The sequence below is a fragment of the Stutzerimonas sp. LR2 genome, assembly GCF_055755175.1.
Genome location: NZ_JBVTRR010000005.1, coordinates 1 through 54973, shown reverse-complemented (window position 1 = coordinate 54973; position 54973 = coordinate 1). Strand labels below are relative to the sequence as shown.

The following is a 54973-nucleotide window of genomic DNA, read 5'->3' as shown; positions in this document are numbered from 1 at the left end:
TATAGGCGTACAGCCCGTTGGCCTGCAGCTCGGCGCTGCTCAGCTCGCGCAGCCCTCTGCCGGGTTTGCGCTGACGGTCGTCGAGGCTCATGGTCACGGCGACATCCGTCAGCCAGAGCGTCGCCGGCGGAACCCAGGTCCGTCCCCACCAGCCGGCGGCACCCAGTGCCACCGCCAGCAGCAGGACGCCCGGTATGGTGCGCCAGCCCAGACGCGGGAACAGGCCGCTGAGGCTGGGCAATGCCAGGAGCACGGCGACGCCCAGGGCGAGTTGGTAGCTTTGCGGGGTGGACAGGTGAAGGATGATCGGCAGGGCCGTGAGCAGTACCGCGAACAAGGTCAGCGCATGGAAGCCCAGATAGACCCAGCGGCGTGGCGCCAGCCACTTGTAGTACAGCGGGTCGATCAGCGAGACGAGTGCCGCTAGCCCCAGTAGCCCGGTGAACAGCGCCTGGCCGCTGTTCCAGGTGGTGGTTATGGCAAAGAACGGAATGATGAAGAACAGGCTTTCCTGATGAACCATCTGCGTGGCATAGCGCAGCAGCGGTTGCGGCACTTGCCAGCCGAACCAGCGCTGCAGGCTTCTGCGCAGGCTGGATTCGAGCACCAGCCAGAGCCAGCTGACCAGCATGACCAGCGCGACCACCTTGGCCAGCCCGGCGTGGCGTTCCACCAGCACGAAACTGGCGACGCCGGAGACGAATCCGAACAGCGCAACGGTGCCGGGGTAGCGACGGATCAGATTGCTGCCCAGCTCGAACAGGCGCGACAGCAGGGGCTTGAGTTGCATGTTGAGGCGGTCCGGCTACGGGCAGTGGTACTGCCTACGAGTATCGAGCAGTGAGCGACAGAAGCAAGGCTGCCGTGCACTCGGCATCGGCGGTGACGTGATGCCTGCCGGCTCGCCTGGAGCTTCCGTGTGGGGCACCAGGCGAATGGGCGGCGCTCAGTGGTCGGCCTGCGGAACCTGCTGCGCTACGTCGGTCTGCTCCGGCATCGCGGACGAGTGGTGGCTGGTGATCAGCCACTGCCCGGCATCCGCAAACCACTTGTAGGTGAAGGTGTAACGCGCAGGGACAGTGGCCCCGTCGGCGAAATGGAAGCTGTACAGGCCGGTGTCGAGCGCGCTGTTGCAGTCGATCATGACCATGCGCGAGACGATCTCGCCCTTCGGCTTGAGCGCCAGGAAGTGTTGGAAGTAGTCCAGCTTGGCCTCAGGCGTTTGCCGTGGGGTGTTGGATACCGTTGGGAGAAGCATCGAATCGCGAGCATAGTTTTCCACGACCCGTTGCGGATCGCCCGTCTGCACGTCGGCATTCCAGCGGTCGAACAGGGCGGCGACCTGGGCCTCGTCGATAGGCTGGCAGGCCTGTTCGTTCGCCAGGGTCGCAACAGGGGAAAGGGCAAATAGCAGGGGCAGGGCGTATTTCATCGTGTCACTCGTAACCGGTGGGTGAATTGCGGAGCGGCGCCGCAGCGGTACTGCACGGTGTGCAGGGGATGTGACCTCGTCGCCTTCCGCTTATTCGCGGCCGGTGGTCGATTGCCCGATTGCCGCCTCGACGGCTTCGCGAACGAGGGTGTAGGCGTGCACCTTGTCCGGTGCCAGCCGAACCTGCGGCAGACCAACCGTTTCGCAGAGACGGTCCATGAAATCCTGCTCGGCTTCGGGTTCGTCCAGATTGATCACGCAAACGGGCTGCAGGTCCGTCTTCGTGCACAGGAGGAAATCGAAGCGCGCCGCTGCGATGCGGTTGCTGGCCTGGTACCAATAGGCGCGCCGGGGGATGGCCGTGACTTCGATGACATCGGCGACGCTCACCTTGGGGAGCACCAGGTAGCGCTCGCCGAACGTGCCTTGCAAGTGCTCCAGCAGTTCGCGCTCGGCAGAAGCGAACAGAGGCACCTTGAGTCGATAGGGGTATTGCAGCGCCGGGTGGTTGAGTTGGCGATTCTTGATGAAGAACACCAGCACGAAGCAAACGAACGCTACCAGCGTCAATGCCAGCCAGCTCATTGGGTTGCCTCCGTCATCGGTCTTTGATCGAAGCGTTGTTGCTCTGATTGTGAGCCCAGGCCGGCTAAATGGTTCGCTCGTTTATCCACTACAGCTGTGAGTGTTGTTGTGGATAACCGCTGGACTTCGGTCGCTACGCCTTATGGGACTAAGGCGTGGCGGCTCTGGTCAGCTTTTGATCAGTTAGCCTTGGAGCGCCCGGACCAGTCCGCGGGAAGAAATATGTTTGCGCCGGTGGTGCTGCGCAGACGGTTATCCCCGACTACTGTGGACGTGGCTGTGGATAACGTGGGGGAGGCGTGCTGCAGGCCACCAGCGGTGCGGCGTGCAGCACGCAGAGCAAAAATTGATCAGCTGTGTCGGGTCATTGCGGCGCGGTCTTCGCCCAGCGACTGTGGGCGGGCGGCTGCCAGGCTTCAAGCAGGCTGATCAGGCTCTGCGGCTGATCGCTGCGTTGCAGCATCTCGCGGTGCTGCGTGCGGACGAAGCCCTCTTCAACCAGATGATCGAGGAAATGGCTGAGCTTGCTGTAGAAGTGATTGACGTCCAGCAGGCCGAGCGGCTTGGGGTGATAGCCCAGCTGGCCCCACGTCCAGACTTCGAACAGTTCTTCCAGCGTACCCAACCCACCGGGCAGGGCAATGAAGGCGTCCGCCAGCTCCGCCATGCGCGCCTTGCGCGCATGCATGCCGTCGACCACTTCCAATCGGGTGAGGCCGGTGTGGCCGACTTCGGCGTCCTTCAGGCTCTGAGGAATGATGCCAATGACCTCGCCACCGGCGGCCATGGTGGCATCCGCCACCACGCCCATCAGGCCTACGGCGCCGCCCCCGTAGACGAGGCGAATACCGTTGGCGGCCAGGGTGCGACCGAGATCCTGGGCGGCTTGTTCATAAACGGGATTGGTACCGCGGCTGGCGCCGCAGAAAACGCAGATGGAACGCAGGGACATCGGCTACTCCGCTGGTTGGGCTGGCAGCGAAGGTTACGCCGCCACGCCTCACTGGCCAAGGGAGGCAAATGTCCCTGGACTGAGCGCCGGCTTATCGCGCTCGCTCAGCACCCGGCGGCAGCCGAGGCGTAATTAGCGAACAGGCGCTCGAACAGGCTATGGCTGGACATGATGGGCTCCCTTGTCGTTGATAGCCCCATGCTACGGCCGATGCCGCGGCGCTGCCGTTAGTTTCTGAACATCGCCACGATAGCGCCGCGCCTATGAGTCGTTGTGTCGTTGTCCCCGAATTGTGTGCGCCACTCTGTGGATAACCTTGGGAAGACTGCCCGCAAGCGAAGCGCCGTGGGGGGTGGCGAATGTTGTATGTTTTTTGTGCAGCTGCCAGGCGTGCGGCGGCAGGCCGCATCCCAGAAGGGTTGACGGGCATGCGTCGGGATTGCGGCAGTCAGACTGCCGGGGATAGTGACCGCCCGATTTATCCACGAAAGCTGTGGAAAACTCTGTGAGTTGTTTGGGCAAAGACTTCTGCAGGCAGCCAATGGCGCGGCCGGCCGGGTGTTGCGCGAAATCCGCCCAGACTCCGCGAATGGGCAAGGGTCATCCCCGGCCCTTATGCCGCGGCATTCATTTCTGGCCGCTTGCTTGTGGGGACGCCGAGGCCTGTTCAACACTCCGGTCCCTGAATCTCATCCAACAAGAATCGCTGAGGGAGTTCGCATATGACTGATGCCATCCGCTTCGAAGACAAGGTCGTGATCGTGACCGGGGCCGGCGGCGGACTGGGGCGTGCCCATGCCCTGTTGTTCGCCCGCCATGGCGCCAGAGTGGTGGTCAACGACCTGGGTGGCAGCACCCAGGGCGAGGGCGCGAACAGTTCCGCAGCCGACCGGGTGGTGGAGGAGATTCGCCAGGCCGGTGGCCAAGCGGTTGCCAATCATGACTCGGTGACCGACGGCGCGCGCATCGTTCAGCAGGCGCTGGACACCTACGGGCGCATCGATGTGGTGGTCAACAACGCGGGCATCCTGCGTGACAAGACCTTCCACAAGATGGAAGACGCCGACTGGGACCTGGTCTACCGCGTGCACGTCGAGGGCTCCTACAAGGTGACCCGCGCCGCCTGGCCGCACATGCGTGAACAAGGCTTTGGCCGGGTGATCTTCACTGCCTCGACCTCCGGCATCTACGGCAACTTCGGCCAGTCCAACTACGGTATGGCCAAGCTTGGCCTGTACGGGCTGACACGTACCCTGGCGCTGGAAGGGCGCAAGAACAACGTACTGGTCAATGCCATCGCCCCCACGGGCGGCACGCGGATGACCGAGGGGCTGATCCCGCCGCAGGTGTTCGAGCAGTTGAAGCCGGAGCTGGTCAGCCCGCTGGTCGTCTACCTGGGAAGCGAGCAATGCCAGGACACCGGCGGGCTGTTCGAAGTGGGCGGCGGCTGGATGGGCAAGGTGCGCTGGGAGCGCAGTCTCGGCGTGGGCTTCGACCCCAAAGCCGGGTTCGATGCCGAGGATGTCGCGGCGCAGTGGCAGCAGATCTGCAATTTCGAAAATGCTGCGCATCCGGCCGACAACATCGAGGCGCTGAAGGAAATGATGGCCAACCTGCAGAAGCATGCCGGCTGACACCTCCTGCCGCTTGGCGCTCCGCCGGCATGGCCGGCGGAGCGTTCACACCGGAGCCGGATCCGGCTCCGGTCGCAACAGGCGCAGCGCCTTTTCCCGCGCCTGGGTGAGATTGCGTACGTAGAACAGATGCCCCTGCAGGCGATGGATGCCGGCACGGCGCAGCTTCAGCCGAACTTGCGCACTGCTGCCACTGAGAATGAGCGTGACGCCCAGGCGGCGGTAATCCACCAGCACGTTCTCCAGCGATGCCAGGGCCGTCATGTCCAGCATCGGCACCGCGCTGATGTCGACGATCACCACCTTGACCTCGGGGTTGAAGCGCCGCAGCGCGCCCAAGGCCTTTTCCGCGGCGCCAAAGAACAGCGGCCCGCGGATCGCATAGGTGGCCACATGCTCGGGCATGTCCCGCAGGATGCGTCGCTGCTCCCGGGAGAGGGCGGTGGTGTCGGTCAGCTCGCTCATGCGCTTGATGAACAGCCCGGCCGCCAGCAGCAGCCCGACGCCTACCGCCAACACCATGTCGAACAGCACGGTGAGGATCAGGCAGGTCAGCAGCACCAGCACGTCGCTGCGCGGGGCGATGCGCAACACGTGCATCACGTGCGGTGCTTCGCTCATGTTCCAGGCCACCATCACCAGCAACGCCGCCAGTGCTGCCATTGGCAGATAGCTGAACAGCGGCGCCAGCCAGAGAATTGCGACCAGCACCACACCGGCGTGGATCATCGAGGCCAGTGGCGAAAACGCGCCGGCCCTGACATTGGTCGCGCTGCGGGCGATGGCGGCGGTCGCGGTGATGCCACCGAACAGTGGCGCGACCAGATTGCCCAGCCCCTGGCCGATCAGCTCGCCGTTGGGCTCGTGGCTGCTGCCGGTCATGCCATCGGCGACGACGGCGCAGAGTAGCGATTCGATGGCGCCGAGCATGGCAATGGCGAAAGCCGGTGCCAGCAGCTGGCGGAACAGTTCGTAGCTCAGCTCTAGCGGCTGGCCGTCCGGACCGGGCAACAGCCACGGCCAGGCAAAATCCGGCAGGAACGGCGGAATGCCCGGGTGCGTGACGCCATCCAGGGTGTAGCTGAAGCGTTCACCAAGGGTTGCGACCGACAGCCCTGAAGACTCCAGCAGTGCCCCTGCCACCGCCCCGACCGTCAGCGCTACCAGATGTCCCGGGATCTTGGGCACCCAGCGTGGCCAGACGATCAGCACGGTGAGGCAGATCACCGCCACCAGGGCGTCACCCAGATGCGCGCTGGGCAACGAGCGCAACAGCAGGCCGACCTGCTCGACATAGTGCTGCGGTTGCTCGGAGAGGGTCAGGCCGAACAGGTCCTTGATCTGCAAGGTGGCGATGACGATGCCGATGCCTGCCGTAAAACCGAGGGTCACGGGGTAGGGGATAAAGGCAATCAGGCGGCCGGCGCGCAGCAGGCCGAGGGTGATCAGGATCAGGCCGGCGAGCATGGTGCACAGCAGCAGTCCGCCCAGGCCGAACTGCTGGGTGATCGGCAACAGAATCACCACGAACGCCGCCGTCGGCCCGGAAACGTTGAAGCGTGAGCCCCCGGTCAGGGCGATCAGCGGAGCCGCCACGAGTACCGTGTACAACCCGTGCTGGGGCGCCACGCCGACCGCGATGGCCAGTGCCATGGCCAGGGGGATGGCGATGATGCCAACGGTCAATCCGGCGCTGATGTCGCCGCGCAATGCGCGGGCTCCGTAACCCAGGTGCAAGGCCTGCCGCCATGCCGCGAACAGAGGGGGTAACTTCATGCCTGGAACGCTCCTTGTAGGCGAAGGCGCCATTATAGGCGCCAGACACCGCTTGTTATTTGTGCCGAACAATCGCCTGTGATCGCGGCCAGGCGATGTACGACCTTGGTCGCAAGCGGTCCTGGCGCGTTGAGTGAGCCGCCTGCGAGGAGTAAACTGCCGCCCCCGTGAGACCCCGTGGACCGGAGGCGGCATGCGTAAAGACAAGAAGCAGGTGATTGGCGACGAGATCGGGGATGAGTCGATCAAGCTGTTTCTGCAGCCTGAACCGGCTGACGACACCCCACCTTCGTTGCACAAGCTGATCAAGGCCTACCGCGGCCTTCGCATCGATGACTTCGAGCGCTTTCTCGGCTTCTTCGTGGCTGCCGGCTACGATCTCGACGCCAGGAACAGCAAAGGGCAGAGCTTTGTCGATCTGATCGCCGATCAGCGTCAGGCCGCGCCCTATATCGAGCTGATCGAGGCCCGGCGCGGCTGAACTGCGGGTCGCCATTTCGTATCGAACGCATCGGATTCAATCGGCAGCGCGCGTACTGCGAGCCGCGCGCTGTGATCGAACTCGGCAACATGATTCGCAATCGTTTTCCTCGCAGCGTCCACCGTCGAGCACCGGGCCAGGCCCGCTCCGGAGGGATCGCAGCGAGAGGGAGGAGGCCAAAAGCCGACCTTCCGAAGCTGGCAGGCAGCCTGTGGTTGCCTGTTCTCGGGCACATGTTCCCGAGCAGCGGTCCAGGCACATGCTCCGTTCCTGACCGTCTGGCTGGTGGGTTTTACGGGGCCGCGTACTGCGGTCACGACAGTTTAATGCTGTGATTCTGGAGAACGCGTTGATGACGCAACACGATAGCGAAGCAGTGGATATGGTGCTGGTGGGAGCCGGCATCATGAGTGCGACCCTGGCGGTACTGCTCAAGGAACTCGATCCCAATATCAAGCTGGAAATCGTCGAGCTGCAGGAATCCGGAGCCATCGAAAGCTCCAACCCGTGGAACAACGCCGGTACCGGCCACGCGGGCCTTTGCGAGCTGAACTACACCCCTGACAGCAAAGACGGCACGATCGACATCAAGAAGGCCGTGCTGATCAACACCCAGTTCGAAGTCTCGAAGCAGTTCTGGGCCTATCTGGCCGACCGCGAAGGCTTCGGCTCCCCGCGCGATTTCATCAATCCTGTTCCGCACCTGAGCTTCGTGCGCGGCAGCAAGAACATCGACTATCTCAAGCGCCGCTTCGACGCGCTGAAGACGCATCACGCCTTCGCCGACATGGAGTACAGCGAGGATCGCGCGACCCTCGCCGAGTGGATGCCGCTGATGATGCCGGGCCGTGATCCGAGCGAGCCGATCGCCGCGACGCGCGCCATGAACGGCACCGACGTCAACTTCGGTGCGGTGACCAGCCAGCTGCTCGGTTACCTGGCGCGCAGTGGCGGGGTCAAGGTTTCCTACAACCAGAAGGTCACCGGTCTCGACCGTACCGCCAGCGGCTGGAAGGTCGACATCAAGAACACCCGCACCGGTGGCTCGCGTCAGGTGCAAGCCGGATTCGTGTTCCTCGGCGCTGGCGGTGCCGCGCTGCCGCTGCTGCAGATGTCCGGCATCGAGGAGGGCAAGGGCTTCGGTGGTTTCCCGGTCAGTGGTCAGTGGCTGCGCTGCGACAACCAGGAAATCGTCAAGCAGCACCAGGCCAAGGTCTACAGCCTGGCCGCGGTGGGCGCGCCGCCGATGTCGGTGCCACACCTCGATACCCGCGTGGTCGATGGCAAGAAGTCTCTGCTGTTCGGCCCCTACGCCGGTTTCACCACCAAGTTCCTCAAGCGCGGTTCGTTCATGGACCTGCCGCTGTCGATTCGCCCGAGCAACATTGGCCCGATGATGGCCGTCGCTCGCGACAACATGGACCTGACCCGCTACCTGATCAAGGAAGTGATGCAGTCCATGGAGGATCGCCTGGCAACGCTGCGCGGCTTCTATCCGGAGGCCAAGGCCGAAGACTGGCGCCTGGAGATTGCCGGTCAGCGCGTGCAGATCATCAAGAAGGATCCGAAGAAGGGTGGCATCCTGCAGTTCGGCACCGAACTGGTCGCAGCGAAGGACGGCACCATCGCCGCGCTGCTCGGCGCATCGCCGGGTGCTTCGGTGACTGTCTCCATCATGCTCGATCTGCTCGAGCGCTGCTTCCCCGAGCAGTACCGCTCGCAAGCCTGGTCGAGCAAGCTGCAGGAAATGTTTCCGGCCCGCGAAGCCACGCTGCAGAACGATGCGGCAGCCTATCGTGAGATCAGCCAGATGGCGGACAAGCGCCTCGGCCTGACCTACTGATCAGCTGCGCTGAAGCGAAAAAGCCCCGTACCGAACGTACGGGGCTTTTTTGTGCCTCCGGTTCTACCTGCGCATCACGCCGCGCGCAGGCTCTCGGCGGGAAGCGGCTGGCCAATCCAGCTCAGGCGAACTTCCTCCACCTCGACCCAGGCGGCGCCCGCGGGCTTGCAGGCACTGCTGAGCAGCATGCGGCACCGGCCATGTTCATCGAGCAGCGCGAAGTGGCGAGCGGGGCGGCGGCGCAACAGGGAAATCAGCTGTCGCATGATGGTTTGCACTCATGGTGATTGGCGTCTCGTCGTTATCGCAAAGTCCTGTGACAACTGCGTGAAAAGGAACGCGGCAGTGGCGCCGCCGGTCTGAATCGCATCACTGTCGGCGCGTCGTGCCGGTGGGTATACTGCGCCGCATTCATCGCCCCTAACCCTGGAGAAAACAGCATGCTGCAACGCCTGTTGTTCGGTCTTGTCACCGTTCTTGGAATGAGTCTGGTCGGTTGTGCCCACAGCCCGCAGCAGCTCGACCCGAACCCCAAACTCAACGGCACCATCAATCCCGTTGGCCAGGGGCAGCCCGTGGTCGTACGGGTGGTCGATGCGCGCCCGTCGCCGACCCTCGGCACCCGTGGCGGCCTGTATCCGGAAACCAGCGCGGTGATCGTGCCGAGTGCCAAGGTCATCCCCAAGCTGCAGGCCCAGACCGAAGCCGCCGTGCGACTGCTCGGTTTCACGCCATCACCGAACGCCTATAACGCGCCGCAGCTGACGCTGACCTTGGCCGAGCTGAAGTATCAGTCGCCGAAGGAGGGGCTGTACGTCACCGAGGCGAATATCGGCGCAACGCTCAAGATCGAGGTGCAGAACGCCGGCAAGCGCTACAACGGCCGCTATGGTGCATCGTTGAACCAGCGCTTCGGCATGGCGCCAAACGAGCAGACCAACACCAAGCTGGTCAGCGATGTGCTGAGCGATGCGCTGACCCGGGTATTCCGCGACGACAACATCGGCCGCCTGCTGGCCCAGTAAGCCGGCCCGCGATACCACGTACGTGCTGCACCCGAACCCCGCCACGGCTGTCCGTGGCGGGGTTTCTTTTTGCCCCTGCCATAACGACGACGCCCCGCACGAGGCGGGGCGTCGGTGGCGAGCAGGCTGTCAGCGTACGCCGGAGTTGCGCAGGGCTGCCGGGGTGTACTGGTTGGAATTGGCCTTGTAGTTGTAGGTGTAGGGGTTCTTCTCTTCGTTCTTCATGCCCATGACCAGGTAGCGGCCGGAAATGAGGTCGTAGAGGGTCTCCATGGAGTACAGCGGAACCTGCACATTGTAGAAGTGCAGGCCGTGGGCTTCGGCCACGCGCCAGAGCTGATTGCGACCGTCGTAATGATCGACCACTGCAGCCTGCCAGGTGTCCTCGTCGATGAAGAAGTGGCGCTTGGCATAGATATGGCGCTCACCCGTCTTCAGGGTAGCTTCCACTTCCCACACGCGGTGCAGCTCGTAGCGGGTCAGATCCTGGTTGATGTGGCCGGGCTTGATGATGTCGCTGTACTTGAGCTGCGGCGAATCCAGGCGATAGGCGTTGTAAGGGATGTACAGCTCCTTCTTGCCGATCAGCTTCCAGTCGTAGCGGTCCGGCGCGCCGTTGAACATGTCCAGGTTATCGGAGGTACGCAGGCCGTCCGCTGCGGTGCCCGGGCCGTCATAGGCGACCTGCGGGGCGCGGCGCACGCGGCGCTGGCCGGCGTTGTAGATCCACGCCATGCGCGGTTCCTTCACCTGGTCCAGGGTTTCGTGCACCAGCAGCACGTTGCCGGCCAGGCGGGAGGGTTCGGTGACCTGCTGCTTGAAATAGAACAGTACGTTGCCATGCTTCTCCGGCTTGTAGTCGGTCAGGGTGTCGGTGTAGACCACCTCGTCGACGAACTTCACCAGGCTGAAGTTGCCGTTCACCTGCGGCGTGGCCTGGGCGACGACGCGACGCGCCGAGCCGCCACGGTAGCGGGTGATGTGGTTCCAGATGACTTCCAGACCGTCCTTGGGAATCGGGAAGGCGATAGCCTTCTCGAAGTTCTCCAGGCCGTTGCCGCCGCGAACCAGCTGGGTCTGCGTGGCGTTGCGGGCCGCCGCGTCGTAGACGTGCTGCGGCATGGCGGCGCTGCGACGGGTCTCGTACACCGGCAGCCGGTAGCTGTCCGGATAACGCTTGAACATGGCGATCTGGCCGGGCGTGAGGTTGGCCTTGTACTGTTCGTAGTTCTGCGCGGTGATGGTGAACTTCGGCTTGTCGCCGGCATAGGGATCGCCGACGAAGCCATCGGGCGAAACCGGAGCGGCATCCTGCGCCAGACCGCCGGTCCAGGCGGGAATGGTGCCTGCCGCATTACCAGCCTTCTCGGCGCCGACCGGGGTCAGTTCGCTGCCCAGGCGTGCCGCCTCGGACTGGGATACCGCGGCCATGGCGCTGCTGGCCAGCAGCGAAAGGGTTAACGCTCCGGTTGTGAACATTGTTGTTTTCATTATTTCGTTCCTGTGGTTCTGAATACTGATTCCCCGTGGCGCAGCCGAAGCGGCGCCAAGTGATCGGCGTAGCGATGTGTGCCGGCAGCGGCTCCGGGTGATGCCGTGGATGTCGCTGTCGACCCCCGCACACGCTCTATTTCGCCGTTTCGAGGTATGCCGAGGGTGAAGGTGGGGCCGGTCATAAGTCAAGGCCGACCGGTGAAGATGGCGTCATAATCCGGGGTGATGATGGTGCCGGCGCGCGCCATTTCGTCGGTTTTGCCGGGGAAGGAAGGGCTGCACAGGTAAACTGGGCGGCTGTCCGGCGTCGGCCGGTCGACATGTAATCGAGGAATCCCGATGCTGTTTCATGCGCAGACCGAGCTGATCCTGGCTCCGGCGTTGCTTCTCAATGTACTGGCACTGATATGCGCGCTATGCGGCGGATGGCTGCTGGCGGCGACCCAGTGGCGGGCCGCACGGGCCGGTTCGCGCGGTCAGGCCGCGGTCGGTTCGTCGGTGCTGCTGACCCGCGCGGCTGCAACCGCGCGGGTCAACCTGGCCTTCTACCGTTTCGGTGCAGGCGGGCTGGCGCTCGCCCTCGGCCTGTCCATGGCCTCGCGGATGCTGTGAATGGACTCCTCAGGGCTCCAACCCAGCCAGCAGGCGGTACTGGTTGCGCACCGGGGTCGCATACTGCTGGATCAGGTACGGCTGCTGCACGCTCGGGCAGGCAGCCAGACGTTTGCTCCATTCGGCCTCGGCCCGCTCGATTTCCTCGCGGCTGAACAGTTCGGCGGCACTGGGCACCTTGATTTCCGGGTCCTGCTCATCCCATAGCCGGTAGGCCAGGTAGTGCACCGGAAACAGCCGGTAGCTGCCGAGAATCTGCCGATCCACCGCTATGGCCATCTGCTTGGCGTCGTCCGGCACGCTTTCCATCGGCGAGCCGAAGGCAATGTGTACGCGGCCTTTATAGCCGGTGATACCCAACGCGATGCTGGTGTCATCCTCGCCCGGAGCCTTGCTGTAGGTTCCGGTCGTGGCGCGGATGTAGAGCTCCCGGGCCTTGGCCTGATCGCAGGGGTCGTACTCGTAGCTGATCGATACCGGCACCGGACGCAGCGCCTCCAGCGCCTCGGCGAAGGCTTCGTCCTTGCGGCTCATGTGCAGCATCTTGAGGATGGCCGAATCGGTACGGTCGTCACCATCCTTGGCGCGGCCCTCGGCCTGGGCGATCCAGACCGACTCGCCGTCGTTGCGTATCGAGTGATTGATGTACGCCGAGAGTACCTGATAGGCGGCCAGCTTCTCCCGGCGGCCAGTGATGGAACGGCGCACGATGAAGCTCTTGTTCAGGCGCATCAGGTCGCTGACGAAGGGGCGTTGCAGCAGGTTGTCGCCGATGGCGATGCGCGGTGTGCGGATGCCGGCCTGGTAGACCGCGTAGTTGACGAAGGCCGGGTCCATCACGATGTCGCGATGATTGGCCAGGAACAGGTAGGCGCGGCCCTGCTGCAGGTGCTCCAGTCCGGAGAAGGTCACGCCGTCGGTGGCGCGCTCGATGGTCCGGTCGATATAGGCTTCGATCTTGTGCTGCAGGGCATCCACTGTATGGATGCTGGCGAACTGCTTGCGCAGGCGGCGCGAGATTACCGGCTTGATCAGCCAGCCCATGCTGTCGGCCAGGCGCGGGAAGCGGAAGTGCGCCAGAATGTCGAGAAACTCCCGGTCGGCGAACAGGCGCGCCATGACAGTCGGTACTTCGGCGTCGGCGTAGGGTCGGATGGCTTGGAATTCGTCCATCATGCTCTCTGTAAAGGAAACGAGGAACGGGCCTGCAGCACAGGGCAGGGCGATTTGCGGAACGGACCGGAGCCGGCTGGCTCATACTCATGGAGTTCGGATGCCGTTTCGCCTGATCGTCTGCCGATGCCTGCGACCCAGCGGTGTCACTGCGAGGCGCACCGGGTCGGTCTTCTCAAAAGGTGCGAATCGACGACCTTTGAAGACGGCGATTATAGCGACAAGTCACGTGGAGGATTGATGCTCGAGACACAGGTCTATCAGTGCCCGTATTGCGGCGAGGCGGTAGAGACCACGCTCGATCTCAGTGCCGGTGATCAGCAGTACATCGAGGACTGCGCGGTGTGCTGCCGCCCGGTGCAGTTCGACCTGCGTACCGATGGTGTCGACTGGCAACTACAGGTCTTCAGGGAGGACGAATGATGCGTCGCATCTACGAGCCGCGCGACCTGCTGGAAGCGGAAATGCTCAGCGGCATGCTGGTGGCCGAGGGCATCGAGGCATTCCTTGCCGGTAGCCACCTGATCGGCGCCATGGGTGAATTGCCCGCAGCGGGGCTGCTCGGTCTGATGGTGCCGGACGAGGATGCCGAACGCGCGCGCCAGCTGATCGCTGCGTACAATGGCGCCGAGCCGGTGCCGGGCGATGAACCGGAGAGCTATCCCGGCGAACTGATCTGCTGACGAGTTCCCTTATGTGCGGCCGCTACGCCCTTTTCCGCTGGAGCCAGGATTTCGCCGCCTTGCCCGGTTTTCCTTCCGATCAAAGACCGCACTGGAGTCTCGCGCCGGGCGCTTCGGTGCTGCTGCTGCGCCAGGCCGACAGCGGCTTGCAGCTGGACCGGGTGCGCTGGGGGCTGACGCCTGCCTGGCTGACTGACCTGACCCGCACGCCGGCTCAGGCCCGGGCCGAAACCCTGGCCGAGCAGCCCATGTTCCGCGAAGCCTTTCGCCTGCGTCGCGGGCTGTTGCCGGCCAACGGCTTCTACGAGTGGCGCGGCTCGGCCCGCAAGCGCCCGTATTGGATGACTTGCGACGGCTCGCTTGCCTATTTCGCGGCGCTTTGGGAAGCCTATCCGGTGCAGGGGCACACCTATCTCAGCGCAGCTGTCGTGACCCAGCCGGCGGCGACGCTACGCCGGCCATTGATCCTCGACGAGGCCGGACAGGCGGCCTGGCTCGACCCCGCCACGCCGCTCGAAACGCTGCAGCAGTTGCTGCTGCAACCGAGCCCGGCACTGCGCGAACGGCCACTGGCGACGTTGGTCAACGATCCGCGCCTCGATGCCCCCGAATGCCTCACCCCGGCTTGAGGCGAGGCCTTCGGAGCGTCTGCGTCAGACCTTGAACTGATTGATCAGCCGGCGCTGCTGCTCGGCCAGACGCGTCAGGCCGGCGCTTGCCTGGCTGGCTTCCTCGGCGCCGCCAGCGACGTCCTGGGCGACCTGACCGATGTTGGTGACATTGCGGTTGATGTCTTCGGCCACCGCGCTCTGTTCCTCGGCGGCGCTGGCGATCTGGTTGTTCATGTCGTTGATCAGCGAAACCGCCTGAGTGATTGCCTGCAGCGCCTCGGCTGCCGCATCGGCCTGCTCGACGCTGCGCTGTGTGCGGCTCTGGCTCTGTTCCATCACCTGTACCACGTCCCGCGTGCCGTTCTGCAGCTGCTGGATCATCTGCTGGATCTCACCGGTGGCCTGCTGCGTCTTCTGCGCCAGATTGCGGACCTCGTCGGCCACCACGGCGAAGCCTCGGCCCTGCTCACCGGCACGGGCAGCCTCGATCGCCGCGTTCAGGGCCAGCAGGTTGGTCTGCTCGGCAATGCTGCGAATGGTCACCAGGATGGCGTCGATGTTCTCGCTGTCGCGGGCCAGGGTCTGCACAACGTCCACGGCACGGCCGATTTCGCCGGCCAGTTCGGTGATGGTGGCGCCGGTATCCTGCACGATATGCCGGCCCTGATTGGCCGCGCGATCGGCATGGCTGGCAGCCTCCGCGGCCTGGGTCGCATTGCGCGCCACGTCCTGCGCCGTGGCGGTCATCTCGTGCACAGCGGTGGCGACCAGTTCGATCTCGGCCAGCTGCGTCTGCACGCCCTTGTCGGTACGGATGGCGATGTCGGCGGTGTGCTCGGACGCATCGCTGACCTTCTGCACCGAGCCGACCACCTCGCTGATCATGCCCTGCAGGCGTGTCAGGAACGTGTTGAAACCGGTGGCGATCTGGCCCAGCTCGTTGCGACTGTCGATATGCAGGCGCTGGGTCAGGTCACCTTCGCCCTGGCCGATGTTGTCCAGCATCACCACCATGTCGCGCAGCGGACGGGTGATGCGCCGGCTGATCAGCCAGATGGCCAGCAGACCGGCAACGGCGATGAGCACGCCGATGATCAACATGGTGGTCAGACTGCTGCGGCTTTCCGCGCCGAGTGCCGCCATCAGCTGATCCAGATCCTTCATCACCTCGGCGATCGGCAGCTGCAGCATCAGGACCCAGCGCGCGTCGGTACCTTCGAAGGAGAACGGCAGGAACAATGCGACGTGCCCACCTGCCTGGTCGATCTGGTAATGGCTCTGCCCGGCTGGCAGGCGCTGGACCAGCACCTGCTCCTCGGCATCGAGAATCTGTGCTGCAGGCTTGCCGATCAGGCTCTTGTCAGTGCTGTAGGCAGCCAGGCGGCCGTTGTTGGAAATCAACGCGATCTCGCCGACGCCGCCATAGAGCTGCGCGTTGGCGTTGCTCAGCAATTGCTGGATGAAGTCGACACTGATGTCCGCGCCAACGATGCCGTGAAACTTGCCATCGACCAGAATGGGGGCATTGAACGAGGAAAGAAGGTAGGTCTGGCCGTTCATGTCATACGGTGCCGGGTCGCCGACGCACGGCTTGAGCTGTTCGCGCGGGCACAGGTAGTACTCGCCGGCGCGTATCCCGGTGTCGAGCAGCCTGGTGTCTTCGATGTCGGAGAGGCGGTCGATCTTCATTTGGCCGCTGCCATCGCGGTAGATCCAGCTGGCGAAGCGACCGTCGAGCATGCCCGGCTCGTCGCCGCGATACATCAGGTCGTTCGCATCCACGCCGTTCGGTTCCCAGGCGATATAGGTGCTGGTGAGATTGGCGTTCTCGATCAACGTCTGGCGCGCGAGATTGATCAGCTCCTCGCGCCTGAGGTTGGCCATCGGCATGCCGTCATCACCGGTCAGTGCGGTGAGCGTATGCACCCTGGCCAGGCTGGTGGCGATCTGCAGGGGCGCTTGCAGCTGTGCCTGGATGCGGTTGACCTGTGCCTGAGCCAGGGCGGTGACGCGCTGCTCCACCATGCCGTCGATCAGCGCGCGAGTCCGCTCCTCGACCAACGCCTGGCTGCGCACGCCCGACGCCAGTGCATAGAGCAACAGCGCCGCGATGACGGTCAGGGTGCAGGCGCCGGCCAATGCGGCGAAGGCGGTCTGGATGGATCGGAACATGGCGTTACTCCAGTTGCGCAGCGGATAGCCACCTTATCGGCAGGATTTGCGACAACTGCAGCGGGGCGGCCGGTTGCCTGCCCGATAGGCCCGATCTAGGATACGGCGCAGGTTTTCCGGAGAGACTCGATGTTCAAGCCGCGCACGTTATCCATGCTGATCGCCGCCACCGCGCTGGCCGGCTGTCAGGCCGTCAACACCACCAGCGGTGGGGCCGTGGGGGTCGACCGCAAGCAGTACATGTTCAGCATGCTGTCGACCGACCAGGTCAACCAGATGTATGCCCAGTCCTATCAGGAAACGCTCAGCGCTGCCGCAAGCAAGGGCGTGCTGGAAAAGAACACGGCGATTGCCAAGCGCGTCAATGGCATCGCCGAGCGGCTGATCGCCAAGGTCGGCGTATTCCGCCCGGATGCCGCGCAGTGGGCCTGGGAAGTGAATGTCATCGACAGCCCCGAGCTGAATGCCAACTGCGGCCCGGGCGGCAAGATCATCTTCTATACCGGGTTGATCGAGAAGCTGAAGCTCACCGACGACGAGATCGCCGCGGTGATGGGCCACGAGATCGCCCACGCGCTGCGTGAGCACGGGCGCGAGGCGATGTCCAAGGCCTACGGCGTGCAGATGGCCACCCAACTGGGCTCGGCGATGGGTGTCGGCACTGGCGGACTGCAGCTGGCGAACATGGGCGTCGAGTACCTGATGACGCTGCCCAATAGCCGTGGCAACGAGAACGAAGCCGACCTGATCGGCCTGGAGCTGGCCGCCCGTGCCGGTTACAACCCGAACGCGGCGATCACGCTGTGGGAAAAGATGGCCTCGGCCGGTGGTTCGGCTCCGCCTGAGTTCATGAGCACCCACCCGTCCTCGGCGACTCGCACGGCGGCGCTGCGTGCCAACATCCCGAAGGTGATGCCGCTCTACGAGCAGGCTCGCGGCGGCCGCTAACGAAGATGGTCGCCGACCGCTCAGGTCGGCGACAGTAGGGTCGAGAGAGGCGTTTCGATACCCAGCTGCTGGTGCACGCCCTCGAGATCGATAAGGGTGTTGACCTCCTCGATGTCGCCGGCCGGATTGAGCGTCCAGACGCTCATGGCGGCGATGGCGAGGATCTTGTCGGTGACCGAATAGCCAAACAGGGGCGTGGCCAGCGTACCCATCACCGTGCTCGAGGTGACCACCTTGTGGCCCTCGCAGATACACTCATCCACCACCACTTCCAGGTCCGGCATGGCCGCACGCACGTTGCGCACGAGTTCGGCGAAGCCTGCGCTGTTCAGCGGCTGGCTGATGAATGAGCCCTTGTAGGCGAAATACTTGCTCTGCATCTGTTCGGAAAGGGCCAGGCGGCCCTTGTTCCAGCTCAGATCGATATGGTTGCAGACTCGTTTCTTGCGTCCATCCGCTGACATGCAGCCGGTCTCCTCGGGGCGCTGGTGGTGCGCTGCGGTAGCGCACTCTATCAGCTCCGTCGGCGCGCAGATTTGCGCTGCGTATCAGCCTGAGACAATCGTGCTCATGGTCACAGCCTGATAAGCGGCGTAGACGGCGAGAGCGGCGAAACCGCCGGCCGCGACCCGGCGAATCAGCGTCAGCGGCAGGCGATCGGCAGCGAAATGGCTCACCAGCACCACAGGAACGTTGGCCAGCAGCATGCCGACCGTGGTGCCGAGAATGACCAACACGAACTCGGGGTATTGCGCAGCCAGCATCACCGTGGCGACCTGGGTCTTGTCGCCCATCTCGGCGATGAAAAAGGCGATTGTGGTGGCGACGAAGGGGCCATAGGGGCGACCGAGCCTGGCATCGTCATCGTCGAGCTTGTCCGGCACCAGCGTCCACAGCGCTACGGCGGCGAAGCTCGCGGCGAGAATCCAGCTCAGCACGACCGGCGAGAACAGGCTTGATACCCAGCTGCCCACGGCACCGGCCGCGGCATGGTTGGCCAGTGTCGCCACGACGATGCCCCAGATGATCGGCCAGGGGCGGCGATAGCGGGCCGCCAGCAGAAGCGCGAGCAATTGGGTCTTGTCGCCGATTTCGGCGAGGGCAACGATGAGAGTGGGAACGAAGAACGATTCCAAGCGGCATTCCTTACAGGGCGGGTCGACAGATTCACCATGACATGCGCAGCCTGCCCGCCCGGGTCAGGTGTACATGTCATGGGTCTTGTCAAACCGGGCCATGCGCTATTGCTAGGCTGGCCGGTCGCATGCGCCATGGTCTGCGGACCAAGTGTGTTGACGCATGCCGGACGAGCAGGGCGCTCGTCGGAGACTACTCCCCCAAGGACGGCGGCGAGTTTGCCGCACCCGGCCGGTGGAAGCAACCGCTCGTCGCCGGCCTCAGCCTCGCACGGCGCGGTAGATGCGGAATCCGTCGCGTTCGGCCAGCGTCTGGCAGGTGCCGAGATGGCGCTCGATCAACGGCGGGTAACGCAGAAAGGCATTGGCCACGATACGCATCTCGCCACTCGCCTGCAGATGCTCGGCGGCGCGCTCGATCAGCGTTTCGCTGGCGTGATAGCTGGTGTGCACGCCCTGGTGGAAGGGTGGGTTGCTGATGATGGCCGCCAGTTGCCGAGGCGCAGCGTCGATGCCATCGCCGGCAATGACTTCAGCTTCGAGCCCGTTGGCGGCGAGCGTCCGGCGACTGCTCTCGACGGCGAAGGCGTCGACGTCCAGCAGCACCAGCTCGCTTTGCGGATAACGGCGCTTCAGCGTGGCACCGAGAATGCCGGCACCGCAGCCGAAATCCAGCAGTCGGCCACCGGGCAGGTTATCGAGGTGCTCGAGCAGCAGGGCGCTGCCCAGATCCAACCGACCATGGCTGAACACACCCGGCAGGCTGACCACCTCGAGCGGCCCGTCAGCCAGCTGCAGGGTGAAATGGCTGGCCAGGGCATCGAGATCCGGCGCGGCGGGCGCCTGCTCGATCTCGACCTGCCAGAGCTGGCAGTGGCGGGCACTGTCGAGCTTGCGCGCACGGCCGAAGCTGCCCAACTGCTTGGCGGCGCGCTCGATGCCGCCGCGCTTCTCGCCCACCAGGTATAGCGGTCGGCCGGGCAAACGTGCCGCCAGGGTCTGCAACAGATAGTCCGTCAGCTCGCGGGACTTCGGCAGGAACAGCACCGCCGTGTCGAACACCCCCTGCGGCGGGGCAACGCCGAAGGAGCAGCGCCCGCCGAAGCGCTTGTCCAGCTGCTGCTGTTCGCCGGCGTGCCAGCTCCAGGCGGTGGCGCCCGCCAGCTGTCCTAGCAGGTCGTCGGCCGGCAGGCCGGCGAGCAATACCCGGCCGCCGAACAGCTCGGTTTGACGCAGCAGCACTTCGCTTCGCGGGTCCATTGGCGTCTCCCTGAAAAAGGCCGGGAGCTTAGGGGCTCGGCGGCCTCTCTCGCAAGCCGCAGTTGCCCGGCTCAGTTGACCTGGCGGAGTGGGCTGCCGGCGAAGAACGCCGTGGCGTTCTCGGCCAGCTGAGCGACGATGCGCTGGCGAGCCTCGCGGCTGCCCCAGGCGCTGTGCGGGGTGACGATCAGACGCGGCAGGTCCGGGGCGAGGAGCGGGTTGTCATCGCGTGGCGGCTCGCTGGTCAGCACATCGGTGGCAGCACCGCCCAGGTGGCCTCGGCGCAGGGCATCGGCCAGTGCCTGTTCGTCCACCAGCCCGCCTCGGGCGGCGTTGATCAGGAAGGCGGTCGGCTTCATCAGCTGCAGCTCGCGGGCACCGATGAGATTGCGCGTCTGTTCGGTCAGGGGGCAATGCAGGGTCAGTGCATCGACCTGTGGCAGCAGCTCGTCCAGGTCGAGGCGATCCGGGCGCTTCGGCCGTCCCGGCAGGTTGCCGACCAGCACCCGCATGCCCAGGGCTTCGGCCAGCTTCGCCACGGCACTGCCCAGCTCGCCATGCCCGAGCAGGCCGAGGGTCTTGCCGTCCAGCTCGACGATCGGGAAGTCGAGCAGGCAGAACTGTCCGCTTTCCTGCCAGCGTCCGCGGGCGACGGCAGCCTGATAGTCGGGCAGCCGCGTGGCCAGGGCCAGCAGCAGCATCAGGGTGTGCTGGGCGACGGTTGGGGTGCCGTAGGCCTGGCAATTGCTGACGGCGATGCCGCGTTCACGGGCGGCCTGCAGGTCGATGTTGTTGACGCCGGTGGCCGAGACGAGGATCAGCTTGAGTTCCGGGCAGGCGGCGAGGGTTTGCGCATCCAGGGCCACCTTGTTGACGACGGCAACCTGCGCGCCGCGCAGGCGCTCGACGATCTGTTCCGGCGTGCTCAGGTCGTGGCAGACCAGCTCGTCGAAGGCGCTGCGCAGCGGGGCGAGGTCGAGGTCGCCCTGGTCGAGCGGGGAGAGGTCGAGGAAAACGGCGCGATTGGGCATCAACTGTACCTTTCGAAGTCGCCAGGGCTGGTCGACAATGCCAACCTGGGCTTAGGCGTGGAGAGCGGATTGTGTACTGGATGGAATTTATGACCGTGGCGCTGGTGCATCTGCTCGCGGTGGCGAGCCCCGGCCCGGATTTCGCGGTGGTGGTGCGCGAAAGCGTGGCGCAGGGCCGGCGTGCGGGTAGCTGGACTTCGCTGGGAGTCGGCTGCGGAATATTCGTCCATGTCGCCTACTCCCTGCTCGGCATCGGCCTGATCGTCTCGCAGTCGATTGTGCTGTTCAACCTCTTCAAGTGGCTGGCGGCCGCTTATCTGGTGTACCTCGGCTGGCGAGCGCTGCGGGCTCGGCCGATGAACCTAGAGGCGATCGACGGGGCGAACGCACCGGTGGCGCGAAGCGCGTGGCGGGCGTTCGTGATCGGCTTTGTCACCAATGGCCTGAACCCCAAGGCCACGCTGTTCTTCCTCTCGCTATTCACCGTCGTGATCAGCCCCGATACACCGCTGCTGGTGCAGGCCGGCTACGGTTTCTACCTCGCCGGTGCGACTGCGCTGTGGTTTCTGCTGGTGGCCTGGCTGTTCAGCCGAGGCCGCGTGCGTGCTGGCTTTGCGCGCATGGGGCACTGGTTCGATCGGCTGACGGGGGCGGTGCTGATCGGCCTCGGCGCTCGCCTGGCCCTGAGCGAGATCGGTTAACACGCTGAAACGAGGTGCGGGGAAAATAATCCTTTGGACTGATTTTGCCCGGGGGGCGACGCTCTAGAGTGCAGCGTACAAGTCCAACAAGAACAGGATGCCCTCCATGCTGCAGACCCGTGTCATCAAGCCCGCGGCGAACGCCTACCAGTATCCCCTGCTGATCAAGCGCCTGCTGCTGTCCGGCGTGCGCTACGAGCGCAGCCGGGAAATCGTCTACCGCGACCAGCTGCGTTACGACTACCGCACCCTCAACGAACGGGTCGCGCGGCTGGCCAACGTGCTGACCGCGGCCGGGGTCAAGCCGGGCGATACGGTGGCGGTGATGGACTGGGACAGCCATCGCTACCTCGAATGCATGTTCGCCATCCCGATGATCGGCGCGGTGGTGCACACCATCAACGTGCGGCTGTCGCCGGATCAGATCCTCTACACCATGAACCATGCCGACGACCGCTTCGTGCTGGTCAACAGCGAGTTCGTGCCGCTGTACCAGGCAATCGCCGGGCAGCTGACCACCGTGCAGAAAACGCTGCTGCTCACCGATGGCGAGGCGCGTGATGCCGGCTTGCCGGACTGCGTCGGCGAATACGAAAGCCTGCTGGCCGCCGCCGCGCCGAGCTACGACTTCCCGGACTTCGACGAGGATTCGGTCGCCACGACCTTCTACACCACCGGCACCACCGGTAACCCCAAGGGCGTGTACTTCACCCATCGCCAGTTGGTGCTGCACACCCTGGCCGCGGCGGTGACCGTCGGCTGTCGGGAAAATCCGCGGCTGATGGGCTCGGACGACGTCTACATGCCGATCACACCGATGTTCCACGTGCATGCCTGGGGGCTGCCCTACGTTGCCACCATGCTCGGCCTCAAACAGGTTTATCCGGGCCGCTACGACCCCGAGTACCTGATCGATCTCTGGCGCCGCGAGCAGGTGACCTTCTCCCATTGCGTGCCGACCATCGTGCAGATGCTGCTCAATGCCAAGGCCGCCCAGGGCACCGACTTCAAGGGCTGGAAGATCACCATCGGCGGCAGCGCGCTGACCCGCGGCCTCTACGACCAGGCAAAGGCGTCCGGTATGAATCTGATCGCCGCCTACGGCATGTCCGAGACCTGCCCGCTGATCTCCGGGGCGCACATCAACGACGAACTGCTGGAGGCCGACGAGGACACGCGCAGCACCTTCCACCTCAAGGCGGGCGTGCCGGTGGTGCTGGTGGACGCGGCGATCCAGGCCGCCGATGGCAGTTTCCTGCCGGCGGATGGCGCCTCTCAGGGCGAGCTGGTACTGCGGGCGCCCTGGCTGACCCAGGGCTACTACAACGAGCCGGAGAAGAGCGAGGAGCTCTGGGCCGGCGGCTGGCTGCATACCGGTGACGTCGCGGTGATCGACGAGATGGCCAATATCGAGATCCGCGACCGCATCAAGGACGTGATCAAGACTGGCGGGGAGTGGTTGTCGTCACTGACGTTGGAGGGACTGATCAGCCGCCACGAGGCTGTGCGTGACGTGGCCGTGGTTGGGGTGCCGGACGAGCGCTGGGGTGAGCGGCCCTTCGCACTGGTGGTGCTGGGCGAAGGCCAAGAGTTGAATGCCGAACAGCTGCGTAACTTCCTTGAGCCGGCGGTTGCCGAAGGCCATATCAACAAGTGGGCGATTCCCCAGCAGATCGCCGTGGTCACCGAGATTCCCAAGACCAGTGTCGGCAAGCTGGACAAGAAGCGTATCCGCAGTGAGCTTGCCCGCTGGCAGACGGAGGGCGTCGCGCAGCAGGCGTCGCGCTGAAGGCGTTCGGTTACGCGGGGGCGGACTCCAGCAGGTGCTGCACCCGTTCCTGCAGGACGTCCAATGTGAAGGGCTTGCCGAGCAGATCCTCGGCTTGCGTCGAGGGTCGTGCGGCGATCAGCGCTTCCTCCGCATAGCCGGTGATCATCAGCACCTTCAGGTCCGGCAGCTGCAGGCGGGCCCGCTCGGCGAACTGATGCCCGTTCATGCCGCCGGGCAGGCCGATATCGGTGATCAGCAGATCTATCGGGTCGGTCTTCGCCAGCAGGTCGAGGGCGGTGACGCCATTGGCCGCCTGCAACGTACGGTGGCCCATTTCTTCCAGCACCTCGCATACCAGCGTGCGGATGTTGTCCTCGTCGTCCACCACCAGCACGCGACGGCCAGCTGGGGCATTCGGCCGCTGGCGCGGTGCTGCCTGCTCCGGCTGCTCCAGCAGGGCGCCTCGGTAGCGTGGCAGATACAGGCAGACCGAGGTGCCCAGGTCGGGCGTGCTGTCGATCTGCACGCTGCCGTCCGATTGCCGGGCGAACCCGTAGACCATCGACAGGCCCAGACCGGTTCCGGCGCCCAGCGGCTTGGTGGTGAAAAAGGGGTCGAACACATAGGGCAGCTTTTCCGGTGCGATACCACTGCCGTTGTCTTCGACGCACAACAGCACATAGCTGCCCGCGGACATGCCCAAACGGGCCGCTGCTGCGTCGTCCAACTCCCGGTTGGCGCTGCTGATGCGCAAACGGCCGCCGTTGGGCATGGCGTCCCGGGCGTTGAGCGCCAGGTTCAGCAACACGTTCTCCAGCTGATTGGCATCGCAACGGGTCAGCCAGAGGTCGTCGGCGAGCATCAGCTCGAACGCCACCAGCGGGCCGATGGTGCGTTGCAGCAGGTCCTGCATGCTCCTGACCAGCGCGTTGCCGTCGGTCGGCCGCATCTGCAAGGGCTGGCGCCGGGAGAAGGCCAGCAGCCGATGGGTCAGGGCAGCCGCCCGGTCTGCCGAGCTCTGCGCATTGGCGAGATGGCGTCGCAGGTCATCGTGGCGGCCCTGATCGAGGCGACGTTCGAGCAGGCCCAGCGAGCCGACGATGCCGCCCAGCAGGTTGTTGAAGTCATGGGCGAGGCCACTGGTGAGCTGACCGACCGCTTCCATCTTCTGTGCCTGGTGCAGTGCCGATTCGGCGGCTGCGCGGGCTGCAATGGCCTCATCGACTCGGCTTTCCAGCGTGTCGTTCAGGCGCTGCAGGGCCAGTTCGGTGCGCTTGTGCTCGGTGACATCGATGCACGCGCCGACCAGGTAGGATGGTCGCCCGGCCTGGTCACGCACGTTCATCGCCCGCCCGAACAGCCAGCGCTCGCTCTGGCCCAGCAGCACGCGGAAGTGCATTTCGAAATCGTCACCACTCCTGGCGCAGCGTTCGCCCAGCAGCACCAGGCGTTCGCGGTCGTCGTGGTGCATGCGCTCGCGCAGGTCGCTCAGGTAGATCTCGCCGAAGCCCTCCATGCCCACCAGGCGCAACATGGCGGCGTCCATGTCGATCCGCTGGCTCGCGAGCTGCCAATAGAAGGTCCCCGTGCCCGAGACCAGCAGCGCGGCATTCAGGCGTTCATCGCTTTCCTGCAGCTGCGCACGGGCAAGCTCCTGGGCATGCATTTGGGCGGTAACGTCCTCGACCCGATGGATGACATAACGCACCCGCCCGCGGTCGTCCTTCACCGGCGCGTTGATCACGTTCCAGAAGCGCTCCTCGAACCCGCCGCCACTGGCTTCGGGGCGCCGGATGGCATAACGCACCTGGCTCAGGCGCTGGGTCTGGCCGGTGGCGATGACGTCCTCCAGGGAGCGGCGCAGCGTCGCTGCGCCGGAGCTCGGCTTCTCCGGCTCATGGTCGCTGAATACCTCGAACAGCGGCTTGCCGATCACGTCTTCCCGGCGAGTCATGGTGACGCGCAAGCGCTCGTCACTGCTGGCAACCATGGTGTATTCGGCATCCGCCGCCACGATCAGATAAATGCCGGGCAGGCCGTCGATGATTGCCTGCAGGTCATGCATAACGATCAGTTCCCTCGGTTGGGTGCGCCTAATGCGCATGCCTTTTTAATGACTCCATCGGGGCCGGAAAATTGCCCGGCCGTCGTGGGCGGCGCGCAGGATTGCCTGCCACCCGCGCAGGCGGCAATCTGTTCGTCCCGCGCCGTCGGCGCAGTGAAACAGCCCAATCGAGGACGTCATGGCGGCCACCCAAACAACGCTGATCCGCGAAACCTTTCCCGTCGGCCCCTTGCAGTGCAACTGCAAATAAAGACAATATTACGAACGATGTGAGACCTGCCTTTCAGGTGTGTAAGCCTTGTAAATCAAGGGTATAAGGCTGTTAACCAATAATCCATGTTCACGATGAGTCATCTGAAATCACACGCTCAGTGTGACAAGATTGTGCCGCGACGGTTGCGAGAATTACCGCCGATGATTACTCTGTCCTAGATCGCGCTGGCGAGGTACGAAAAATGCCCTGGCTCGGCATCTGCCACCTGGTAGTGGCTGGTGTAGCTAAACGAGTTAGCAGGGTTCCTCGGTTCAGCACTGTAGTAGGGAAAAGCGGAAGTACCTGCTACGGAAGAAAGGATGCCTCGAACGAGGCTATCGCCTGATGATGTCGAGCTACCGGCTTTGATGGGGCCGGAACCCAATTAGTGAGACACGGAGGAGAGCGGGAGCAGCTGAGGGCAAAACCCCGCGTCGGGCACGGTTCCCATTCTAGAGCTGAACCAGCAGTTCTAATTGGCAATCGCCGGCGCTGCCGCGCACCCATCCAAACCTGATCCTGCAATGCATGGATCGGGGGAGGATGAGTTATGTCTCTCGAAAAACTTCTCACAGTCGATGATCTCGCCAAAATCTTAGGCCGGTCGGCCGGCACCATCAAAAATCAGCACTCAAAGCACCCCTACAAGTTACCTCCTGTCTGCCGCATTCCTGGGGCGGGCCGGCTGCTGTGGCGTCGAGAGGATGTTGATCGATGGCTTCAGCAACACGTCGTCCGGCTCATTGACCCTGTTCTTAGTCCCGAAAAGCGGAAGCCGGGGCGACCGCGGAAGTCCGAAACGCTGGCTCGCAATAGGCTGGCGGATCGGGGGGCTCAGTATGCATGAGCCTTGGCAGGGGGAAGACGCTGCGCACGGCACCTCTTCAAGAGTTCATGCAGTTTTGCATAGGCGATTGCAAGAAGCTGCTGAACGAGAAAATTCTAAAAATGCCATGCAAGCCGAAGTTGGACGCCAAACCAGCGAGGCCGCTCCTTCTCAATATCAATTTCCCTTTCTACCTGTCATGGCATCAGCGATGCCGACGCAGTGGACTAGGACTAGTTTGTTTTCAAATCTCAAGAAAGGAGAGCGGAGAACTTTAAAGAATCAAGTTCTTGAGGGGCGGTCTGATTGCTTAGTAAGAATGTCAGGCGAGGAGTTAGATATGTATGATAATGATGTTTTTTTGCATGCGATTCAGTTGGCCCAAGGTGCTTTCCCAGGCGAAAGGGTATATTTCGAGCGATCATCATTCTTGCGTGCAATTGGTCGTGGGAGCGATCTTTCTTCAGAGAGTTATCGACGTCTTCATGAGTCAATGGAGCGACTTACAAGTGCCACCATATTTGTTCAAGGCCAAATGGGGGGTGAAAGCTTTAGGTTGATAGATAAATTAAGATGGGGCGTGAGTGGGCAGTACTCCATAGAGATGGATGCGGAGATTGTTTCGATATTTGCAAATGAGTATCTCGCTTTCATTGATATGGATGTTCGGATGAGATTAAAAAGCCCTCTGGCAAAATATCTCCAAAATTATATTGCGGGACATAAAGTTGGGGGGCACGGAATAGGTTGTGACAAACTCAGAGTGTGGAGCGGTTCGCGAGGACGCGCACGCGACTTCAATTGCCGGGCATTACCGAGTGCGCTTAACGAATTAGAAAATGAGGGAGTTATCAGAGATTGGTCAATCGGAGGCGATATCGTTCGATGGACGCGTATTCCTCACGTCAGAAGCAGGAGGCTATGAGTTATCCACAGGCGTCGGGGTAGCTGCGCAGCTCTCATCGGGGTAGCTGCGCGTTGCTTCGGGGTTACTGCGCGGATCATCGGGGTTACTGCGCGCACACACACGATGAAGACCAGTCTTCACGCGGGCTCCAGCGATGAGGTAGGGCCCCTAACATGTTTCTAAAATTGTATTTAACATCAGAGATTCAGGATTTTCGGTGTCGGGGTTACTGCGCACAGATTGGATTCAGATATACCTGCCCAACTAAGCGCCTTACGGCGCTTTAGAGCCCCAGAAGGGAAAGGGAGTGGTTGGGAGCTGTGTGGCGGCTTCGCCGCTTCAGATCCAGGCGAGCGACAGGGAGCTGAACAGCAGCATATGAATCGGATAAAGCGGGTACATCCAGGTGCTGACCGGCCTGATCGACCGCACGCGGAATTGCAGTAGTGCCAGGCCGAGCAGCGGCGCCAGGGCAGCTGCAGAGATACTGGCCAGCGCCCTGGCAGGCAGATCGGGCAATAGCATGATTCCGGCGCCGGTGTTCGCGAGAACCGCGACCAGAGCTGCAGTCGACCAAGTGACGATCCTGGTTTCAATGACGCGCGCCTGGAGAGCGGCCAGCAGAACGGCTGGCAGAAGTACGCCAGCAAGGCCGTAGCTCAGAATCGGTCGATAAGCTGTGGCGACGGCCAGGGCTACGACCCCTGCAGTGATCAGTGAGGGCGTTCGGTGATGTATCGCCTGAGTGATGACAAGACCAAGGCCCAAGGTGAAGAGGATATTTAAATAATTGCTCTCGAAAAATCTCGAATAAGGTTGCTGGCTAATCAGTGCAAATAAAAGCATTCCGCCGAGATATTTCAATCCGCCTGAATATCCTATCGGCTGCCGATAAACATTCGCCGCGATTGCGAGACAGAAGAGAGGGAACGCGAGGCGTCCGATGATGCGCATCCAGCGGAATGTCTCTTGTAACTCAACTGGCAGGATATACCAGGAGTGATCGATGATCATGGTGATCAATGCGATCCACTTGATTAGATCAAGAGAGTTATCTCGTTCAAAATTTTTCATTAGATAAACTCTACGAAGGCTGGCGTTTCAAAGTTTATTAAATGGTACTTTTTTAGTGTGTAAAAGTCATCGATTTTTTGTTTGTGGTGCTTGTATATTGAGTGTTGAGGATTATAATTAAGTTAAGATTTTTTGTTCGAGCAGTTGCTATATACCGAACCTCCCAGGATCAGCGACAGGGGAGGCTAGGCAATTAAAAGAAATGCTCTGTCGAGTGCTCGCTGTGACCTCAAGTTGATCCGCCGTTCAATCGGCTTCGCATGCAATCGCGTGCAACTTCAATCAACCAGTCGCAGTAAAGGACTCGACACATGAAAAAACTCATCACCGCATCGCTGATCCTCAGCATCCTCTCTCTCGCTGGCTGCGCTGGCATTGGCCCGACCGATCAGGACGGTAGTCGCAATCAAACTTTGACTTGGGGCAGCATCGGCACCCTGGCCGGCGCAGCTGCAGGCGCGCTCATCAACCAGGACAACCGTGGCAAGGGTGCGTTGATCGGCGCAGGTATCGGTGGCCTGGCAGGCGCTGGCTATGGCGCTTACGCCGACCGACAGGAAGCTGAATTGCGCAAGGCGACCGCAGGCACCGGGATCGAAGTGCAACGCCAGGGCGACGACATCAAGCTGGTGATGCCTGGCGCGATCACTTTCAAAACTGGTTCGACTGAGCTCAGCCCAGCAGCTCAATTCAACCTCGACAAGCTGGCCGGCAGCTTCCGCCAGTACGGCGACAACAACATCGAGGTCACCGGCCACACCGATAGCGTGGGCTCCAACGCCAGCAACATCGAGCTGAGCCAGAAGCGCGCAATCAGTGTCGGCAAGCATCTCATCGGCCAGGGCATCGAAAAGAACCGCATCCAGGTCTACGGAGCCGGTCCGTCTCAGCCGATCGCCAGCAATTCGAGCGAGGAGGGGAGGGCACAGAACCGTCGTGTTGAGATCCGCCTGAAAGCTCCGATCCAGCCTGTGGCCCTGGAACAGGGGGCCAAGTGATGACCCTGCGCCTGGCACCCCTGCCAGGCCTCGATACCGCCCTGCTACTGCAGCAGGGCGAGATCTTGGAACAGGCGGCGCAGATGATCGAGTCTGCGACCGCCAGCCGGGAGGAGATCGAGGAGCTGCGCATACGGGCAGAAGAATACTGCGTCCTAGCCGACTCCGGCCGGGTCGCTTTGGTCCCCGGTACTGGCGCGAAGCTCCGCGCCGGCGCCGACGAACTGAAGCAGTTGATCCGTGACTGGCGTGCAGCGCAGCAGGATCTGGCTGAGGAGATCGCTGATGAACGTGCTTAACCTGGTATGGCCTGGTTTCTCCGCAGCTCGCCGGATCGCCCGCAACCCCGTGCGCTTCCTGGTCGCCGGCCTGGAGGCCTGCGTGGCCTTTCCTGGTGAGGTTGCGCCTCGGTTCTTTCGTTGGATTGCCGGCCTGGTGATGTTCTTCCTGGTATTCATTTGCTGCATCGCAGCCCTGACCTGGCCTGTCGCGATGGTTGTTGTTGGATGGGCGGCACACAGCGAAATGCTATCGATCAGTCACGCTCAGAACTGGGCCGTATGGCTGACAATTCTGGCCTATTTCGCGTTGCTGACCTCGAAGGTGATGGAATGATCGGCCGGATGGATGCACTGGCTATCAGACTGAATATAGAGAGTAGGGGAAAAGTGTAATGAAGACTGCAATCAGCGTACTCGGCTTAGCCATTGCTCTAGCGGTAACTGTAAGCGGGTGTGATAAAAGCCCAGAAGTAAGGCCTGACTATTGGAATGCTGAGGCTTCGGAGTATTTCAACAAGAAGGTTCCTCCACTGAAAAACCTTCGCGGTGACAAGTATCATCTTCAGGTCGTCAAAGAGAGCAGTGGGAACCATGCCTGTGTTACTAGAGTGTTTATTGACGGCATCCAGGTTGACTACGCAAGTCGGAGTGCGATCCAAACTTTGCCGGGCAATCTGAATCCCTGCCAATATGATGGCGTCCATGTTGAATATACCCGTGAAAATGGGTACAGGGTTCAGCCTGGTGAAAACCTCAATAGCAGTGTGAAAGAGTTCATATATGCAGAGATACCAACTCTTTTCAGAAAATACCTGTGACCCTCTTAAGACTATGAAAAAGGCGACCCTAGGGCCGCTTTTTTATTTACTGTCCACCCCCTTCAGGAGCCCTAGGATTACCGCCTACTAGGCGTCTGGTGAGCGCCGTGGTAGCCATCGACAAAGGAGCCCGGACCATTGAGCTGACGTTGCCCATTATCCCAGGAGCGGTATTTTCATACGGATTGAGACCCGGCTCAGAAAAGGAAACCATGTTCAGAACAGTTCTAGGGAAATTGGTGATTAGTTGAGCAGAGGTGATGCAGGCGGACCAGAACAGCATGGAGTTCACCAGAACCATGACGACAGCGCCGATAAGATAACCGGCAAGAGCATCGAACGGTTGAGTGAGGTCAGCGGATCCTGTCATTGCTCCCCACACCCCACCTAACGTGACGTTAACAAGAGGTAGCGCAATACTTGTAATAGTCACGGCGGCAGCGAGGCCACCAACTGCTAGAGCAGGATAGAAGCCCAAAAAAATCAGTGTATTCCAACCTTTAGCGGCCATCTGCGACGTGTGTTCGTCCCCTTTAGGAGCTGCGAAGGCAGCCCCCCAGAGGGTAACGCCAAAGAACGCAGAGGCAACGAAGGTAAGCCAACTGATAACACCCATAAGGCCAAAAATAGCAAATACAACTGGCAGTATGTACCCAAGAAATGCGCCCGCCAGCAAAAGAAGTCCACCAATTACTGCAAGAATGGTAGTTGTTTTTCCATCTTTACCAAAAAGCTTTGCCAGACCAGAACCGGATATAAACATAATGCCTGTGCCAGCAAGCTCACGGCCAAAGGCAGTGATTGTATGTAGATTGGCTCTGGATGGATCGGTTTTAAGTATTGGTAGTCCTAATGCTTCATAGAGATCAATGCCTTGAATCTTGCCGTCTGAAGTACGCTCCAAAGTGGTTTGTCCAAGCTTTGTTATGTCATCAGCACTGGTCAATGAAGATAGCGCTGTTGTCGGATACAGTTTAGATGTCGCACCGCTACCATATGATTGTGCGCGGGAAAAATCATTGGAGACACGCATGGCAAAGGTTCCGATTGTCATCCAGCCCCAACTTTCCATACTGGAGTAATAGTCCTCTGTTGCCTTTTTTTGGGTTTCAACAAGGTAGTTTTTAATAAGGCGTGTTGCTACTGCTGAGTACCATTTAGTTTCAGCGTTCAAATAGCTTTCAGTGTCCTCCGAAAGCTTAGCTGCTTGCTCTGTGTTGTTCGTAAATATTGTGCTGTGCGTGTTGTAGGCAGTGGTGTATAGCCTTTTCCAAAGGTCTCTTTGGGCCGCTGCCAATCCAACAGATATTGCCTTGTCGTTGACGGCTCTTAGCTGATTTATAGACTCTGGACAAACGAAAGAATCAGATCCAGCGAACTGGCACAAAATGTTCTCAGAGTTGAGCTCATAGTCGGTGCTTGTTTCACCCGCAGTTTCGTGGTCCATTTCAGAAGAGGAGTAACTAATACGTGCAGCAATTTCGTCCGTTGGTGGGATTAGCGGAACTCTTGTGTAATCCAGAATCATTGATATATGGGGATGCGTAGCTGATTTAGGGCCAAAATAGCCTGCATCACTTGGGGACGTATACTGTCTACGCCACTGGCCTTCAATCAGTAATTTTGCGATTTCCGTAGACGACATATCTCGTAGAATGTCGTGAGGGTTTTTGTTGGTGTGATATCCACTAGCAGACGATGCGAGGTCGAGCCAATTCCTGATAAGATTTTTTGCTTCACGCTCTTTGACAGGATTTGAGTAGTCAGGGTTGGCGCTATGTATATAGTCACCCATTAACCTGTTGCTAGTAACAGCTGCATCATCTCCCCATTCGCTGCCGGTTATGGTTATGCTGGCTATCAATTGGTGCCCGGGGGTTAGAATTACTTGTGTTCCACTTGTTGCCCCTGCTGGGATAACTGGAGCGCACATGCAAAGTGCAAAAACAATTCTGAGAGGATAGAAGAAGGCTTCATTTCCATCGCGTGAACCGAAGAAATTACCATTCTGGCGTAGCCGAAATATCCCAAGGAACATTGCCCAAGAAGAAAGAATGCCAAACCCTGCAAGCCCGACAAGAGAGAAGTAGCTTGCAAAAATTGTAATAGGAGTTAGCTCAGTTGCCTGGCTTGTGATCTCTGGCGGGAAATTCGCGTACCAGGTGCCTAATAGCCAAACTACAACCAATGTCGAAAAGGAGGGATTCATGGCTACTACTCCTTCACGAAGTAAGGCAGTTCAGGCGGAGGTATTTGTTCAAATACAACCTGTTTTTGACGAATGCCTTGTCGGTGCGTTGAGGCTTGATTCTCAAGCAGTTCATTTAAGCGTGGTGCTGGAGGTGGTCCTAAAAGAATTGTTAGCAGGCAGAATAGAATTACCGCCATTTCCATTTTTACGAAGTGTTCACGCTTAAGGCTAATTCTAATGCAAGAGATGTATTGCTTAAGCATTGTGCTTGCTCCTATAGCGGCTCCACATTGTGGCGAGGCTCGTTCTTTCAAATCGTTCAGAGAACAATCTGTTTATATAAGAAAGTGAGTTTCTGTAGCTGTATCCGTGATCTGAAAGCTTCTCAATTTCTTCGCTTACAAGATCGAAAATCTTTGATGCGTTGACTATATCTTTAGGGAGCTTTCGTAGTCGGCGAGTTTTCCTCTCGATGCTATCGAGAAGGATCTCAGATTCTGGTTTTTCTGTTGCCATGATTTGTCCTCATTACATGGTTGAATTATCAACCATGCGTAAACAATCGACAAATCGCCTATTTTATTAACGCAATCTCAAAAGAATAACTTTGGTAGCTTTTACCGAGGCATTAAAACGCACGTTTGAAAATATTGTTGCTGCATAGAAAAAAGCCCCTGGGAAAGGGGCTTTGAGAGCGTTTGGTTTAATACCGGACTTTATATGTTGGTGAGTCTTCAGGCCTTGAGGCGCGGCGATCATATATCCGCGTCGTGCTGATGTTTGCATGTCCCAACCACTGCTGAACCTTGGCGATATCGGCCTCATGCTCCAGGGCATTGGTCGCAGCCGTGGCCCTCAGGCCATGAACGCCCAGGCCGGCGACCTCGATGCCGGCAGCCCGGGCGTAACCGCCCACCAGGCTGTAAATCCCCTCGGCTGACACCCCGGCTCCAGTTTTCCGCCCGCGCAGCGGTACGAACAGCGGTGCTGTAGCCTCTTCCTGGTTATGACCAGAGGCCTCCAGGTACGCATGGATTCTCTCCAGGGCGACCGGATGCAGCGGCAGATAGCGCAGCTTCCCGCCCTTGCCGTGCACACGCAGATGCTTGATTCCTCGGCGCTCCAGGATGTCCTGGACGACCAGGCGCGCCGCCTCCTCGCGCCGTAGGCCGTGGTAAAGCAACACGGCCAAGATCGCACGATCGCGCAGGCCCTTGATCGTCGCCGGATCAGGCGCGTCAAGCAGCGCTTTCGCCTGGTGATCACCAAGCGCCGGCGTCTTGCCTTCGCTGCTTTCGATCCTCGGCCGCTTCACGCCGTGCACTGGGTTGCCGCCTGCGACGGCGTTCGCATCGAGAAGGTGATCAAACAGGCTGGCCAGCGCGGCGAGCTTTCGCCTGATCGTCGCCCCGGCCAGGCCGCGCTTTTCGAGCTGGCGACGCCATGCCAGCACATGCGCCCGGGTTACAGCTCGGAACTGGTCCGGGCTGGTGATGCCGATGAAGGCGCTGAAGTCCTCGATGTCGCCCTGGTAGGCGCGACGTGTGCGCGGGTTATCCAGGTTGACGAACCACTCGGCCGCGGCCGGCACCTCGGCCAGGCCCTGGAACTCAGCTGCAGTGAGCCGGCGCTCGCCGGTGACCTGCAGGCCTCCGGCTGGCTTCGCGATCAGATCAGTCATCATCATCCTCGGCCGTGCAACGGCACAGCTCTTCGTCATCTTGGATGGCCACCAGGTTTGGCAAGTCATCGCCGATGCCGCTCAGGTCGGCGTACCACTCCGCCGGCTGATAGGGCAGGCCGCAGAGCGGGCAAGTGTCGTCTTCGTCGTAGAACATGGGGAACACCTCATTGATTGGATCCCCACCTCATTGGCGATCACGACGACTGTTCTGGCAAGTCTGCCGGTTCGAGCGGCCCATGTGCCTGAGGCGTTTTCGAGAGAATGAGGCAGGGCTCAGTGCCTACGTGCTCCTCCCACAGATACAGTGTGTCGCCTATCCCGACCCCCAGGTATTCGAGGGCTTCATCGGGCAATGGCACCACTGGACTCCCTTCATCATCCTTTTCAACGGTCACGCGCCATGTCATTGGAGCTCTCCCCGAGCAGCTGAAGATTTATAACGATAATGTATTTTATCGAGAATTTTCGATCCTGCTGGGAATTGAGGCGAGGAGGGCGGGTCGGTAGCATTTAGGCAATGATGAAACCCCACCTCGCCGATCTGCTCCTCGATCACATCGACAACACTGTCCCTGTCCTGCAGATCGGCCGAGATCGAATGATTTACTACCCGGGCGCTGCATTCGTCGGTTTGGCCAGCAACGCCTACGCCCAGTCGTGGAAAGCATGGCCATCGAAAGAGCCAAGCGGATCGCTATGGTTCTCCATCTTCCTGGATGCAATCGGCATCGATTGGCCTGTCGACTATGTGGTCTGGGGTAAGGGCTGCGCCCTGGTGGCCACGCGGGATCATCGATTTTACTGGAACCACGGCAAACCCGGGCTGGCTTGGCGCGTGCTGCGGCCTTTGTACCTGGACTGGATGCTCAGAGGGGCGCTTGCGGGAGAGTTCGGGCCTGACTATCAGCGTGGTCTGGCATCAGATCCGGTGTTGCTCGATGAGTACGATGAGCACCTGGAGGAGATGGCAACGTTGTTGGCCAGGTACGCGATCGAGGAGAGGTAGGGCAGAAAAAACTAACCCCCTGGTGCGCAGTACCGACAATGCCGGCCCGAGGCGTGGGGGTTATTCTTGCTCACAGGTTATTGGGCACGTTGCCGTGCGTCAACTCGAATCCGACGCGCACCGTTCCCTTCTAAGGCCCGCGAAGCGGACATGAAGAACCCGGCGGACAGCCTGCTTTCGGGCTCGGCTTACCAGTCCAGTACCTGGATCTTTCCAGGCACTCCAGTGGGGGCTGCGCGCGGCTTCATCGCCGGGGAAGATGCCGGCGCTTCCCGTGGCATTACCGGCAGCAATGAAGCCGGCTGTGCCGGCGCCACAGTTTCCTCTTGCTCCCGCAGCTCCTTTTTTTCCCCTTCCGGGGCTTCAACGGGCGCAGCCCGGAACCGTTCGTAAGCCATCCACTCAGGAAGCTTTTGACCCCGCGCAGTGAAATTCACAGCGTCTTGGAAATGGTTGAGATAATCCGATGCATACGTCAGCTTTGCCCTCTCTGCTTGGTAGTGCGCATCGAGCTGTGGTGATTTTTTCCCTGCAATCCAGGCTTCGCGATCAAGCTCCAGAAACTGCTCGAACTCGCTTGTATCGAGCGCCTGAAGATCGTGCGTGGGCGCTGGATATAGGCGCAGTACAACCGCCACGGCATCAATTGTCTCACCATCGCGAATAACGCTCTGAAGGTCGCTCAGGAGGTCATCTCGCCCTTGGCTGATTTGTGCTTGCATGGCCTCAATCCGCTTTTTCAAGCCTGCAACCTGCTCAGCGGCGACCCGCTCAGCTTGAACTTTACGGTCAGCCTCCGCTTTTTCCGCGGCGGCCACCCGAGCGACTTCTTCCCGGCGTATCTCTTCCAGCTTTCCGGCGACCATCGCGCCGCAAGTCAAGATCAGCCCGGCCAAGGCCAGCCTCGGTAACCAGTTTCGGTCCGGAATCGCAGGATGGACGGTCGACGAGCGCAACTGAAGCAGTGCGCTGTGCTGCTCGAAGACATCGCGCTCAAACGTCATCACGCCACCTCCTGCTGAGCAAAGCTGAACCGCGGTGAGAGCTTGATCAGATCTCTCCGTTCGACGCCGGCGCGGTTGACCACCGCCAGAGCGGTGAACCGTTCTGCGGTGAGCCCGCGTACTTCGGCCGGGCTGACCAGGGGATGTGTATCAAGCTTCGCCGAACCTGCTCGCGCCTCCCGGTTGAATGCACCAGGGAGTAACTCGAACGCTTTTTTCACGCCCGATTTTTCCGCCAACTGGCTCGCTATTGCCCAGGCTTCACCGGCGAGGCCGCCAGTTCCCCGCATCCCCCGTAGTTCGCTCGACCAAGAGGCCGATGCCATTACGGTTCCGACTCCGAAGCTGCCAGCTTCGAGCTGCAGCCCAGCGATGGTTCCAGCGGCATCCGATGCAGGTGCGGGGACCTCGCTGTAAATTGCCCGTGGTACAGCGCCCATTCGGCCAGCGACGAATTCACATGTGGCATCTGTGTTGACCGCCACAGCAATGATTGAACGGAACTGACCGAGGATCTGCTGCAGCAGCGCCGGCTGGTTTTTCAGTGCGATCTGCAGACCATCGATGTTCTGAGTCGCGAACACTGCGCAGAGGCCAAGGGAACGTGCGATCGGCAGAATTTCGGCTTCGCTCTCTGTCATCAGCGCTTGGCACTCGTCTACCACCAGCATGACGCGCCGGTGGCCATCCTTACCCGATTTCCAGCCCTCGCCACGACGTTTGATTTCGCTGTAGAAGCGCTGCTTCGCGAAGTTGGCAATAACCGCGCCGGCTTTCCCGAATTTAAACTCTGGCAGTAGCAATCCAATGCGTTCGCCGTGAAGAGCCTGCTCAATCTGCACACCGGTGGCGGCGTCAGCCCAAGCGCTTAACTGGGCGTTGTTGACCAGCAAACCGAGCCAGACGCTCGCGTTCTGTTTAATAGAGTTTGCGGTGTCGGCCGGCATGGCAGGGAAGGTGCGTGTGAAGTCATCGTACGCGCGGCGTACATGCCCAGGCATCAGCGAAAGCACTTTCGACTCCGGCGCAGATTCGACCACGGCCTTTGCCGCATCAATCATCCCCTCGCCGAAAATCAGATGATGCAAATGGCCTAAGGTCCAATTCCAGCTTTCGGCCTCAAGATCTACCAGCAGCGCGAGGGTTTTCGCCGCAGAGCGAATCAGCTCGGCCGCTGCTTTTTCCCAGAACGGGTCTTTCGATTCGCTCTGCCCGGCGAACATTTCGTACAACGAATCAGCCACCTGGTCGGGTGTTAGATTTTCAATTGGGGCAAACACCTGCAACCCGGGCGTGATCACCTGGAATCCGTCGAGGTCAGCCAGCTCTTCGGGTAAAACCCCTTTTCCGTCGAGCACCAGAAGTCCACCTGCATCGGCATCAGTCCAGGAACCGATCACTGGGCGCAGCACACCAGCGGTTTTGCCTGCGCCAGTCGCGCCAAGCGCGAGTAGGTGAGTAGAGAGGTCATCGACGCTCAAACCGCAGGGCATGCCCGCTTGGGTTGGGGCGAATGGATCCCGCCGCCCACTTAGCAAACCTGTAGTCCGACCGAGGTCCACAAATGGCGTTTGATCGGCCGTGGCCTGCGTGATTTGGCCGACCTTCGCCGCCTCGAACTTCTGGAAAACCACAGGCGACACCTGGTCAACCAATTTTGCTGTCGGCGACCGACGCAGCGCTTCGAGCGCGTCCAGACCCCGCCGCTTAGCGAGGTCTGGAAGAAGGAAGACTTTCATCCCTGTCCAGATCACAGCGAGCACCAGGAGCGGCAAGGTCAGCAGGCTGAACAGCGGAACCCCGGTCATTGCAAGCCCAATCGCGAAAACCGAAAGACCCACAGCCGCGACAACAGCCAGCATCGAACTCAGGGCCTCGCGCAACCAGCTTGTCGTGTAATCGTCACCAACAATTTGTCCGTCAACCGGCTGGCCATCGGCATCGACAGTCAGCGGCCGGTACTGATCCGCGAGATCTGCGGGCACATCATCAGGTGCGACGCGCAGCAGTACACGCTCGGCCAATCGACGGAGATCGGCCTTGTCAGGGTCAGTCAGCATCGGCCCGCGAGGTAGGAAAATCTCATATCCGCGACGTGCTACGCCGCTGGCTAGGTACAGCAGGTAACCACCGATCATAGCGAGGCTGAAACCGGCTGCTGAAGATCCCCAAGTAAAGACCAGCCCCCCTTTGCTCGCGATCAATGCCAATGATCCGAGTAACAGCGTGGCCACCAGAGCAATGAGGGCGAGGAGGAACTGCCGCGCGAGCAAGCGCGACTCGATCCGTGCGGCGACATGCAGCGCAGCCCGACCGAACAACAAGCGCCGGGTTTGCCCGGCGCGATCAACGGGCCGGTGCTCTGGCTCGCTCACATCATCATGCAGGATCTGCTCTACTGGCCAACCAGGCGCATCTTCGGCCAGTTGACCGGCGACTGCTTCTCGCATCGCCCGCGTTTGTGCGAGCCGCCAGTCGCGCAGGAGCGACTGTGGGTCGTCGATATATTTTCGGTATTGCTCTACCATAACCTTTCTTCCTTTCGTGGTGTTCCGCCGCGGAATCGGCTGGCGAGAGTTGCCGCTCTCGTCAGCCAACTTTTCACTCTGCAGACGTCTCAGCTGCAATTCGTGTACTTTCCGATCCCAGAGCCCGCCCCGCATCAGTGAGTTTTGCTCGTGTTTCTGCATTGCGAACGCGTTGCTCAAAATGCCGTAGTTGAGGCATCCGACCTGTCACATTCACCTGTTTCATGTCGGAGTTCATCGCATCCATGAAGCTTGCAGGGCTTGGAAAAAACTTGAGGCTGCTATCGTCGAGTGCGCGGCTGCCCGTAAGAGCGGCGCGCAGAGCTCGGTTCTCGGCTTCGAGCAGAGCAATGCGATAGTCAGCCGCAATCAGCCCGACGTGCAGGACCGCTTGGCCAGGCTGCTTTAGGTCGTAAAGTCCGCCGAAATCGTCTAGATCCCTCGACTGAAACGGCGCATCGGACAGGCCTGGCATGCACTCCTGGAGAGGGCATGCGCCTGCTGGCCCAATAAACGCTGCGGCTAGAGCCGCGGCGGCATACATTGCTTTCTTGTCCATCACATCGACCTCGATTGCTGATCTTGCTGTTCTTGCAGCAGTTGTTGTTCCTGTCGTTTTGTCGTGAGCTGGTTCTTCTCCGCGTCAGTTTCTTCGCGGGTTTCCTGCTGCTCCTGGTGCTTCTTCTGCAGCTCGTCCATCGCGGGGTCGCGGGCCAACTGGTCCAACCCGTCTAAATCCTTCCCTTCAGCCTGTCGAAACTCCTCACGCTCTTTCCGGCGTGCCTCGATGAACGCTTGGGCGTCGGCCCCACTAATCAGCACGCGCTTTTTCCGGGCGCGAAAATCCCCGTCATCGTCACGATTGCTCATGCGAAATTCCTCGTTTAGCTACAGTGGTTTTGGCGTTTTAACGCCGTTCGTGAATAGGCTTATAGATGATTTCAGATGCCAGGAAATCTTCGATCTGAGGGGCCAGGTAGAGGATGGACAGCACGGCCCCAAGGATCGCCCCGGTAGCAAATTTGGCTAAGCTCCACTTCCGTGCTGCCGCCAGGTGCTCAGCAAATCGAGCGTTCAGAAGATCGCGCTGGTTATTCAGTGCTATGTTGTGCTCTTTAACTCGCTCGCGAGCCGCAGTCAGTTCTTTTGCTGTCCGCCCCAGTTCAGCTTGAAAGGTTTTGCTCCGTTCTTCTGCTGCCTGGCATCGTTCCAATGATGAGGTGTCGATCCGCTTTTGCATTTCCGTGAGCGCGTTTTCAACGGCTTCGAGGCAACCACTGGTCATCGCCGACTCGTACGCGACTCGTAAAATGCGTGTGGCGTCAGCGAGCAATGCGCGCTCTAGGGACTCCCGAAAAGCTTGTGACTCTTCTGGCCGAAGAAGTTGCCGAGGCAGTGCTTTTGCCTGCTCATTCAGCTGAGTAACCGTTGCCGCTAGCTCACCGATATTGAGTTGAGATACTGCAACTGCTCCGCGGCGACACTGCTCTGCAGCATCGAGCAATAGCTCGGCGATACCCAGCTGACCTTCGGTGCCGTGCAGGCTGCGTTCGACTACCGAGATTTGCTGTGCGGCAGCTTCGAAACGATCAGCCAGCTTGTAGTGATCCTCGAATAATTCGCGCAGCATGATCTGCTCCCGGCTGAGAGCAGCATCGCTAGCATTCGGCGGGAGAGCACTCATCTCATGCACCTACCGGTGCAGTCAGCGACTTGAAAACATGCTGCAGCTGGCGATCCATTGAGCGCGCCATTTTTTGGATCGCTACCATGTCAGCAGCCTTGTCGAAGCCTTTTTTGTCGCCTGACTTAGAGGCCGCTTTGAGTTGGGCTTTCCAGTCTGTTTCATCTGCCAGAGCCTGCGCGATATTGAGCTTCTTGTCGGCGAGCAGGGTGAACAGCTCGGACTCCGGTACGAAAACCTCTGCATCGGCGCGGGCTACGCTAGTCTTTTCTGCGAAGCGCAGCACGTCGCTAAAATCCTGCTCAGCATCAGAGGTGCGATTGAAAATGAACGCAATCTTCTCGCCCGCGACGCCTAGCTCATGCAGCATCTGCGCGGTCTTCATCGCCTCGGTGCGCTCTTTCTTCGCTGGGGTCGCTGGGATCACGAAAAGGTCAACCTCGTCGTGGCCGTCTTCAAAGCGCTCCAGGCCTTCGAGAAAGTCTTCGATATTCGAGGCACCCACGTCGAGGATCAGATCGTCGGCCGCGGCCAACTCGGCGTAGATGCGCGAGAATTGTTCGCCACGCAGTTTCTCGACCTCGGCGCCGAGGTCGCCGCCGGCGGCATTGATTGTTTCGACGGCGAGGATCTTCGCTTCCGGCATGCGAGGAGAGAACAGATTGACGGCAAGGGTAGTTTTGCCTTGGTTGCCGCCCATGTTCACGATTGCGATACGCATATAGGTGCTTCCTTCTCAGTTGCCGCGGTTATTCGCGGAATTTGTCGTAATCGATCGCGTCAGCCTTTTCTTTTAGCTTCCGAATCGATTTGGCCGGAGCCGTGGGTTTCGCATGATCTGCGGCGGCCGGTGTCTGTGTTGCAGGCTGGGTTTTCAATTGAGCGTCTGGTTCCTGTCCGATATCAGGGTTGATGCCTTTTGACGACCCGATCGCCATGCATTCGCGGTACTCCGCCGCGAGATGCTTTTTCAGGAAGGTGCGCAAGCTGTGGTAGCTGACCAGTACGCCTGCCTGCTCCAGCAAGTCGAGCATCTCTTTAATCGATAGCCCCAGCAGCATCATGGATCTCAGCTCTGCCATCCGTGGTCGGAGCACACGAGTCGCGTGACCGCGAGTACGAGCAGAGTCTGTCCCTTCAAGGGCCTCTGCTTTCTTTTGCGCGATCAGGGCACGTAGCCGGTCTGTCACCGCCTTTTCCTCCTCTGCCATATCGCGCAGGTATGCATCGATGTCTTCTTCGTCTTCGGGGCGCTTGAACATTGGGTCTCTCCTGTAAGTACAAAGGTACGCGTCGATTCTATCGAGAATCTCTAAAGATTCCTGCGTGATGCCTCTATAGCTATCAGGATGCTTGCCTAACGCTATCGTGTTTCTATAAAGATAGCAAAAGATGAAAATAGATAAACAAAATATCGTTGATATTCTATAAAGATTATGTAGTTTAGAGGCGGAGGCTTAACACGGCTGCACTCGCTTCGCGAGGTGCATCCGTGCCAGCCCGCACCAGCCGGGCATTACGAGAGATCGGCTAGCTACTACAGCGGTAGTAGCTACCCTGAAGGGCAGGAGAGGGAATGGCTTTCGAGAGGAAAAACCACACACAGAGCATGGCTACTGAGGCCGCTCAGCTGGCGTTCGAGCGCCTCGCTCGGGACCTGCGGGTCCCGAAATCGGCTGTGCTGCAGACCATCCTGGAGGCTGTTCCGACCGCAGATTTGGTCGCCCTGGTGCGCGGTGATCTTGCTCTGCATACGGCCAAAATCGTCGCCCTGGATCCCAAGGAATCGCTCGCGATCCGGTCTGAGATTGAATCCTCACTCGCCCTTTTGGGGGCTCGGATCGCGGAGGCGAGCCGGTTGGGAGCGCAGCGCGCGGTGGCTGAACACCTCAAGTCTCTGTTCAACGCCGAGGGTGCGTGAGGTGGCCATCTTCACGATCGACAAATTCACCGGCGGCGATATCGGCGCGCGGGCGAACTATTTCGAGCGTGGCGAGGGCCACGTCCTCGGCGACGAGCACGATCAGGTGCTGTCTACCGGGGGAGAGGACTACTACCACAAGCCCGGCGCCGACACGCTGCTGGCCGAGTATCTCGGTCAAGGCGCCGAGGCAATGGGGTTGGGTATCACGCCACAGGATGGTGATTACGCCGCCCTGATGAGCGGCATCAACCCCCGCACCAGGGAGTCATATGTCCTCAAGCGCCGCCAGGATCAGCTTGAGCGTGGCACCGGGACGGCGGGGTTCTCGACCAGCCTCAATGTGGATAAGACCCTCTCGCTGGTTTATGCCTCGCTACCGCGCGAACAGCAGATCATTTTTGAACGGGCCATGATGGAGGCCTCGAGACGGACCTTTGAGTACGCGGAGAAACAGGGGTACTTCGGCTACAGGCTTGGCGCCCAAGGAGTGGACCGCTACGCCGGAAAGGCCATGGCCGCTTCGTATTTGCACTTCACCAATCGGAACCAGGAACCTCATCTCCATGTTCACATCGAGATTCCGAACGCCTGCCTTACGCCTGATGGCGAGTGGCGGCCGCTCGATGGTGGCGAGCTGTACAAGCGTCAGGGAGAGTTCGCGGCCCTATTTGATTGCTATCTAGCCCACGCACTCGGCCGGGATCTCCCTCAGCTTGCCAAGCATTTTGAAGCTGACCTCGCGCGGAACGGGCTTCGCGTGGCCGGCATTTCCCGGGAAACCGTGCTGGAGTTTTCCACCCGCCGCATGGAGATCCTCAAGGTGCTCGACGAGATGGGTGCCAGTGGCGCTGATTCGGCACGAGGCGCAGCCAAGCGCACGCGCGAGGGAAAGAAGGAGCGTGACTCAGACGAACTCCGCGCCGAATGGCGCGAGCAACTCCAGAACCTTCACCAGGAGCTGCAACGCGGCGACCTGACCCCGGAAACTAAGCTCTTCGCCGAACAGCTTGTGTTCCGCAACGCCTCCGTATTTGGCGAGCACGCCCTCGATCGCGCTGCTGCGCAACTGGCTATTCTGCATGGAGGCGAGCCAGCGATCCCGGCAATCAAGGCTGGACTTATCCGTCAGCTCGGGGTGATCGAGCTGCCGCAGGAAGGGCGCCACCGCGAATTCACGACCGAGATCTACCGCCAGCTCGAAGCCGAGCTGCTGGCCTACGCCCATGCCGCTCAGCGTCCTGACGCTCGATTCACGATCAAACCGCTCGATGTGGAAATGTCCATCGCGCGTATCGAGCGGGAAAAGGGCTACCCTATGCGCGACGAGCAGCGCGCAGTCGTTCGTTTTTGTACTTCCGGGGCTCGCTTTCAGATCATCCAGGGCGCTGCCGGTACTGGTAAATCCGTCAGCCTGGCCGCGCTACGCGAGGCCTACGAGTCTGCAGGTAACAGGGTGATCGGTCTGGCGCCGTCTGGCGCAGCTGCCGCGGAGCTGCAGAACTCGGCTGGCATCCAGGCTCGCACAATCCACTCGCTGCTGATGCGCCTGGAAAACGACAACGCTCAGTACCGGGAAAAACTGCGTCCCAGCGACGTCATCATCTGCGATGAGGCGGGCCTCGCGGATCTGCGCACCCTGCACAAATTGGCTGGGTACTGCGACGCTGCCGGCGCCAAACTCATCTTAGTCGGTGATGGCCGCCAGCTAGAGGCCGTGGGTTCCGCCTCGGTGCTGGACATGCTGACCGAGGAGGTTGGTTGTGCTGAGCTGATCCAAATCGCACGCCAGAATGATCCAGCAGATCGTGCGATCTCTCAGGCCTGGTTCGAGGGTCCAGCGGAGCAGGGCGGCCCTGATGCCCTGGAGATGATGAAGGCCCGCGGCCTGCTGAAAATGCCTGCCGACGACACCAGAGACAAACCCATCGATTTGGTTATGCACGACGCCCTGCAGGCGCACGCAGAGGGCACCGACTGGCAGGAAATCCTGCTGCTGGCTGACCGCAATCAATCCGTCCGCTCGCTGAATAACAAGGTGCGGGAGCACCGATTCGAGATTGGCGAACTGGACAAGGCCCAGCAGGTCCGCATTCCGGTGGAGACCGGCCGAGGTGATTACGCCGACCTCGATCTGGCTCCAGGCGACCGGATCATGCTGCGGAAAAACCAGAAGATCGATGGCGAGCCGGTCTACAACGGCGACCGCGCGACACTCATCAGGATCGAGCGCGTGCAGACCGGCACAGCCGATAACGGCGAGCCGATCTACGACACCAAGCTCACTGCGCGCCTTGATCGCACCAAGGAGGAGGTGAGCTGGAGCCTGTCCGACTACGCCTCGATCGATCACGCCTACGCGATGACCGTGCACAAGAGCCAGGGTCTCACAGTCGATCGGGCGTTCTATCTGACCTCCGAGTCCTCGGATCGCCGCCTCGCTTACGTGGCATTTACGCGATCGCGCTATGCCTGCGCGTTCTACACCGCGAATGACCAGGATTCGCTCGACACCCTCGCGCGCAACACCGAAGGCTTTAAGAGCAAACGCTGCGCCCTGGACGCCGATAAAGAGTTCCGCGCCCTGATCCGTGCCAACGCTGAAGCCGGACTTTACGAAGATCGGCCGATCAAGGCCCAGCAGCCGAGCACCAAGGATCTATTGGAGAAAGCCGGCGAGCGTTTCGAGTACCCGACCGAGCCGAAGGCCGAGCCCAAAAAGTCGCCAGAGATCCAGGTCATGCCAGCCACGCAGGCCGACCATGACCTTTCCGTTGCCCGGGGTTTCCTGGTGACCGGGCTTATCGATCTGCCAAACGACACCCGCCAGAAGCCGGGCAAACCCTATGAGCTGCCGGCCGACGCCAAGCGCGTTGCGCTGTTGGCCGAGCCAGTCCCTCTACTCCCAACCCCAAAGCAGGAAAACGAAAATGAGCGAGCTGAACGATCTGTTGCCGCCGACCAAGGCCAAGTAGGTTCCGATATGGCTAAGCCTCGTCGTGTCTGGACGAAGGCCGAGCAACAGCGCGAAACGCAGGCTATCCGTGATCGCGTGGATCTGCGCGAACACGCTGAGCGGCTCGGTTACGTCCAGGTAAGCGGATCTGGAGCCCGTGTGCGGATGGAGAATAAAGCGTTGGATAAGGCTGACCCCATGCGTGAGATCACCCTCAAACCCAATGCCAAAGGCGAACCGAGCTGGGTAGCGACGAAGGCCGGGGCAGGATCTGGCCTCGGCGGCGACGTTTTCCACCTCCACCAACGTTCGACCGGACAGAGCTTTTTGGAAACCCGCGACGAGTTGCGGAAGGTCGCTTTCAACAAAGATTTCGAGGCCGGCGCTCGCTATCAGGGCATGAGCGCCGCGGAGCGCGATGCGAAAGTCCAGGCCAGGATAGAGGCGGAGGCACTTAAGAAGGAGCTTCGCCGCAGGAAGGCCTACGAGAAGTACCAAGAGACCACCGCAGAGCCGAACCGGTTCTTGCTGGCCCGCGGGATCTCCGAGCAGACCCTCGCCGGGACGAAATGCCGTACTGACCGATACGGCAACGCCGTTTTTCCCCATGTCCGCGAAGACGGAAAATTCACCGGTTTCGAACGCAAGCAGGATGGCCCTGCGCTTTTCTCTAAGAGCGAGCGAGGCGTCTACATCGCCAACCCAAGCTGCGAGAACCCGAAGCGAATCAAAGTTGCAGAGGGCGGCCTAGATGCCCTGAGTCTCTACCAGCTCGATACACCAGAACAGCGCGCTCGCACGCTCTACGTCAGCTCAGGCGGAAACCCGGCCGATGATACCGCCCGTGCACTGCGCGGCCTGGCCAACCGCACTGGTGCCCGGCAGGTCGATCTCGTTTATGACCGGGACGATGCAGGCACCCGACATACCGAAGCATTGAAGCAACTGCTCGCCGAGCAAGCTCCCGACTTGCAGGTCGCTGACCGCCGGGACGACTACAAAATGGCTGATGGAGAGGATCCAAACGACCTGCTCCGGCGACAACAAAGCCAGCTGCAGCAGGCGGCGCCCGATCAGCAGGCCGAAGCCCCGCAGCCGCCGGTTGCACCGAAACCGGCGACGGTGGAGGAGGAGACGCAGGAAACCCCAGCACAGAGGAGGTCAATGTAATGCCAACTCCCAGGACTAACGGTGCGGCGGCTTCATCGCCGCTGCTCAATCAGATCGCCGACACCAGCTCAGGCCTGTTCATCCACGCGCCTGCCGGCACCGCCCAGGCCATTGCCGAAGTCCTGCACGCCGTTGGACGTCCGGTCGCGATGTTGACCGAGGCAGACAGCATGCAACTGGCGATTGAGCAGATCGCCGATCAGCTCGGAACGGTGCCGAGGCATACGCTCTCGGCAACCCTGGAGGCGGCGAGCGCCCGTCTCCGCGCGCCGATCTATCTGCTGGTCGATCGCACTGAGCGATTTGAGCAGTCTGAAATCATCTACGCGCTGAAAGCCGCGCGAGATGCGCTGAACACATCGGCACTGTTCGGTCTGCGCGTTGCGTTTGTTGGGGCCGATAGGGATGTCCAGGCGCGGATGACCAGACTCCCGGCGGCAGCATTTTTCTGCGCCCAGATGGTGGATGCCAGCGCTGAGCATCTGTCTGTTTACCTCCTCCAGGAGCGTGAGCGTCGGCGGCGCACTGCTCTGAGAGCCCTGAGCTCATTCGATTTCGCGGTGCGCCGAGCAGCTCTGCGCGAGCTGTCCGCAATCCTTCAGCTGGATCGAGAACATCCGATCGGTAAAGCTGCGCATCTGTCGACAGGAGAAGTGCAAGCCCTTGTGCCGGTCACCGTTGTGGAGGGTTACATCCCCTACGTGCGAGACATCGATATAGCTGAGCCATGGGCTACGCGCTTTGCACTTGCCTCAATCGGTTCAACTCGCCAGCTCAATGGCTCGTATGTGTCCGACTGGCACAACTTCTTGAGCCTTTGGGACCAGGAGCACGCACGGCTGATCGACATGCTGGAGGGCTTGGATGATGTCTGACTCCACCCTCTCCGAGATCCAGCGACTGGCCGAGCGCATGCGCGATCACCAGATCCAGCACCTGGAGGCGCAGCTCGCCGAGCTGCGCGCCTCTCCAGGCAACGGCCTGGCCGGTCCGTTCATCCTGACGATGACCATCTGCAATCTGGTAGTGCCGGTCAGTGCTGCCTATGCCGTGCCGAGCCAAGTTCTTGGCCTACCAGGCGACACAAACACCAGTTGGCACCTGGCTCTTTTCAGCCCGTGGCCTCCGACCGAGGCCGTTCTCCTGGATCTGCGCAACGCACTTTTCGACGACGCCCCCAGCAGTACCCGGGATCGAGTCGAACTCTTTTGTTACGACAATTCGGTAATGCTGGCCAAGTGCCGGGCGGCCGGCATCCAGTTGCACTTGCACGGACAATAAAATGACCACTCGGACAGCTTTTGCCCTTGATCTGAACGAAAACGACCGCGATGCGCTGCGAACTCTTCTGGATCACCCGGAAGCAGTAGCCAAGGCAGCAGCCCCGTCAGACCCACGACAGCAAGCTCGTATCATCGATCTGCTCGCCGAAATGAAGACTCAGCTGCCCGACTAACAAGGAGGGAACGACCCCTCACCACATGCAAAGAGACCTATGCACGGTGCATAGGTTAACGGACGACGTCGGAGGATGTGGCGCATGTACCGAATTTTTTGACGGAATCAGCCAGCTCCTGCCGGTCTTTGGATGGGGTGTGCGTGTCACCGCCCTGATTTGAAAGGGCTGAACAAGTTAACCGGAAGTAACCGTTTCAATGAGCTTCTGCCACGTGACTTTCGCTAGGAGGGCGTGCCCTGCGAGATTGTCATAGAAGTAGACTTCCTCGCTTGGAGCGGAAATGGGTTCTAGCACGCTGGCCATGCCTTTATCCACGCATCCAGTCCCAATGGTTCCATCCAGATAGCGGATGACTGCTCCGTGATGGTTACCAGCATCGTACAAAGCTCGAATCCCGGCTTTGAGCCAATCCCAGTCGACTGCAGCGATCTGAACAGCTTTAGCCTGGTGAAAAACCACGGGGATAATGCTGTCGATACCTTTCAAAATCTCCATGGGGAATTGAGCAACCAGTTCATCATCAGGCATAGCATCGACCGCAGCCCTAACTGACATTTCGTCGTGACAATGTTCAATATCCAGGTAGGGGGATAGATAGTCGGCAAACGCCTCGTAGGCATCGCTGCGTACTTGGTATCCCACGCTGGTCGCGACCTGGGGGATTGCTCGCTTCATAATTTCACGCAGCTCACCAAGCATCTGTTCTCGGGGCTCTCGGGGAAGCTGATAGCCAAGTCGTGATGCCAAGTCACTAAACAGAAAAGGCCCGCTGCATCCGAGTTCAAAGCAGTGCTGATGAAAGGGATGATCATTTCCAAGGAGGTGGGAAAAAATCCAGCGTCTCATTGCCTCCGCAGCCTGCAGTCTTTTCTCGGGATCATTCGTCAGGGTAGGAATTGGCTCCTCAATATCAGTTCCCTCGCTGATCTGCTTCATTTCAATCGCATAGCGAAGCGCTTCGTATTGAGACCAGCAAACGAACGGTTCTAGCTTCAACGCCGCAGCGATGCTGGCCGCTGCATTCCTCAGCGCTAGGATGAGTGTGCCAATAGTCGTACCTAATTTGAACGCGTCGCTACAACGTATCTGTCCTCCTGAAAACGGAGTGCCTTCCGCTAGGTTTTGGATAAGCGGAAGTGCCACGTCCGGATCTGTCCAGTCCAGATCATTGTGACCAATGTAGGGCATATATCGGTCACGAACACTTGGGTTGCAGACAAACTTCTGGGCGTATTGTCCAAGGCTGCCCCAGAACTCGAATCGTCTCGGCAGGGCTTGTATGCGCAGAGCCTTGATTTGCACCCCCCAGCTAAAGGCATCGCCAAGCTCAAGGTAATAGCGATCAGATAGCAGAGGTCTTGCCTCATCGACGTGTGCAAAAACGGAGCTTGGTATGAGGCCAGGCATATCGGCTCGGTTTTTATCGAAGAAGAGGGCGATGTCGGAATCGCGCTGAGGCAGGCCATGGTTTCTCCACCATGCATACATCGAGTATGGATCGATGCCGCAAAGGGTCAGGCCCCAGACGCCTCTACCCATGCCATTGACATCTTTCCAGAGCATCATGAAGCCGTGAGATCCGGCTCGATCACCAGCGCGAGCTATTACATCCATGGCGGTAATGACTGATCTCGGCGGCCAGTTTTCGTCCATGTCTGGGTCATCTTCTGCCAGGTACAGGTTAATGGTCTGCAATGCTTCGGGGGCAAGCGCAAGGCTTCCGGTTAGGTGCCAAGCTTCTGGGAGGTGGCAACTCAGACTTAAATCCTGGCTTGATATGTCGCGTGCAAGCTTGAGTGCGAGGCAACGTTTACCCGACCAAGCATTCAAGGCGCCCACTGCGTGGTTCAAAAGGGTGGACCACTCAGTGGCTACCACCACGAAACAGATATCGTAGTCACCAACAAATGGCAGAAGGTTTCTCAACTCCTGCTCATAGCCTCCCAGCTCAGTGACTGTCTGGCGTTCAGTCTCTGCCGCTCTCTTAATCTCGAAAACTACTAGTGTTCTTGACTCAGGGTTGAAGCAAAGAATATCCGGTCGAAGCACCTCTCCAGTTGTAAGAGAGATGCTCATATTTACGGAGATGATTTCTAGCAATGTCAGCTGGTTGAGCACATGCTCTGCTGCTTCCGCGGAGGCCAGTCTGGATCTATAGTCGATGCCAAATGAGGGAATGAAGTCGGCTTGGCGAACGCCTTCGGCTATTGATAGCAAGGCCTCCTTTCCAGCAATAGCGTCATACAAACCTTCATTTTCGATCAGCTGTACGAGCCAGGCCGCGACCGCGCTTTCCAGTGGAATCGACGTTGGACTCATGAGCCCTCCTGGAGAGCGGAGTTGGGATGCCATCGATAGCGATTGTGAGGTCAGTTTAGTTCCCTGGCGAGATCGGCTGCAGGCGTTTCGGATTTGGGGCCGCGTCTGGTCGAAACGTGAATTGGAAAGTGGGCGAACACCTATGCACGGTGCATAGCTCAACAGGTACCCTCAGATGACGATAAGCCGGATCTACCTCGATACCGAGTTCACGAGCCTGAACCGCTATCAGGCCAAGCTAATCAGTCTCGCCTTGGTAGTGCCTGAAGGTCCTGAGCTCTACGTCGAGTTGATCGATACTGTAGTGGTCTACTGATTCCGGACACCCATTTAGGGCGAGAATGCTCGCCATAGAGAGGTGTCTGATGACCAAGCAACGTCGTTCCTTTACGCCCGAGTTCAAACGAGAGGCCGCCTGCCTGGTGCTCGATCAGGGCTACAGCCATATCGAAGCAGCTCGTTCACTGGGAGTGGTTGAGTCGGCCCTGCGCCGATGGGTAAAACAGCTTCAAGAGGAGCGCGTGGGCGTTACCCCGAAGAGCAAAGCACTGACGCCCGAACAGCAGAAAATCCAGGAGCTGGAAGCCAGGATCGACCGACTGGAACGGGAGAAAGCGATCCTAAAAAAGGCTACCGCTCTCTTGATGTCGGACGAGTTCAATCGTACGCGCTGATAGACCAGTTAAGTGAGCGGGAGTCGGTGGAAGTGGTCTGTTCAGCCTTCGGCGTGGTGCGGTCTTGCTACTACGCCCATCGGCTTCGACGCTGCCGTGTTGATGCATGCCGCGTTGCACTGCGCAGTCAGGTTAACCAGCTGTTCAACCAGAGTCGAGGCTCGGCTGGCAGTCGCAGCATTCTGGGTATGCTGCGTGAGGATGGCGTCAGCATTGGCCGTTTTCGTGTGCGTCGGTTGATGCGTGAGTTGGGCTTGGTCAGCAAGCAGCCAGGCTCACACGCATACAAGCAGGCTACGGTTGAGCGACCAGATATCCCGAACCGGCTGAACCGCGAGTTCACCACTGAGCGCCCCAATCAGGTGTGGTGCGGCGACATCACCTACATCTGGGCACAAGGTCGCTGGCATTACTTAGCGGCGGTGTTGGATCTGCATACGAGACGAGTAGTCGGCTGGGCGATTTCTGCCAAGCCGGATGCTGAGTTGGTGATCAAGGCGCTGGACATGGCCTACGAACAGCGTGGCAAACCGCAGCAGGTACTGTTTCATTCCGATCAGGGCAGCCAATACGCTAGCCGCCTGTTTCGGCAACGGTTGTGGCGATATCGGATGGAACAGAGCATGAGCCGCCGGGGCAACTGCTGGGATAACTCGCCGATGGAGCGATTGTTCCGCAGTTTGAAATCGGAGTGGATTCCACAGACCGGTTACCTGACAGCTCAGGAGGCCCAACGGGACATCAGTCATTACCTGATGCACCGCTACAACTGGATCAGGCCGCATCAATTCAACGATGGGCTACCGCCTGCGGTGGCCGAAGAAAAACTTAACCCACTGTCCGGGATGGGTTGACCACTACATACCTGGAAGCCGCCGGATTGCTCGTCCTTCGTGACCTACACCGTTCTCCCTCTCCTCAATCACGCCGTCTACGGCCGCACGACCGATCAGGCCAGGGCCGAGCTGCTGGCCTTCCTGCAGGCGCTCGGCCCGGTGGAGATCATCACAGATGCCCCAGATCACGACTGGCCCCTGCTGCTGTGGCTCTCCGGTTCTGAAGGCCTACCGGGCAACGTACATCCGGAACCCGGACTGCTGAGCATCGACCTCGATGCCGACTACGCCGGTGAGGAGCCTCCCCACCACGCCCTCCAGGATGCCCGCCTTCTCGCCGCTCTCGCCGAGAAAACCAATCCCGCATGACGCCGGTTCATGTACGGTTAATCACGTATCTGTGATTTTGCGTACATGGACGGAGCACTATGAAAATCAACGCCGGCACTCTTCAGGATTACTTGGTCGCAACCGTTAAAAATGCCCAAGCTCATGCCTCCGAACCGCCTCAACTGATGTACATGGTTGAGCGGATGGACCAGATATTTCAGAGTGAGATATTCGCTCAGGATTATGAGGTGCACCCAACAGCCGGCCTGCTGGTGATGAATGCCTACACCATGCTGCTGAGCGCAGTACGGCAGGCGCTGTCGGGTCATGTTGTGTCGACGTACCCGATTGCACGCACAGCCCTAGAATCTGCCTGCTATGGCTTCCTCATCGCTCGTGACGAAGCGAAAGCCGACATCTGGTTTCGTCGCCATGACTCGAAGGAAGCCCTCAAAAGTTGCCGCGATAAATTCACGGTTGCGAATGCCGTGAAAGAGCTCAGGCCGATCAGCTCGGCAATGGCTGAGTATGTCCAGGCGCACTATGACGCTTCGATCGACTTCGGCGCGCACCCCAATCGAAAATCCGTGATGGATCACCTGGAGGACATAGGCCCGGTCGGGGACGAGATGCACGGTTTCGAGTTGACGGGTGTTTACGGGCGAAACAGTTGGCACGTTAACCTGGGGCTCCTGGTCTGTATTGAAGTGGGGCAGGCGATCGCGTTTCTGGTTTCAGCTTCTGCCGACAACCACCCTCTACTCAATGAGCGTATCGATGTATTCCAGGAATGGATGGACTCTAAAAACCGCATGGCTGAGGAATTGAACGGCGAGCCGATCAACTACACCGGGCCGATGTATTCCTCAGTCATTCCGCCAGCCTAAAACTGAGGCATTCTATGTGTAGCCACTACGAAGCCCCCACCTCGCAGCAGCTCCTGGATGCCTTCGGCGTAGCGCCGGAAGACCCGATACAAACCGAGCTTTGGCCTACCTACATGGGGCCTTTCATCCGGCTGCCGATTGCGTCGGATCCTCACGACGAGGCTGTACCCGAGTTTGAGGCGCTGGCCGGCATGTTCGGACTGCTGCCTTTCTGGGCGAAAGACACCAAATTGGCACGCAACACCTACAACGCCCGGTCCGAGACAGCCGCGGCGAAACCTTCATTCCGTGCGGCTTGGAAAGAAGCGAAGCACTGCATCATCCCCGCGGTGGCCATCTACGAACCCGACTGGCGAACAGGCAAAGCCGTGCCGACCAGAATCACCCGGGCTGACGGTTCCCTCATGTGTATTGCCGGCCTATGGGAGCGCTGGACGAGCCCTGACGGCGAAGTGGTGCACAGCATGTCGATGCTGACCGTGAATGCTGATGACCACGAGCTCATGCGCAACTATCACCGGCCCGACGATGAGAAACGGATGGTCGTGATCCTGCCGAACGGATCGATTCGCGGCTGGCTCAAGGCCCCGGCCGGCGAAAGCATGGAGTTTATGCGCCAGTACCCAGCCGATCGCCTCACAGCAGAGGCAAAGCCGGCCCGCTAACACCTGACGCGCAGCAGCTCGCTCCAGGACGTTGTAAACCGTGGGCTCAGCCGCTCGCGCTTCATGCTGAAACCGAGATCAGCTGCCAGCCTGGCCGGCCTGATTGTCCCCCTGCCTTGTCTGGCATTGATCGCATCGACCACGGCCATCAGCCGATCACTTCCAGCGCGTGGCCCCGGCGCGAACAGATCCGGGGTGTAACCCCCTGGAGTAGTGAAATCCATCAGCACCACCCCAGCTTTCGCATAGGCCGGACCCTGCCTGTAAATCGCCTGCAGGCCGCCCAGCGCAGCCGCAACCAGGTCACGGGTATCAGCGGACGGGTACGGCAGCGGCACGCACACAGCGCGACTATAGGGCTCCCCTCGCTGGTCAAACGGACTCGACCGGATGAAAACCTGCAGCACTTGGCACAGTTGTCGCTGACCTCGCAGCTTCTCCCCTGCCCGAGTCGCATAGCCCGTGACCGCCTCCTGCAGCTCCTGCAGGGTGTGTTTCCGTTCGCCGAATGACCTAGTGCACGCGATCATCTGTTTCGGCTCTGGTCCGTCCTCCAGCTCGAAACAGCGCTCGCCGGCAAGCTCGCGTGCAGTTCGTTCGACGTTGATGCTGAACATCCGCCTCAGCGTCTTCCGATCGTAGTCGGCCAGCTGCAGCGCGGTGGCCACCTCCATGGCATTCAGCCCTACCGAGATCCGGCGACCTATGCCCCACACCTCACTCACCTCGGCCAGGGCGAGCAATCGCCGCTGTCGGGTTGGATCGTGCAGATCCACCACCCCGCCGGTTGCCGGCCACTTCTTCGCGCCCCAGTTGGCCAACTTCGCGAGGGTTTTCGTAGGTGCTATGCCAACACCGACCGGAATGCCGACCTCACGCAATACCCGAGCACGCACCTCCCTGCCTAGCTGCTCCAGATCGCCCTGTATGCCCTGCAGATCGAGAAACGCCTCATCAATGGAATAGACCTCGATCCGCGGTGCCATAGTGCGCAGCGTCCGCATGACGCGACCCGACAGGTCGGCATTTATGTGTAATAGAAAGTCAATAAGAACCGGGCCATGCTCGCCCTTGGAGCTTCTCATACCCAACCGGTATGGCTGTAGCTTCTGAGGAG

Annotated in this window: 55 protein-coding genes and 1 riboswitch (1 of these 56 cut by a window edge); of the genes, 28 read left to right on the top strand and 27 right to left on the bottom strand. The window is 60.4% G+C overall.

The window, feature by feature from the left end:
* The 4 genes from ACVRRC_RS17815 to ACVRRC_RS17800 all read right to left on the bottom strand — a co-directional run.
* Positions 1–790 carry the 5' portion of a DUF5924 family protein gene (locus ACVRRC_RS17815; protein WP_011912280.1) on the bottom strand. Its footprint begins 233 nt before the window's first position, so only the first 790 of its 1023 coding nucleotides appear in the window; it begins with the start codon at positions 788–790; the stop codon falls past the left edge of the window.
* Positions 791–946: 156 nt separating this feature from the next.
* Positions 947–1432 carry an SgcJ/EcaC family oxidoreductase gene (locus ACVRRC_RS17810; protein WP_011912281.1) on the bottom strand — a complete coding sequence of 162 codons (486 nt, stop codon included), beginning with the start codon at positions 1430–1432 and terminating at the stop codon, positions 947–949.
* Positions 1433–1522: 90 nt separating this feature from the next.
* Positions 1523–2017: a DUF2726 domain-containing protein gene (locus ACVRRC_RS17805; RefSeq protein ID WP_011912282.1), complete on the bottom strand. Its 495-nt coding sequence runs from the start codon at positions 2015–2017 to the stop codon at positions 1523–1525.
* A 364-nt stretch (positions 2018–2381) separates the two neighbouring features.
* Positions 2382–2969: an LOG family protein gene (locus tag ACVRRC_RS17800; protein ID WP_048328658.1), complete on the bottom strand. Its 588-nt coding sequence runs from the start codon at positions 2967–2969 to the stop codon at positions 2382–2384.
* A 722-nt stretch (positions 2970–3691) separates the two neighbouring features.
* On the opposite strand from ACVRRC_RS17800, the gene ACVRRC_RS17795 reads away from it, so the two are divergent.
* Positions 3692–4603, top strand: a complete 912-nt coding sequence (locus ACVRRC_RS17795) for an SDR family oxidoreductase (protein WP_011912284.1) — start codon at positions 3692–3694, stop codon at positions 4601–4603.
* Positions 4604–4648: 45 nt separating this feature from the next.
* Here ACVRRC_RS17795 and dauA read toward each other — a convergent pair whose 3' ends face one another.
* Complete coding sequence (gene dauA / locus ACVRRC_RS17790; protein WP_048328659.1) at positions 4649–6379, bottom strand: C4-dicarboxylic acid transporter DauA; 1731 nt, start codon at positions 6377–6379, stop codon at positions 4649–4651.
* Between the two features lie 193 nt (positions 6380–6572).
* Between dauA and ACVRRC_RS17785 the strand changes: the two genes are divergently transcribed.
* Together ACVRRC_RS17785 and mqo are read left to right on the top strand one after the other, a co-directional pair.
* Positions 6573–6860 carry a PA4642 family protein gene (locus tag ACVRRC_RS17785; RefSeq protein WP_011912286.1) on the top strand — a complete coding sequence of 96 codons (288 nt, stop codon included), beginning with the start codon at positions 6573–6575 and terminating at the stop codon, positions 6858–6860.
* Between the two features lie 331 nt (positions 6861–7191).
* Positions 7192–8703: a malate dehydrogenase (quinone) gene (gene mqo / locus ACVRRC_RS17780; RefSeq protein ID WP_080505043.1), complete on the top strand. Its 1512-nt coding sequence runs from the start codon at positions 7192–7194 to the stop codon at positions 8701–8703.
* Between the two features lie 74 nt (positions 8704–8777).
* Here mqo and ACVRRC_RS17775 read toward each other — a convergent pair whose 3' ends face one another.
* A complete protein-coding gene (locus ACVRRC_RS17775) occupies positions 8778–8969 on the bottom strand; it encodes a hypothetical protein (RefSeq protein ID WP_013981980.1) in 192 nt (63 codons plus the stop codon).
* A 174-nt stretch (positions 8970–9143) separates the two neighbouring features.
* On the opposite strand from ACVRRC_RS17775, the gene ACVRRC_RS17770 reads away from it, so the two are divergent.
* Positions 9144–9728 (top strand): YajG family lipoprotein, encoded by a 585-nt coding sequence (locus ACVRRC_RS17770; protein ID WP_011912289.1) that lies wholly within the window; start codon positions 9144–9146, stop codon positions 9726–9728.
* Between the two features lie 129 nt (positions 9729–9857).
* Here ACVRRC_RS17770 and ACVRRC_RS17765 read toward each other — a convergent pair whose 3' ends face one another.
* The gene (locus ACVRRC_RS17765; RefSeq protein ID WP_017244389.1) at positions 9858–11207 is read right to left on the bottom strand and encodes a DUF1329 domain-containing protein; all 1350 of its coding nucleotides are present in this window, start codon (positions 11205–11207) and stop codon (positions 9858–9860) included.
* 354 nt (positions 11208–11561) lie between these two features.
* Here ACVRRC_RS17765 and ACVRRC_RS17760 point away from each other — a divergent pair, with 354 nt between their 5' ends.
* Positions 11562–11834, top strand: coding sequence for a hypothetical protein (locus ACVRRC_RS17760; protein WP_079328463.1), 273 nt, complete (start codon positions 11562–11564; stop codon positions 11832–11834).
* Positions 11835–11843: 9 nt separating this feature from the next.
* Here ACVRRC_RS17760 and ACVRRC_RS17755 read toward each other — a convergent pair whose 3' ends face one another.
* On the bottom strand, positions 11844–13010 hold the full coding sequence (locus ACVRRC_RS17755; RefSeq protein ID WP_472997321.1) for a 1-acyl-sn-glycerol-3-phosphate acyltransferase: 1167 nt from the start codon (positions 13008–13010) through the stop codon (positions 11844–11846).
* 237 nt (positions 13011–13247) lie between these two features.
* Between ACVRRC_RS17755 and ACVRRC_RS17750 the strand changes: the two genes are divergently transcribed.
* From ACVRRC_RS17750 to ACVRRC_RS17740, 3 genes are read left to right on the top strand one after another with little or no spacing between them, the layout of a single operon-like run.
* On the top strand, positions 13248–13430 hold the full coding sequence (locus tag ACVRRC_RS17750) for a CPXCG motif-containing cysteine-rich protein (protein WP_013981983.1): 183 nt from the start codon (positions 13248–13250) through the stop codon (positions 13428–13430).
* Positions 13430–13690, top strand: a complete 261-nt coding sequence (locus tag ACVRRC_RS17745) for a putative signal transducing protein (protein WP_011912294.1) — start codon at positions 13430–13432, stop codon at positions 13688–13690. Before ACVRRC_RS17750 ends, ACVRRC_RS17745 begins: the two co-directional genes overlap by 1 nt.
* An 11-nt stretch (positions 13691–13701) precedes the next feature.
* On the top strand, positions 13702–14319 hold the full coding sequence (locus ACVRRC_RS17740) for an SOS response-associated peptidase (protein ID WP_011912295.1): 618 nt from the start codon (positions 13702–13704) through the stop codon (positions 14317–14319).
* Between the two features lie 24 nt (positions 14320–14343).
* Here ACVRRC_RS17740 and ACVRRC_RS17735 read toward each other — a convergent pair whose 3' ends face one another.
* Complete coding sequence (locus tag ACVRRC_RS17735) at positions 14344–16473, bottom strand: methyl-accepting chemotaxis protein (protein WP_243364496.1); 2130 nt, start codon at positions 16471–16473, stop codon at positions 14344–14346.
* A 129-nt stretch (positions 16474–16602) separates the two neighbouring features.
* Here ACVRRC_RS17735 and ACVRRC_RS17730 point away from each other — a divergent pair, with 129 nt between their 5' ends.
* A complete protein-coding gene (locus ACVRRC_RS17730; RefSeq protein ID WP_011912296.1) occupies positions 16603–17421 on the top strand; it encodes a M48 family metallopeptidase in 819 nt (272 codons plus the stop codon).
* A gap of 20 nt (positions 17422–17441) precedes the next feature.
* Here ACVRRC_RS17730 and ACVRRC_RS17725 read toward each other — a convergent pair whose 3' ends face one another.
* The 4 genes from ACVRRC_RS17725 to ACVRRC_RS17710 all read right to left on the bottom strand — a co-directional run bounded on the left by ACVRRC_RS17725 (position 17442) and on the right by ACVRRC_RS17710 (position 20848).
* On the bottom strand, positions 17442–17885 hold the full coding sequence (locus tag ACVRRC_RS17725; protein WP_013981987.1) for an ester cyclase: 444 nt from the start codon (positions 17883–17885) through the stop codon (positions 17442–17444).
* Between the two features lie 84 nt (positions 17886–17969).
* The gene (locus tag ACVRRC_RS17720) at positions 17970–18557 is read right to left on the bottom strand and encodes a TMEM165/GDT1 family protein (RefSeq protein ID WP_017244386.1); all 588 of its coding nucleotides are present in this window, start codon (positions 18555–18557) and stop codon (positions 17970–17972) included.
* A gap of 90 nt (positions 18558–18647) precedes the next feature.
* Positions 18648–18764: riboswitch (yybP-ykoY riboswitch) on the bottom strand.
* Positions 18765–18818: 54 nt separating this feature from the next.
* Complete coding sequence (locus ACVRRC_RS17715) at positions 18819–19817, bottom strand: class I SAM-dependent methyltransferase (RefSeq protein WP_048328661.1); 999 nt, start codon at positions 19815–19817, stop codon at positions 18819–18821.
* Positions 19818–19888: 71 nt separating this feature from the next.
* On the bottom strand, positions 19889–20848 hold the full coding sequence (locus tag ACVRRC_RS17710; RefSeq protein WP_041755402.1) for a 2-hydroxyacid dehydrogenase: 960 nt from the start codon (positions 20846–20848) through the stop codon (positions 19889–19891).
* A gap of 71 nt (positions 20849–20919) precedes the next feature.
* Here ACVRRC_RS17710 and ACVRRC_RS17705 point away from each other — a divergent pair, with 71 nt between their 5' ends.
* Positions 20920–21549 (top strand): LysE family translocator, encoded by a 630-nt coding sequence (locus ACVRRC_RS17705; RefSeq protein ID WP_472997320.1) that lies wholly within the window; start codon positions 20920–20922, stop codon positions 21547–21549.
* 106 nt (positions 21550–21655) lie between these two features.
* Positions 21656–23338 carry a fatty acid--CoA ligase gene (locus ACVRRC_RS17700; protein WP_048328663.1) on the top strand — a complete coding sequence of 561 codons (1683 nt, stop codon included), beginning with the start codon at positions 21656–21658 and terminating at the stop codon, positions 23336–23338.
* A gap of 10 nt (positions 23339–23348) precedes the next feature.
* Here the strand turns inward: ACVRRC_RS17700 and ACVRRC_RS17695 are convergent, their stop codons facing one another.
* Complete coding sequence (locus tag ACVRRC_RS17695; protein ID WP_048328664.1) at positions 23349–25385, bottom strand: ATP-binding protein; 2037 nt, start codon at positions 25383–25385, stop codon at positions 23349–23351.
* Positions 25386–26188: 803 nt separating this feature from the next.
* Here ACVRRC_RS17695 and ACVRRC_RS17690 point away from each other — a divergent pair.
* Positions 26189–26485 carry a helix-turn-helix transcriptional regulator gene (locus ACVRRC_RS17690; protein WP_472997319.1) on the top strand — a complete coding sequence of 99 codons (297 nt, stop codon included), beginning with the start codon at positions 26189–26191 and terminating at the stop codon, positions 26483–26485.
* The gene (gene trfA / locus ACVRRC_RS17685) at positions 26478–27389 is read left to right on the top strand and encodes a plasmid replication initiator TrfA (RefSeq protein WP_174217681.1); all 912 of its coding nucleotides are present in this window, start codon (positions 26478–26480) and stop codon (positions 27387–27389) included. The genes ACVRRC_RS17690 and trfA overlap by 8 nt, the downstream gene beginning before the upstream one ends.
* Positions 27390–27710: 321 nt before the next feature.
* On the opposite strand, the gene ACVRRC_RS17680 is transcribed toward trfA, so the two are convergent.
* The gene (locus tag ACVRRC_RS17680) at positions 27711–28445 is read right to left on the bottom strand and encodes a TraX family protein (RefSeq protein WP_322318402.1); all 735 of its coding nucleotides are present in this window, start codon (positions 28443–28445) and stop codon (positions 27711–27713) included.
* Between the two features lie 311 nt (positions 28446–28756).
* On the opposite strand from ACVRRC_RS17680, the gene ACVRRC_RS17675 reads away from it, so the two are divergent.
* From ACVRRC_RS17675 to ACVRRC_RS17660, 4 genes are read left to right on the top strand one after another with little or no spacing between them, the layout of a single operon-like run.
* On the top strand, positions 28757–29443 hold the full coding sequence (locus tag ACVRRC_RS17675; protein ID WP_322318401.1) for a YiaD family glycine zipper/OmpA-like lipoprotein: 687 nt from the start codon (positions 28757–28759) through the stop codon (positions 29441–29443).
* Entirely contained in the window at positions 29443–29742 is a 300-nt protein-coding gene (locus ACVRRC_RS17670) for a hypothetical protein (protein ID WP_472997318.1), read from the top strand. Before ACVRRC_RS17675 ends, ACVRRC_RS17670 begins: the two co-directional genes overlap by 1 nt.
* A complete protein-coding gene (locus ACVRRC_RS17665) occupies positions 29729–30058 on the top strand; it encodes a hypothetical protein (RefSeq protein WP_322318399.1) in 330 nt (109 codons plus the stop codon). Before ACVRRC_RS17670 ends, ACVRRC_RS17665 begins: the two co-directional genes overlap by 14 nt.
* Before the next feature lie 58 nt (positions 30059–30116).
* Positions 30117–30542 carry a hypothetical protein gene (locus tag ACVRRC_RS17660; RefSeq protein ID WP_322318398.1) on the top strand — a complete coding sequence of 142 codons (426 nt, stop codon included), beginning with the start codon at positions 30117–30119 and terminating at the stop codon, positions 30540–30542.
* 46 nt (positions 30543–30588) lie between these two features.
* Here the strand turns inward: ACVRRC_RS17660 and ACVRRC_RS17655 are convergent, their stop codons facing one another.
* Positions 30589–32751, bottom strand: coding sequence for a hypothetical protein (locus ACVRRC_RS17655; RefSeq protein WP_472997317.1), 2163 nt, complete (start codon positions 32749–32751; stop codon positions 30589–30591).
* Here ACVRRC_RS17655 and ACVRRC_RS17650 point away from each other — a divergent pair.
* Positions 32750–32959 (top strand): hypothetical protein, encoded by a 210-nt coding sequence (locus ACVRRC_RS17650; RefSeq protein ID WP_472997316.1) that lies wholly within the window; start codon positions 32750–32752, stop codon positions 32957–32959. The two genes, ACVRRC_RS17655 and ACVRRC_RS17650, sit on opposite strands and share 2 nt — an antisense overlap.
* 477 nt (positions 32960–33436) lie before the next feature.
* On the opposite strand, the gene ACVRRC_RS17645 is transcribed toward ACVRRC_RS17650, so the two are convergent.
* Both ACVRRC_RS17645 and ACVRRC_RS17640 read right to left on the bottom strand, forming a co-directional pair.
* Positions 33437–34414, bottom strand: coding sequence for a tyrosine-type recombinase/integrase (locus tag ACVRRC_RS17645; protein WP_472997315.1), 978 nt, complete (start codon positions 34412–34414; stop codon positions 33437–33439).
* Positions 34407–34571: a hypothetical protein gene (locus ACVRRC_RS17640; RefSeq protein ID WP_174217672.1), complete on the bottom strand. Its 165-nt coding sequence runs from the start codon at positions 34569–34571 to the stop codon at positions 34407–34409. The genes ACVRRC_RS17645 and ACVRRC_RS17640 overlap by 8 nt, the downstream gene beginning before the upstream one ends.
* Before the next feature lie 363 nt (positions 34572–34934).
* Between ACVRRC_RS17640 and ACVRRC_RS17635 the strand changes: the two genes are divergently transcribed.
* Positions 34935–35423 (top strand): hypothetical protein, encoded by a 489-nt coding sequence (locus ACVRRC_RS17635; protein ID WP_322318738.1) that lies wholly within the window; start codon positions 34935–34937, stop codon positions 35421–35423.
* A 188-nt stretch (positions 35424–35611) separates the two neighbouring features.
* Here the strand turns inward: ACVRRC_RS17635 and ACVRRC_RS17630 are convergent, their stop codons facing one another.
* The 7 genes from ACVRRC_RS17630 to ACVRRC_RS17600 all read right to left on the bottom strand — a co-directional run bounded on the left by ACVRRC_RS17630 (position 35612) and on the right by ACVRRC_RS17600 (position 41901).
* Positions 35612–36427 (bottom strand): hypothetical protein, encoded by an 816-nt coding sequence (locus ACVRRC_RS17630; protein ID WP_472997314.1) that lies wholly within the window; start codon positions 36425–36427, stop codon positions 35612–35614.
* Entirely contained in the window at positions 36427–38955 is a 2529-nt protein-coding gene (locus ACVRRC_RS17625; RefSeq protein WP_322319419.1) for a hypothetical protein, read from the bottom strand. The genes ACVRRC_RS17630 and ACVRRC_RS17625 overlap by 1 nt, the downstream gene beginning before the upstream one ends.
* Positions 38956–39028: 73 nt before the next feature.
* A complete protein-coding gene (locus ACVRRC_RS17620) occupies positions 39029–39514 on the bottom strand; it encodes a hypothetical protein (protein WP_174217664.1) in 486 nt (161 codons plus the stop codon).
* A complete protein-coding gene (locus tag ACVRRC_RS17615; RefSeq protein WP_174217663.1) occupies positions 39514–39825 on the bottom strand; it encodes a hypothetical protein in 312 nt (103 codons plus the stop codon). The genes ACVRRC_RS17620 and ACVRRC_RS17615 overlap by 1 nt, the downstream gene beginning before the upstream one ends.
* A 37-nt stretch (positions 39826–39862) precedes the next feature.
* Positions 39863–40639, bottom strand: a complete 777-nt coding sequence (locus ACVRRC_RS17610) for a hypothetical protein (protein WP_472997313.1) — start codon at positions 40637–40639, stop codon at positions 39863–39865.
* A gap of 1 nt (position 40640) precedes the next feature.
* On the bottom strand, positions 40641–41360 hold the full coding sequence (gene stbB / locus ACVRRC_RS17605; RefSeq protein WP_322319421.1) for a StbB family protein: 720 nt from the start codon (positions 41358–41360) through the stop codon (positions 40641–40643).
* Between the two features lie 28 nt (positions 41361–41388).
* Positions 41389–41901 (bottom strand): hypothetical protein, encoded by a 513-nt coding sequence (locus ACVRRC_RS17600; RefSeq protein ID WP_322319422.1) that lies wholly within the window; start codon positions 41899–41901, stop codon positions 41389–41391.
* 314 nt (positions 41902–42215) lie between these two features.
* Between ACVRRC_RS17600 and ACVRRC_RS17595 the strand changes: the two genes are divergently transcribed.
* From ACVRRC_RS17595 to ACVRRC_RS17575, 5 genes are read left to right on the top strand one after another with little or no spacing between them, the layout of a single operon-like run.
* On the top strand, positions 42216–42560 hold the full coding sequence (locus tag ACVRRC_RS17595) for a hypothetical protein (RefSeq protein WP_322319423.1): 345 nt from the start codon (positions 42216–42218) through the stop codon (positions 42558–42560).
* A 1-nt stretch (position 42561) separates the two neighbouring features.
* Entirely contained in the window at positions 42562–46686 is a 4125-nt protein-coding gene (mobF, locus tag ACVRRC_RS17590; RefSeq protein WP_472997312.1) for a MobF family relaxase, read from the top strand.
* On the top strand, positions 46686–47561 hold the full coding sequence (locus ACVRRC_RS17585) for a hypothetical protein (protein WP_322319425.1): 876 nt from the start codon (positions 46686–46688) through the stop codon (positions 47559–47561). The genes mobF and ACVRRC_RS17585 overlap by 1 nt, the downstream gene beginning before the upstream one ends.
* Entirely contained in the window at positions 47554–47967 is a 414-nt protein-coding gene (locus tag ACVRRC_RS17580) for a hypothetical protein (protein WP_322319426.1), read from the top strand. The genes ACVRRC_RS17585 and ACVRRC_RS17580 overlap by 8 nt, the downstream gene beginning before the upstream one ends.
* Position 47968: 1 nt before the next feature.
* Complete coding sequence (locus ACVRRC_RS17575) at positions 47969–48142, top strand: hypothetical protein (RefSeq protein ID WP_322319427.1); 174 nt, start codon at positions 47969–47971, stop codon at positions 48140–48142.
* Positions 48143–48319: 177 nt separating this feature from the next.
* Here ACVRRC_RS17575 and ACVRRC_RS17570 read toward each other — a convergent pair whose 3' ends face one another.
* The gene (locus tag ACVRRC_RS17570) at positions 48320–50464 is read right to left on the bottom strand and encodes a hypothetical protein (protein WP_472997311.1); all 2145 of its coding nucleotides are present in this window, start codon (positions 50462–50464) and stop codon (positions 48320–48322) included.
* Between the two features lie 365 nt (positions 50465–50829).
* On the opposite strand from ACVRRC_RS17570, the gene ACVRRC_RS17565 reads away from it, so the two are divergent.
* From ACVRRC_RS17565 to ACVRRC_RS17550, 4 genes are all read left to right on the top strand, one after another.
* A protein-coding gene (locus ACVRRC_RS17565; RefSeq protein WP_085982656.1) for an IS3 family transposase occupies positions 50830–51992 on the top strand; the annotation gives its coding sequence in 2 pieces (ribosomal slippage) (positions 50830–51085 and positions 51085–51992; 1164 coding nt in all).
* Positions 51993–52031: 39 nt separating this feature from the next.
* The gene (locus ACVRRC_RS17560; protein WP_472997309.1) at positions 52032–52343 is read left to right on the top strand and encodes a hypothetical protein; all 312 of its coding nucleotides are present in this window, start codon (positions 52032–52034) and stop codon (positions 52341–52343) included.
* A gap of 59 nt (positions 52344–52402) precedes the next feature.
* Positions 52403–53191 carry a hypothetical protein gene (locus ACVRRC_RS17555; protein WP_322319430.1) on the top strand — a complete coding sequence of 263 codons (789 nt, stop codon included), beginning with the start codon at positions 52403–52405 and terminating at the stop codon, positions 53189–53191.
* A 14-nt stretch (positions 53192–53205) separates the two neighbouring features.
* Complete coding sequence (locus tag ACVRRC_RS17550; RefSeq protein ID WP_322319431.1) at positions 53206–53856, top strand: SOS response-associated peptidase; 651 nt, start codon at positions 53206–53208, stop codon at positions 53854–53856.
* On the opposite strand, the gene ACVRRC_RS17545 is transcribed toward ACVRRC_RS17550, so the two are convergent.
* The coding region (locus tag ACVRRC_RS17545) for a DinB/UmuC family translesion DNA polymerase (RefSeq protein WP_472997308.1) at positions 53853–54973 on the bottom strand (1121 nt) is incomplete at its 5' end. The two genes, ACVRRC_RS17550 and ACVRRC_RS17545, sit on opposite strands and share 4 nt — an antisense overlap.

What these genes read in the sequence shown, in the direction of transcription:
- ACVRRC_RS17750 (WP_013981983.1), top strand. Translation starts at nt 13,248, where the DNA reads ATGCTCGAGACACAGGTCTATCAGTGCCCGTATTGCGGCGAGGCGGTA.
- ACVRRC_RS17795 (WP_011912284.1), top strand. Translation starts at nt 3,692, where the DNA reads ATGACTGATGCCATCCGCTTCGAAGACAAGGTCGTGATCGTGACCGGG.
- ACVRRC_RS17570 (WP_472997311.1), bottom strand. Translation starts at nt 50,464, where the DNA reads ATGAGTCCAACGTCGATTCCACTGGAAAGCGCGGTCGCGGCCTGGCTC.
- ACVRRC_RS17640 (WP_174217672.1), bottom strand. Translation starts at nt 34,571, where the DNA reads ATGTTCTACGACGAAGACGACACTTGCCCGCTCTGCGGCCTGCCCTAT.
- ACVRRC_RS17690 (WP_472997319.1), top strand. Translation starts at nt 26,189, where the DNA reads ATGTCTCTCGAAAAACTTCTCACAGTCGATGATCTCGCCAAAATCTTA.
- ACVRRC_RS17555 (WP_322319430.1), top strand. Translation starts at nt 52,403, where the DNA reads ATGAAAATCAACGCCGGCACTCTTCAGGATTACTTGGTCGCAACCGTT.
- ACVRRC_RS17695 (WP_048328664.1), bottom strand. Translation starts at nt 25,385, where the DNA reads ATGCATGACCTGCAGGCAATCATCGACGGCCTGCCCGGCATTTATCTG.
- ACVRRC_RS17650 (WP_472997316.1), top strand. Translation starts at nt 32,750, where the DNA reads ATGGCTACTACTCCTTCACGAAGTAAGGCAGTTCAGGCGGAGGTATTT.
- ACVRRC_RS17550 (WP_322319431.1), top strand. Translation starts at nt 53,206, where the DNA reads ATGTGTAGCCACTACGAAGCCCCCACCTCGCAGCAGCTCCTGGATGCC.
- ACVRRC_RS17700 (WP_048328663.1), top strand. Translation starts at nt 21,656, where the DNA reads ATGCTGCAGACCCGTGTCATCAAGCCCGCGGCGAACGCCTACCAGTAT.
- ACVRRC_RS17680 (WP_322318402.1), bottom strand. Translation starts at nt 28,445, where the DNA reads ATGAAAAATTTTGAACGAGATAACTCTCTTGATCTAATCAAGTGGATC.
- ACVRRC_RS17675 (WP_322318401.1), top strand. Translation starts at nt 28,757, where the DNA reads ATGAAAAAACTCATCACCGCATCGCTGATCCTCAGCATCCTCTCTCTC.
- ACVRRC_RS17760 (WP_079328463.1), top strand. Translation starts at nt 11,562, where the DNA reads ATGCTGTTTCATGCGCAGACCGAGCTGATCCTGGCTCCGGCGTTGCTT.
- ACVRRC_RS17585 (WP_322319425.1), top strand. Translation starts at nt 46,686, where the DNA reads ATGCCAACTCCCAGGACTAACGGTGCGGCGGCTTCATCGCCGCTGCTC.
- ACVRRC_RS17615 (WP_174217663.1), bottom strand. Translation starts at nt 39,825, where the DNA reads ATGAGCAATCGTGACGATGACGGGGATTTTCGCGCCCGGAAAAAGCGC.
- ACVRRC_RS17800 (WP_048328658.1), bottom strand. Translation starts at nt 2,969, where the DNA reads ATGTCCCTGCGTTCCATCTGCGTTTTCTGCGGCGCCAGCCGCGGTACC.
- ACVRRC_RS17580 (WP_322319426.1), top strand. Translation starts at nt 47,554, where the DNA reads ATGTCTGACTCCACCCTCTCCGAGATCCAGCGACTGGCCGAGCGCATG.
- ACVRRC_RS17625 (WP_322319419.1), bottom strand. Translation starts at nt 38,955, where the DNA reads ATGGTAGAGCAATACCGAAAATATATCGACGACCCACAGTCGCTCCTG.
- ACVRRC_RS17595 (WP_322319423.1), top strand. Translation starts at nt 42,216, where the DNA reads ATGGCTTTCGAGAGGAAAAACCACACACAGAGCATGGCTACTGAGGCC.
- ACVRRC_RS17645 (WP_472997315.1), bottom strand. Translation starts at nt 34,414, where the DNA reads ATGACTGATCTGATCGCGAAGCCAGCCGGAGGCCTGCAGGTCACCGGC.
- dauA (WP_048328659.1), bottom strand. Translation starts at nt 6,379, where the DNA reads ATGAAGTTACCCCCTCTGTTCGCGGCATGGCGGCAGGCCTTGCACCTG.
- ACVRRC_RS17735 (WP_243364496.1), bottom strand. Translation starts at nt 16,473, where the DNA reads ATGTTCCGATCCATCCAGACCGCCTTCGCCGCATTGGCCGGCGCCTGC.
- ACVRRC_RS17715 (WP_048328661.1), bottom strand. Translation starts at nt 19,817, where the DNA reads ATGGACCCGCGAAGCGAAGTGCTGCTGCGTCAAACCGAGCTGTTCGGC.
- ACVRRC_RS17665 (WP_322318399.1), top strand. Translation starts at nt 29,729, where the DNA reads ATGAACGTGCTTAACCTGGTATGGCCTGGTTTCTCCGCAGCTCGCCGG.
- ACVRRC_RS17740 (WP_011912295.1), top strand. Translation starts at nt 13,702, where the DNA reads ATGTGCGGCCGCTACGCCCTTTTCCGCTGGAGCCAGGATTTCGCCGCC.
- ACVRRC_RS17630 (WP_472997314.1), bottom strand. Translation starts at nt 36,427, where the DNA reads ATGACGTTTGAGCGCGATGTCTTCGAGCAGCACAGCGCACTGCTTCAG.
- trfA (WP_174217681.1), top strand. Translation starts at nt 26,478, where the DNA reads ATGCATGAGCCTTGGCAGGGGGAAGACGCTGCGCACGGCACCTCTTCA.
- ACVRRC_RS17610 (WP_472997313.1), bottom strand. Translation starts at nt 40,639, where the DNA reads ATGAGTGCTCTCCCGCCGAATGCTAGCGATGCTGCTCTCAGCCGGGAG.
- ACVRRC_RS17635 (WP_322318738.1), top strand. Translation starts at nt 34,935, where the DNA reads ATGATGAAACCCCACCTCGCCGATCTGCTCCTCGATCACATCGACAAC.
- ACVRRC_RS17765 (WP_017244389.1), bottom strand. Translation starts at nt 11,207, where the DNA reads ATGTTCACAACCGGAGCGTTAACCCTTTCGCTGCTGGCCAGCAGCGCC.
- ACVRRC_RS17775 (WP_013981980.1), bottom strand. Translation starts at nt 8,969, where the DNA reads ATGCGACAGCTGATTTCCCTGTTGCGCCGCCGCCCCGCTCGCCACTTC.
- ACVRRC_RS17725 (WP_013981987.1), bottom strand. Translation starts at nt 17,885, where the DNA reads ATGTCAGCGGATGGACGCAAGAAACGAGTCTGCAACCATATCGATCTG.
- ACVRRC_RS17755 (WP_472997321.1), bottom strand. Translation starts at nt 13,010, where the DNA reads ATGATGGACGAATTCCAAGCCATCCGACCCTACGCCGACGCCGAAGTA.
- ACVRRC_RS17785 (WP_011912286.1), top strand. Translation starts at nt 6,573, where the DNA reads ATGCGTAAAGACAAGAAGCAGGTGATTGGCGACGAGATCGGGGATGAG.
- ACVRRC_RS17770 (WP_011912289.1), top strand. Translation starts at nt 9,144, where the DNA reads ATGCTGCAACGCCTGTTGTTCGGTCTTGTCACCGTTCTTGGAATGAGT.
- ACVRRC_RS17575 (WP_322319427.1), top strand. Translation starts at nt 47,969, where the DNA reads ATGACCACTCGGACAGCTTTTGCCCTTGATCTGAACGAAAACGACCGC.
- ACVRRC_RS17660 (WP_322318398.1), top strand. Translation starts at nt 30,117, where the DNA reads ATGAAGACTGCAATCAGCGTACTCGGCTTAGCCATTGCTCTAGCGGTA.
- ACVRRC_RS17810 (WP_011912281.1), bottom strand. Translation starts at nt 1,432, where the DNA reads ATGAAATACGCCCTGCCCCTGCTATTTGCCCTTTCCCCTGTTGCGACC.
- ACVRRC_RS17805 (WP_011912282.1), bottom strand. Translation starts at nt 2,017, where the DNA reads ATGAGCTGGCTGGCATTGACGCTGGTAGCGTTCGTTTGCTTCGTGCTG.
- ACVRRC_RS17655 (WP_472997317.1), bottom strand. Translation starts at nt 32,751, where the DNA reads ATGAATCCCTCCTTTTCGACATTGGTTGTAGTTTGGCTATTAGGCACC.
- ACVRRC_RS17745 (WP_011912294.1), top strand. Translation starts at nt 13,430, where the DNA reads ATGCGTCGCATCTACGAGCCGCGCGACCTGCTGGAAGCGGAAATGCTC.
- ACVRRC_RS17710 (WP_041755402.1), bottom strand. Translation starts at nt 20,848, where the DNA reads ATGCCCAATCGCGCCGTTTTCCTCGACCTCTCCCCGCTCGACCAGGGC.
- ACVRRC_RS17600 (WP_322319422.1), bottom strand. Translation starts at nt 41,901, where the DNA reads ATGTTCAAGCGCCCCGAAGACGAAGAAGACATCGATGCATACCTGCGC.
- ACVRRC_RS17670 (WP_472997318.1), top strand. Translation starts at nt 29,443, where the DNA reads ATGACCCTGCGCCTGGCACCCCTGCCAGGCCTCGATACCGCCCTGCTA.
- ACVRRC_RS17730 (WP_011912296.1), top strand. Translation starts at nt 16,603, where the DNA reads ATGTTCAAGCCGCGCACGTTATCCATGCTGATCGCCGCCACCGCGCTG.
- stbB (WP_322319421.1), bottom strand. Translation starts at nt 41,360, where the DNA reads ATGCGTATCGCAATCGTGAACATGGGCGGCAACCAAGGCAAAACTACC.
- ACVRRC_RS17620 (WP_174217664.1), bottom strand. Translation starts at nt 39,514, where the DNA reads ATGGACAAGAAAGCAATGTATGCCGCCGCGGCTCTAGCCGCAGCGTTT.